Annotated in this window: 64 protein-coding genes, 1 tRNA gene and 1 other RNA gene (1 of these 66 running past the window's edge); 32 read left to right on the top strand and 34 right to left on the bottom strand. The window is 40.7% G+C overall.

Annotated elements, in window-relative coordinates:
* The 3 genes in view from CVT07_RS00330 to CVT07_RS00320 are tightly spaced (at most 52 nt apart) and all read left to right on the top strand, a layout consistent with a single transcriptional unit that may run on beyond the window.
* On the top strand, window positions 1-687 hold the 3' portion of the coding sequence (locus CVT07_RS00330; RefSeq protein WP_107936137.1) for an MATE family efflux transporter. Its footprint begins 639 nt before the window's first position; 687 of the gene's 1,326 nt are visible here — the last part of the coding sequence; the start codon falls outside the window, past its left edge; the stop codon is at window positions 685-687.
* A 52-nt stretch (window positions 688-739) separates the two neighbouring features.
* Window positions 740-979: a hypothetical protein gene (locus CVT07_RS00325; RefSeq protein ID WP_087583405.1), complete on the top strand. Its 240-nt coding sequence runs from the start codon at window positions 740-742 to the stop codon at window positions 977-979.
* Complete coding sequence (locus tag CVT07_RS00320) at window positions 976-1,287, top strand: type II toxin-antitoxin system RelE family toxin (RefSeq protein WP_107936135.1); 312 nt, start codon at window positions 976-978, stop codon at window positions 1,285-1,287. Before CVT07_RS00325 ends, CVT07_RS00320 begins: the two co-directional genes overlap by 4 nt.
* 9 nt (window positions 1,288-1,296) lie before the next feature.
* Here CVT07_RS00320 and CVT07_RS00315 read toward each other — a convergent pair whose 3' ends face one another.
* From CVT07_RS00315 to CVT07_RS00300, 4 genes are read right to left on the bottom strand one after another with little or no spacing between them, the layout of a single operon-like run.
* Window positions 1,297-2,103, bottom strand: a complete 807-nt coding sequence (locus tag CVT07_RS00315) for a metal ABC transporter permease (RefSeq protein ID WP_004317440.1) — start codon at window positions 2,101-2,103, stop codon at window positions 1,297-1,299.
* 9 nt (window positions 2,104-2,112) lie between these two features.
* Entirely contained in the window at window positions 2,113-2,895 is a 783-nt protein-coding gene (locus CVT07_RS00310; protein WP_021086647.1) for a metal ABC transporter ATP-binding protein, read from the bottom strand.
* On the bottom strand, window positions 2,892-4,385 hold the full coding sequence (locus CVT07_RS00305; RefSeq protein WP_107936133.1) for a DUF1007 family protein: 1,494 nt from the start codon (window positions 4,383-4,385) through the stop codon (window positions 2,892-2,894). The genes CVT07_RS00310 and CVT07_RS00305 overlap by 4 nt, the downstream gene beginning before the upstream one ends.
* 2 nt (window positions 4,386-4,387) lie before the next feature.
* A complete protein-coding gene (locus CVT07_RS00300) occupies window positions 4,388-5,296 on the bottom strand; it encodes a metal ABC transporter solute-binding protein, Zn/Mn family (protein WP_107936131.1) in 909 nt (302 codons plus the stop codon).
* Between the two features lie 145 nt (window positions 5,297-5,441).
* On the opposite strand from CVT07_RS00300, the gene CVT07_RS00295 reads away from it, so the two are divergent.
* Window positions 5,442-5,801 carry a Fur family transcriptional regulator gene (locus CVT07_RS00295; protein WP_103650011.1) on the top strand — a complete coding sequence of 120 codons (360 nt, stop codon included), beginning with the start codon at window positions 5,442-5,444 and terminating at the stop codon, window positions 5,799-5,801.
* Here CVT07_RS00295 and CVT07_RS00290 read toward each other — a convergent pair.
* Window positions 5,792-6,184 (bottom strand): acyl-CoA thioesterase, encoded by a 393-nt coding sequence (locus tag CVT07_RS00290; RefSeq protein WP_087583398.1) that lies wholly within the window; start codon window positions 6,182-6,184, stop codon window positions 5,792-5,794. The two genes, CVT07_RS00295 and CVT07_RS00290, sit on opposite strands and share 10 nt — an antisense overlap.
* Window positions 6,185-6,230: 46 nt before the next feature.
* Between CVT07_RS00290 and CVT07_RS00285 the strand changes: the two genes are divergently transcribed.
* Window positions 6,231-6,956 (top strand): class I SAM-dependent methyltransferase, encoded by a 726-nt coding sequence (locus tag CVT07_RS00285; protein ID WP_107936129.1) that lies wholly within the window; start codon window positions 6,231-6,233, stop codon window positions 6,954-6,956.
* Here the strand turns inward: CVT07_RS00285 and CVT07_RS00280 are convergent.
* Window positions 6,953-7,831, bottom strand: coding sequence for a DMT family transporter (locus CVT07_RS00280; RefSeq protein ID WP_107936127.1), 879 nt, complete (start codon window positions 7,829-7,831; stop codon window positions 6,953-6,955). The two genes, CVT07_RS00285 and CVT07_RS00280, sit on opposite strands and share 4 nt — an antisense overlap.
* Window positions 7,828-8,577 (bottom strand): DUF4197 domain-containing protein, encoded by a 750-nt coding sequence (locus CVT07_RS00275; protein ID WP_103609510.1) that lies wholly within the window; start codon window positions 8,575-8,577, stop codon window positions 7,828-7,830. Before CVT07_RS00275 ends, CVT07_RS00280 begins: the two co-directional genes overlap by 4 nt.
* Before the next feature lie 107 nt (window positions 8,578-8,684).
* On the opposite strand from CVT07_RS00275, the gene CVT07_RS00270 reads away from it, so the two are divergent.
* Window positions 8,685-9,242 carry a manganese efflux pump MntP gene (locus CVT07_RS00270; protein WP_107936125.1) on the top strand — a complete coding sequence of 186 codons (558 nt, stop codon included), beginning with the start codon at window positions 8,685-8,687 and terminating at the stop codon, window positions 9,240-9,242.
* On the opposite strand, the gene CVT07_RS00265 is transcribed toward CVT07_RS00270, so the two are convergent.
* Window positions 9,239-9,997 carry an exodeoxyribonuclease III gene (locus CVT07_RS00265; protein ID WP_107936124.1) on the bottom strand — a complete coding sequence of 253 codons (759 nt, stop codon included), beginning with the start codon at window positions 9,995-9,997 and terminating at the stop codon, window positions 9,239-9,241. The genes CVT07_RS00270 and CVT07_RS00265 overlap by 4 nt on opposite strands.
* Window positions 9,998-10,050: 53 nt before the next feature.
* On the opposite strand from CVT07_RS00265, the gene CVT07_RS00260 reads away from it, so the two are divergent.
* Both CVT07_RS00260 and CVT07_RS00255 read left to right on the top strand, forming a co-directional pair.
* Window positions 10,051-10,416, top strand: coding sequence for a diacylglycerol kinase (locus CVT07_RS00260; RefSeq protein WP_107936122.1), 366 nt, complete (start codon window positions 10,051-10,053; stop codon window positions 10,414-10,416).
* The gene (locus tag CVT07_RS00255; protein ID WP_107936120.1) at window positions 10,407-10,640 is read left to right on the top strand and encodes a replication/maintenance protein RepL; all 234 of its coding nucleotides are present in this window, start codon (window positions 10,407-10,409) and stop codon (window positions 10,638-10,640) included. Before CVT07_RS00260 ends, CVT07_RS00255 begins: the two co-directional genes overlap by 10 nt.
* 26 nt (window positions 10,641-10,666) lie before the next feature.
* Here the strand turns inward: CVT07_RS00255 and CVT07_RS00250 are convergent, their stop codons facing one another.
* From CVT07_RS00250 to rpsT, 4 genes are all read right to left on the bottom strand, one after another.
* Window positions 10,667-12,232, bottom strand: coding sequence for a flavocytochrome c (locus CVT07_RS00250; protein WP_107936118.1), 1,566 nt, complete (start codon window positions 12,230-12,232; stop codon window positions 10,667-10,669).
* Window positions 12,233-12,593: 361 nt separating this feature from the next.
* Window positions 12,594-13,013 (bottom strand): TOBE domain-containing protein, encoded by a 420-nt coding sequence (locus CVT07_RS00245; protein WP_009295093.1) that lies wholly within the window; start codon window positions 13,011-13,013, stop codon window positions 12,594-12,596.
* Window positions 13,014-13,324: 311 nt separating this feature from the next.
* Window positions 13,325-14,392, bottom strand: coding sequence for a peptide chain release factor 1 (prfA, locus tag CVT07_RS00240; RefSeq protein ID WP_004317452.1), 1,068 nt, complete (start codon window positions 14,390-14,392; stop codon window positions 13,325-13,327).
* A gap of 14 nt (window positions 14,393-14,406) precedes the next feature.
* Entirely contained in the window at window positions 14,407-14,676 is a 270-nt protein-coding gene (gene rpsT, locus CVT07_RS00235) for a 30S ribosomal protein S20 (protein WP_004317319.1), read from the bottom strand.
* A gap of 157 nt (window positions 14,677-14,833) precedes the next feature.
* On the opposite strand from rpsT, the gene glmM reads away from it, so the two are divergent.
* From glmM to CVT07_RS00205, 6 genes are all read left to right on the top strand, one after another.
* Window positions 14,834-16,174 (top strand): phosphoglucosamine mutase, encoded by a 1,341-nt coding sequence (glmM, locus tag CVT07_RS00230; RefSeq protein ID WP_004317384.1) that lies wholly within the window; start codon window positions 14,834-14,836, stop codon window positions 16,172-16,174.
* Window positions 16,167-16,619 (top strand): signal peptidase II, encoded by a 453-nt coding sequence (gene lspA / locus CVT07_RS00225; RefSeq protein WP_021086998.1) that lies wholly within the window; start codon window positions 16,167-16,169, stop codon window positions 16,617-16,619. Before glmM ends, lspA begins: the two co-directional genes overlap by 8 nt.
* Window positions 16,609-16,971 carry an NINE protein gene (locus CVT07_RS00220; protein WP_012000991.1) on the top strand — a complete coding sequence of 121 codons (363 nt, stop codon included), beginning with the start codon at window positions 16,609-16,611 and terminating at the stop codon, window positions 16,969-16,971. Before lspA ends, CVT07_RS00220 begins: the two co-directional genes overlap by 11 nt.
* A 9-nt stretch (window positions 16,972-16,980) precedes the next feature.
* Entirely contained in the window at window positions 16,981-17,415 is a 435-nt protein-coding gene (locus CVT07_RS00215; protein ID WP_004317437.1) for a CopD family protein, read from the top strand.
* A gap of 9 nt (window positions 17,416-17,424) precedes the next feature.
* A complete protein-coding gene (locus CVT07_RS00210; RefSeq protein WP_021092665.1) occupies window positions 17,425-17,970 on the top strand; it encodes a hypothetical protein in 546 nt (181 codons plus the stop codon).
* A gap of 116 nt (window positions 17,971-18,086) precedes the next feature.
* Window positions 18,087-19,526, top strand: a complete 1,440-nt coding sequence (locus tag CVT07_RS00205; protein WP_004317286.1) for an acetyl-CoA carboxylase subunit A — start codon at window positions 18,087-18,089, stop codon at window positions 19,524-19,526.
* A 40-nt stretch (window positions 19,527-19,566) separates the two neighbouring features.
* Here CVT07_RS00205 and CVT07_RS00200 read toward each other — a convergent pair whose 3' ends face one another.
* The gene (locus CVT07_RS00200; RefSeq protein WP_107936116.1) at window positions 19,567-20,496 is read right to left on the bottom strand and encodes a PQQ-binding-like beta-propeller repeat protein; all 930 of its coding nucleotides are present in this window, start codon (window positions 20,494-20,496) and stop codon (window positions 19,567-19,569) included.
* 99 nt (window positions 20,497-20,595) lie between these two features.
* Between CVT07_RS00200 and CVT07_RS00195 the strand changes: the two genes are divergently transcribed.
* The 3 genes from CVT07_RS00195 (at window position 20,596) to CVT07_RS00185 (ending at window position 23,269) form a co-directional block, all read left to right on the top strand.
* Window positions 20,596-21,168 carry an SMI1/KNR4 family protein gene (locus CVT07_RS00195; RefSeq protein ID WP_107936114.1) on the top strand — a complete coding sequence of 191 codons (573 nt, stop codon included), beginning with the start codon at window positions 20,596-20,598 and terminating at the stop codon, window positions 21,166-21,168.
* Between the two features lie 169 nt (window positions 21,169-21,337).
* Window positions 21,338-22,696 (top strand): NADP-specific glutamate dehydrogenase, encoded by a 1,359-nt coding sequence (gene gdhA, locus CVT07_RS00190; RefSeq protein ID WP_103597829.1) that lies wholly within the window; start codon window positions 21,338-21,340, stop codon window positions 22,694-22,696.
* A gap of 426 nt (window positions 22,697-23,122) precedes the next feature.
* Window positions 23,123-23,269 (top strand): hypothetical protein, encoded by a 147-nt coding sequence (locus CVT07_RS00185; RefSeq protein ID WP_196375736.1) that lies wholly within the window; start codon window positions 23,123-23,125, stop codon window positions 23,267-23,269.
* A gap of 1,169 nt (window positions 23,270-24,438) precedes the next feature.
* Here the strand turns inward: CVT07_RS00185 and infC are convergent.
* From infC to CVT07_RS00170, 3 genes are all read right to left on the bottom strand, one after another.
* Entirely contained in the window at window positions 24,439-24,957 is a 519-nt protein-coding gene (gene infC, locus CVT07_RS00180; protein WP_009295104.1) for a translation initiation factor IF-3, read from the bottom strand.
* Window positions 24,954-26,774 (bottom strand): threonine--tRNA ligase, encoded by a 1,821-nt coding sequence (gene thrS, locus CVT07_RS00175; protein WP_107936112.1) that lies wholly within the window; start codon window positions 26,772-26,774, stop codon window positions 24,954-24,956. The genes infC and thrS overlap by 4 nt, the downstream gene beginning before the upstream one ends.
* Before the next feature lie 344 nt (window positions 26,775-27,118).
* Complete coding sequence (locus CVT07_RS00170) at window positions 27,119-27,694, bottom strand: YbaK/EbsC family protein (RefSeq protein WP_107936110.1); 576 nt, start codon at window positions 27,692-27,694, stop codon at window positions 27,119-27,121.
* A 62-nt stretch (window positions 27,695-27,756) separates the two neighbouring features.
* Here CVT07_RS00170 and ung point away from each other — a divergent pair, with 62 nt between their 5' ends.
* Entirely contained in the window at window positions 27,757-28,449 is a 693-nt protein-coding gene (gene ung, locus CVT07_RS00165) for a uracil-DNA glycosylase (RefSeq protein WP_107936108.1), read from the top strand.
* A 1-nt stretch (window position 28,450) separates the two neighbouring features.
* On the opposite strand, the gene CVT07_RS00160 is transcribed toward ung, so the two are convergent.
* Entirely contained in the window at window positions 28,451-28,744 is a 294-nt protein-coding gene (locus tag CVT07_RS00160; RefSeq protein ID WP_107936106.1) for a hypothetical protein, read from the bottom strand.
* 78 nt (window positions 28,745-28,822) lie between these two features.
* Here CVT07_RS00160 and CVT07_RS00155 point away from each other — a divergent pair, with 78 nt between their 5' ends.
* The 4 genes from CVT07_RS00155 (at window position 28,823) to CVT07_RS00140 (ending at window position 33,260) form a co-directional block, all read left to right on the top strand.
* Entirely contained in the window at window positions 28,823-29,353 is a 531-nt protein-coding gene (locus CVT07_RS00155) for a pyridoxamine 5'-phosphate oxidase family protein (protein WP_107936104.1), read from the top strand.
* 20 nt (window positions 29,354-29,373) lie between these two features.
* Window positions 29,374-30,540 (top strand): replication-associated recombination protein A, encoded by a 1,167-nt coding sequence (locus tag CVT07_RS00150; RefSeq protein WP_230855745.1) that lies wholly within the window; start codon window positions 29,374-29,376, stop codon window positions 30,538-30,540.
* Between the two features lie 66 nt (window positions 30,541-30,606).
* On the top strand, window positions 30,607-31,257 hold the full coding sequence (locus tag CVT07_RS00145) for an ATP-dependent DNA helicase RuvA (RefSeq protein ID WP_103568687.1): 651 nt from the start codon (window positions 30,607-30,609) through the stop codon (window positions 31,255-31,257).
* Window positions 31,258-31,841: 584 nt separating this feature from the next.
* The gene (locus tag CVT07_RS00140; protein ID WP_103645896.1) at window positions 31,842-33,260 is read left to right on the top strand and encodes an alanine/glycine:cation symporter family protein; all 1,419 of its coding nucleotides are present in this window, start codon (window positions 31,842-31,844) and stop codon (window positions 33,258-33,260) included.
* A gap of 41 nt (window positions 33,261-33,301) precedes the next feature.
* On the opposite strand, the gene CVT07_RS00135 is transcribed toward CVT07_RS00140, so the two are convergent.
* Together CVT07_RS00135 and CVT07_RS00130 are read right to left on the bottom strand one after the other, a co-directional pair.
* Window positions 33,302-34,615: an Ig-like domain-containing protein gene (locus CVT07_RS00135; RefSeq protein ID WP_107936100.1), complete on the bottom strand. Its 1,314-nt coding sequence runs from the start codon at window positions 34,613-34,615 to the stop codon at window positions 33,302-33,304.
* A 244-nt stretch (window positions 34,616-34,859) separates the two neighbouring features.
* Window positions 34,860-34,935 (bottom strand) — tRNA-Val (locus CVT07_RS00130).
* 224 nt (window positions 34,936-35,159) lie between these two features.
* Between CVT07_RS00130 and CVT07_RS00125 the strand changes: the two genes are divergently transcribed.
* Together CVT07_RS00125 and CVT07_RS00120 are read left to right on the top strand one after the other, a co-directional pair.
* Window positions 35,160-35,597, top strand: coding sequence for a cytochrome c3 family protein (locus CVT07_RS00125; RefSeq protein ID WP_004317425.1), 438 nt, complete (start codon window positions 35,160-35,162; stop codon window positions 35,595-35,597).
* Complete coding sequence (locus CVT07_RS00120) at window positions 35,594-36,298, top strand: cytochrome c3 family protein (protein WP_103571521.1); 705 nt, start codon at window positions 35,594-35,596, stop codon at window positions 36,296-36,298. Before CVT07_RS00125 ends, CVT07_RS00120 begins: the two co-directional genes overlap by 4 nt.
* 61 nt (window positions 36,299-36,359) lie before the next feature.
* Here CVT07_RS00120 and CVT07_RS00115 read toward each other — a convergent pair whose 3' ends face one another.
* On the bottom strand, window positions 36,360-36,524 hold the full coding sequence (locus CVT07_RS00115; RefSeq protein ID WP_196375735.1) for a hypothetical protein: 165 nt from the start codon (window positions 36,522-36,524) through the stop codon (window positions 36,360-36,362).
* Between the two features lie 186 nt (window positions 36,525-36,710).
* Here CVT07_RS00115 and CVT07_RS00110 point away from each other — a divergent pair, with 186 nt between their 5' ends.
* Entirely contained in the window at window positions 36,711-36,893 is a 183-nt protein-coding gene (locus CVT07_RS00110; RefSeq protein WP_196375759.1) for a winged helix-turn-helix domain-containing protein, read from the top strand.
* 109 nt (window positions 36,894-37,002) lie between these two features.
* Here the strand turns inward: CVT07_RS00110 and CVT07_RS00105 are convergent, their stop codons facing one another.
* From CVT07_RS00105 to CVT07_RS00085, 5 genes are all read right to left on the bottom strand, one after another.
* Window positions 37,003-37,146, bottom strand: coding sequence for a hypothetical protein (locus tag CVT07_RS00105; RefSeq protein ID WP_159071297.1), 144 nt, complete (start codon window positions 37,144-37,146; stop codon window positions 37,003-37,005).
* 122 nt (window positions 37,147-37,268) lie between these two features.
* On the bottom strand, window positions 37,269-38,153 hold the full coding sequence (locus CVT07_RS00100; protein ID WP_107936098.1) for a methylenetetrahydrofolate reductase: 885 nt from the start codon (window positions 38,151-38,153) through the stop codon (window positions 37,269-37,271).
* A gap of 4 nt (window positions 38,154-38,157) precedes the next feature.
* Window positions 38,158-38,616 (bottom strand): hypothetical protein, encoded by a 459-nt coding sequence (locus CVT07_RS00095; protein ID WP_103598897.1) that lies wholly within the window; start codon window positions 38,614-38,616, stop codon window positions 38,158-38,160.
* Between the two features lie 25 nt (window positions 38,617-38,641).
* Window positions 38,642-40,915, bottom strand: a complete 2,274-nt coding sequence (gene metE / locus CVT07_RS00090; protein WP_107936096.1) for a 5-methyltetrahydropteroyltriglutamate--homocysteine S-methyltransferase — start codon at window positions 40,913-40,915, stop codon at window positions 38,642-38,644.
* Between the two features lie 530 nt (window positions 40,916-41,445).
* The gene (locus CVT07_RS00085) at window positions 41,446-42,942 is read right to left on the bottom strand and encodes a C69 family dipeptidase (protein WP_107936093.1); all 1,497 of its coding nucleotides are present in this window, start codon (window positions 42,940-42,942) and stop codon (window positions 41,446-41,448) included.
* Between the two features lie 201 nt (window positions 42,943-43,143).
* On the opposite strand from CVT07_RS00085, the gene rpmI reads away from it, so the two are divergent.
* Both rpmI and rplT read left to right on the top strand, forming a co-directional pair.
* Window positions 43,144-43,335, top strand: a complete 192-nt coding sequence (gene rpmI, locus CVT07_RS00080; RefSeq protein WP_004317422.1) for a 50S ribosomal protein L35 — start codon at window positions 43,144-43,146, stop codon at window positions 43,333-43,335.
* A gap of 99 nt (window positions 43,336-43,434) precedes the next feature.
* The gene (rplT, locus tag CVT07_RS00075) at window positions 43,435-43,791 is read left to right on the top strand and encodes a 50S ribosomal protein L20 (protein ID WP_004317321.1); all 357 of its coding nucleotides are present in this window, start codon (window positions 43,435-43,437) and stop codon (window positions 43,789-43,791) included.
* Window positions 43,792-43,918: 127 nt separating this feature from the next.
* Here rplT and dapF read toward each other — a convergent pair whose 3' ends face one another.
* Window positions 43,919-44,662, bottom strand: coding sequence for a diaminopimelate epimerase (gene dapF / locus CVT07_RS00070; protein ID WP_107936091.1), 744 nt, complete (start codon window positions 44,660-44,662; stop codon window positions 43,919-43,921).
* Window positions 44,663-44,737: 75 nt separating this feature from the next.
* Here dapF and CVT07_RS00065 point away from each other — a divergent pair, with 75 nt between their 5' ends.
* On the top strand, window positions 44,738-45,358 hold the full coding sequence (locus tag CVT07_RS00065) for a DNA alkylation repair protein (RefSeq protein WP_107936089.1): 621 nt from the start codon (window positions 44,738-44,740) through the stop codon (window positions 45,356-45,358).
* Here the strand turns inward: CVT07_RS00065 and coaE are convergent.
* Window positions 45,348-45,950 carry a dephospho-CoA kinase gene (gene coaE / locus CVT07_RS00060; RefSeq protein WP_107936087.1) on the bottom strand — a complete coding sequence of 201 codons (603 nt, stop codon included), beginning with the start codon at window positions 45,948-45,950 and terminating at the stop codon, window positions 45,348-45,350. The two genes, CVT07_RS00065 and coaE, sit on opposite strands and share 11 nt — an antisense overlap.
* Window positions 45,951-46,029: 79 nt before the next feature.
* Between coaE and purM the strand changes: the two genes are divergently transcribed.
* Genes purM through CVT07_RS00045 form a run of 3 tightly spaced genes read left to right on the top strand, consistent with a single transcriptional unit; the run spans window position 46,030 to window position 47,724 of the window.
* The gene (gene purM, locus CVT07_RS00055) at window positions 46,030-47,013 is read left to right on the top strand and encodes a phosphoribosylformylglycinamidine cyclo-ligase (protein ID WP_107936085.1); all 984 of its coding nucleotides are present in this window, start codon (window positions 46,030-46,032) and stop codon (window positions 47,011-47,013) included.
* A complete protein-coding gene (locus tag CVT07_RS00050; RefSeq protein WP_107936083.1) occupies window positions 47,013-47,303 on the top strand; it encodes a hypothetical protein in 291 nt (96 codons plus the stop codon). The genes purM and CVT07_RS00050 overlap by 1 nt, the downstream gene beginning before the upstream one ends.
* Window position 47,304: 1 nt before the next feature.
* The gene (locus CVT07_RS00045; protein WP_107936081.1) at window positions 47,305-47,724 is read left to right on the top strand and encodes an RDD family protein; all 420 of its coding nucleotides are present in this window, start codon (window positions 47,305-47,307) and stop codon (window positions 47,722-47,724) included.
* Window positions 47,725-47,726: 2 nt separating this feature from the next.
* On the opposite strand, the gene CVT07_RS00040 is transcribed toward CVT07_RS00045, so the two are convergent.
* Window positions 47,727-47,870, bottom strand: a complete 144-nt coding sequence (locus CVT07_RS00040) for a bifunctional hydroxymethylpyrimidine kinase/phosphomethylpyrimidine kinase (RefSeq protein WP_230855707.1) — start codon at window positions 47,868-47,870, stop codon at window positions 47,727-47,729.
* A gap of 217 nt (window positions 47,871-48,087) precedes the next feature.
* Complete coding sequence (locus CVT07_RS00035; RefSeq protein WP_107936077.1) at window positions 48,088-48,522, bottom strand: hypothetical protein; 435 nt, start codon at window positions 48,520-48,522, stop codon at window positions 48,088-48,090.
* 113 nt (window positions 48,523-48,635) lie between these two features.
* Here CVT07_RS00035 and ffs point away from each other — a divergent pair.
* Window positions 48,636-48,733, top strand: an RNA gene (gene ffs / locus CVT07_RS00030) — signal recognition particle sRNA small type.
* On the opposite strand, the gene CVT07_RS00025 is transcribed toward ffs, so the two are convergent.
* The 5 genes from CVT07_RS00025 to dnaA all read right to left on the bottom strand — a co-directional run bounded on the left by CVT07_RS00025 (window position 48,720) and on the right by dnaA (window position 55,448).
* Entirely contained in the window at window positions 48,720-49,955 is a 1,236-nt protein-coding gene (locus CVT07_RS00025; protein WP_087581271.1) for an HD domain-containing protein, read from the bottom strand. The two genes, ffs and CVT07_RS00025, sit on opposite strands and share 14 nt — an antisense overlap.
* Window positions 49,955-50,572 (bottom strand): preQ(1) synthase, encoded by a 618-nt coding sequence (queF, locus tag CVT07_RS00020; protein ID WP_009295129.1) that lies wholly within the window; start codon window positions 50,570-50,572, stop codon window positions 49,955-49,957. Before queF ends, CVT07_RS00025 begins: the two co-directional genes overlap by 1 nt.
* Before the next feature lie 17 nt (window positions 50,573-50,589).
* Window positions 50,590-52,899 (bottom strand): DNA topoisomerase (ATP-hydrolyzing) subunit B, encoded by a 2,310-nt coding sequence (gene gyrB, locus CVT07_RS00015; protein ID WP_107936075.1) that lies wholly within the window; start codon window positions 52,897-52,899, stop codon window positions 50,590-50,592.
* A gap of 17 nt (window positions 52,900-52,916) precedes the next feature.
* Entirely contained in the window at window positions 52,917-53,984 is a 1,068-nt protein-coding gene (dnaN, locus tag CVT07_RS00010) for a DNA polymerase III subunit beta (protein WP_107936073.1), read from the bottom strand.
* Between the two features lie 153 nt (window positions 53,985-54,137).
* A complete protein-coding gene (gene dnaA / locus CVT07_RS00005) occupies window positions 54,138-55,448 on the bottom strand; it encodes a chromosomal replication initiator protein DnaA (protein WP_103567040.1) in 1,311 nt (436 codons plus the stop codon).

The raw sequence follows: 55,448 nt of genomic DNA, 5'->3' as shown, positions 1-55,448 counted from the left end.
ATGATAGAGCCTAGAAATTTAGGCTATTTCGTGCCAAATTTTGCCGTCTGGGCAAAGATACTAAAGCAAGCCTTGCCAGCTTGCCTAAACTACCTCTCAATGTCGCTTGGCTCGCTCGTGCTTTTAAAATTTGTAAGCTTTTACGGCGTCAATGCAGTGGCAGGCTATGGCATAGCCTTAAGGATCGAGCAAATTTTAGTGCTTCCAACCATCGGCATGGCAGCAGGAGTGCTTAGCATCATCTCAAGAAACTACGGCGCTAAGAGCTTTCAAAGAGCGATGCAGTGCTACAAGCTATCGCTTCTTTTTTTGCTCATCTACTGCGCCTTTGCCTACATCTTTATCAGGCTTTTTGGCGAGAGCGCGATCAGGCTCTTTGATGGCACGCCAGCCGTGCTAGAAGTGGCAAAGCTCTACCTTGGCATCAATTCACTTGCCTACATGGCTTACGGCACGATAAACATCTCAGGCAGCACGCTACAAGCGATAAAACGCCCAGTGGCGATCTTTTTGCTAAATGGCTTTAGACAGCTCGTGCTTCAATGCTCGCTCTTTTACGTGGTGGTCTTTTGGCTAGGACTTGAGATCAAATTTATGTGGCTGGCGCTCTTTTTTAGCGTCTATTTTACGGCGATTTGCTTTTTGTCTTGGACGCTTTTTAGGTTAAAAAGAGCTAATAAATTTTAGCTGCAAACATCTATGATATAATCTCGCAAAATATAAATTTTAAGGAGCTAAAGTGACTAACACAGTAATGCTTCAAGGGCAAAATGGCTTTATAATCACAAGCGAAATCATCAGCGCTATGAAACAGCTTTTTGGCGAAAAGATCAAAGTAGTAGAGATAGATGATGAGTTGATCGATAATGTTTTGGATATAAAAGATGCAAAAGAGGCTGAGGAAATTTATGCTAGATTTGTAGCAAGTAACAGCAAAGGCACAACGCTTGATGAACTCAAAAAAGAAAACTGCTTATGAAAGTTATCATTACCGATGAAGCAAAGGTAAATTTTAACAAACTTGATGGCTCTGTTAAAAAGCAAATCATCAAGGCTCTCGAAAAACTAGAAACCCTAAAAGACCCGCGTGAAAGCGGAAAGGCTCTAGTAGCAAATTTAAGCGGACTTTGGCGCTATAGAGTTGGTGATTATCGCTTGATTTGCTTGCTAAAAGACGACGAACTAATAATCCTGCTTTTAAATATCGTAAAAAGAGATGAAGCTTACTTAGACAAAAACGTAAAACTACTTTTAAAGCTCAAAGAAAAAGCAGAAAAATCTTCTTAAGGGCTAAATTTAACTCCTCAAGCTTTTAAATTTAAAACTAAACGCAAAAAAACAAAGTGAGGCGACTAAGATGATGCTAGCTCCGCCTGTGAGGTTGAAATAAAAACTGATCACAAGGCCGATAAAGCAAAAGATGATAGAAAAAATGGTTGAGATTAGCATCATTAGCCCCAGCCTTTTGGCAAAAATTTGAGCAATATATGGCGGTATGGTAAGTAGCGCGATGACAAGTATTAGCCCCACGACGCGGATCGTAGCCACCACGCAAAGCGCCATCATACAAACTAGCAGATAGTGAAAAAATGTCGTATTTACCCCGCGAAGTTTTGCAAATTCCGCATCAAAGCTGATCGCCACAAACTGGCGGTAAAAAAGCGCGATGAGAGCCAAAAACAAGAGGTCTAAAACGCTCATAAAGATGATATCTGTGCCGCTAACTGCAAGTATCGAGCCAAAAAGATAGCTCATAAGATCAGCGTTATAGCCAGGCGTGAGGTCGATGAAGATAATGCCAATCGCCATGCCAATCGCCCAAATAGCGCCTATTACGGAGTCGATGTTTGTCTTGTCTTTTAGCGTGATAGTGGCGATGATGAGCGCTAAAAATAGTGAAAATATGCTCGCTCCAAAAAGTGGCTCGAGCGAGAAAAAAAATGCAAGCCCTATGCCGCCATACGCGCCGTGTGCGATGCCTCCAGCGATGAAAGTCATCTTGTTTATCACCACAAGCGAGCCTATCATGCCGCATATTATGCTTACTAAAATGCCCGCAATAAAGGCATTTTGCATAAAATTTAACTCTAAAATTTCACTCATTTTCTCTCTTTAAAATTTAAAAACATTGCTCTTTGTTTTTTCACAACCGCACTCGCCAAGTGCGATCTCGACATCACAAAAATGGCTATGCGTTCTAGCTAGATGCTCGATAAATTCCCTCTTTGCAAGGTTTTCATGCGTTTTGTGAATGTGTAAATTTTTACTCACGTAAGCGATCTTTGTAGCGTAGTTTAGCACGATATTTAGGTCGTGACTTACCAAAACCACGCCCACGCCATTTGCATTTATGCCCTTTAAAATTTCATAAATTTCAGCCTGCCCCTTTGTGTCGATGCTTGCTGTTGGCTCGTCTAGGATGAGCACTTTTGCATTTGCGCAAAGCGCTCTAGCGATATAGACGCGCTGCCTTTGACCGCCGCTTAGCTCGCCGATCCTTGCGTTTGCAAACTCCCTCATGCCGACCTTCTCAAGGGCACTTAGCGCTAGGGCTTTTTCATCTTTTGAGTAAAAACCAAAGATTTTTTTATCGATTAGCCCCATTAAAACGACTTCTAAAACCATCATCGGAAAGCTTTGATTTGAGAGGAAATTTTGCGGTACGTAGCCTATAAATTTACTAACCTCGCTTGGCTCTTTACCAAAGAGCTTGATCTCGCCACTTTGAGGCTTAAGCAGACCCAAAATGAGCTTTAAAAGCGTGCTTTTGCCCCCGCCATTTGGACCAATTATCGCTAAAAACTCATCGCTACTATAGTCTAAATTTATGTCCTCTAAAACGACTTGTTTATCGTAGCTAAAGTTTAAATTTCTAATTTTTATAATATCTTTCAAAACAGACTCTTTTGCGTAAATGTCGTGACAAAAATGAAAAGTCCAAGCCAAAGCATGATGCCAAGGGCTGCAAATTCTGCATAGATTTTAAACTTTTTTAGCTTAATGTTCGTGCTGATCTTTGAGCCAAAAACTGCCGCTACAAATATCACCACACTCATGCCAAGCGCCATAAACAGGCCACTTATCACGCCTGCAAAGTAGCTGCCTATCTCATTTGCCAGCACAAAAACTAGTATGGTGCCAGGACAGGGCACAAGAGCCGCAGCAGCCGCTACTAGCCACTCCTCTTTGCTCTTTGGCTTTTTGGTTGAGCAAATTTGACAGCCACATTCACTTTTAAATTTTGTATTTTTACTCAAATTTTGGCTTAGATTTGATCTAAAAATATAAAATTTAGTCTCACTTTTGTTTGAAAGGTAAAATTTGATCTTTTTAACAAGCATAAAAATCGCCACAAAAAAGATCACGACGCCAGAAAACGCAGTCGTTATGCTAGCGGTGTCCTTTGTAAGGTCGCTGCTTACTTCACGAAGCAGCAAAAAGCTAGCAAAGACAAAGACAAATGCGCCCACGACGTGCAAAAAGCCGATCTTTAAGGCAAATAAAAACGCCCTTTTGTAGCTGCCTCCAGTTGCGGCAAAATATGAGCTTGTTAGCACCTTGCCATGGCCTGCTCCAGCAGCGTGCAAGAAGCCATAGCCAAATGATATAAGTGCCAAAAATAGCAGGGCAAGCGGACTTTTATAATCCACGCTTCTTAAAATTTGCTTTAGCCTATCAAGCAAGCTTAGGCTAGTTTTTGAGACGATGTCAAATTTAGCCTCGTCGATCTTATCTATCTGGCTTAAATTCTCATCGCTCGCGCCTACCACTGGCTCTTTTAGTAGCTCTTTAAGCGCTGGCTTTTGGTTGTGAGCTTTGGCTGCTTCTTTGCTTGAAAATGTAAAAAATATCAAATTTGAGTTTGAATTTGGTATCGCCCAGAAGCTTTTACCCACCAAAAATGCGTTATTTTGCGTAAATTTGAAGTTAAAATAGCCCTCTTTGTCCTCCATATCAACCGACACGACAAGTCCGTCAGCGATCACTAAATTTGTCTTAAAACTCACGTCAAATTTAAGTCTGCCCTCGTCAAAATAGAGCTTGTAATTATTTAAATTTGGCTCTATTTTAGTGGCGTTTTCATCCTTGTAATAATACTCGATCTCCGTTAGATAGTGCCTTGGCACGAGGTAGTCTAGTAAATTTAAGCGGATCTTTCTAAGCTCTTTATCATCTATCTTTTCATCTTGATTGAGGTCAAAATTTTGCTTCATAAGATCTGAGAAATTTTGCGAAAAGGTCCAAGTAAAAGCGATCTGGCTAATATTATTTTCTTGTGCGACAAATTTCGCGCTAACGTGAGCTGTTGGGCTATAAAGCGAGCATAGAGCACACCCGAAGGCATTTATCGCTAGTAGGCAAATGACGATCAGGCGTGCTAACATTTTTATAGACTTTTAGCAAAAATTTCAGCCGTTTTTTTCATCTCGACTAGCCAGTTTTCAGGCAGTTGGTCTATCATGACGACCTTTGAGCCAGTCTCTTTTGCGATCAAATTTGCAGCCTTTGTTGGGAATTGTGGAGCCACGAAAATGACCTTTACGCCGTGCTCTTTAGCCTCTTCTATAAGCTCTTTTAGCTCAGCTGGCTTTGGCTCTTTGCCCTCTATCTCGATAGCTATTTGCTCTAAATCATAGCGCTTTGCAAAGTAGCCCCAAGATGGGTGATATACGATAAATTCACGAGTTTTGACATCTTTTAGCTCGTTTTTAATAAAGCCATCAAGCTCGTCAAGGCTAGCTTTAAATTTAGCCAAATTCTCCTCATAAAGCTTTGCATTTTGCGGGAATTTCTCTATTAGCGCCTTTGCGATGTTATCAGCTTGAGTTTTTACTAGGATAGGGTCAAGCCAGATGTGTGGGTCAAGGCCGTCATGGTGGTGGTGATGGTGCTCACCATCGTGGTCATGATGCTCATGCTTATGCTCACCCTCGTGCTTGTGCTCGTGGTGTTCATGATGTTCATGCTCCTCGCTCATAGCGATCTTTTCGATGCCCTCTTGCGTCTTTACGATGCGTAAATTTTTAAACGTTTTTGAGAAGCGATCAAGCCACGCGTCCTCAAACTCGATGCCGATAGCAAAGTAAAGCTCGCTCTTTTCAAGCTCCTTCATTTGCTTTGGCTTTGGCTCATAGGTGTGTGGGTCAGCGCCTTTGCCAACCATCGCATTTACATCTAGCGTATCTCCAGCGATCTGCTCGACAAAAAATTTCGTTGGCAGTATGCTAGTAGTCACAACCGGCTTTGCAAAAAGAGACAAAGCACAAACAGCTAAAAAAACGATAATTTTTCTCATTATCTCTCCTTTAAAAAATAATTGCGAAGTTTAGCAAAATGCAACTTGGTTGCAACTTAAAAAGCAAATGCCTAAATTTAGCCTTTTCTTTTAAATATAGTTTAAATCTTTTAGCGTTAATATACGAAAAATCAAAAGGGCAAAGATGAACGCGAGAAATTTCTTAGAAGAGCACAATATCAAGGCCACGACGCTTCGCATAAAGCTTGTTGAAATTTTACAAAACGCCAAAACGCCGCTAAGCTACGATGAAATTTTAGAGAGTCTTGACGCAAACAAGACGACCTTTTATAGAAGTATGGAAATTTTCGAAAAAGAAAATCTCGTGATAAAAACTGAAAACAACCACAAGAGCTACTACGAGCTAGCAAATGAGGCCAAAGCCTACTTCATCTGCGACGTCTGCCACAAGGTGACAAACATCGATATGCCCCACCTAAGCGTCGCTAAAAATATAAAAAGTGCCGTGATAAAGGGCGTTTGCGACGAATGTGATCACGAGTAAAGCGCGATGATCTCAGCCGGGATAGCTTTTGGGCGGTTTGTCTTTAGATCGATATAGACAAATTCTGTCTTGCCAGTTGCTATTAGCTCGCCATCCTTTTTAAACTCAAAATATCTGCAAGATGTCGCCTTGCCCTCAGTTTGCGTGTAGGTGTGAATTTCTATCTTGTCCATCAGCTTTGCGCTTTTTATATATTTTGCTTCATTTTTTCTGATGAGCCAAATTTCACCCCTTTTATACTGCGCCTCGACCGTGTCGCCAACAGCGGCAGAGTGGGCAAATGCGGCCTCTTGCATAAGCGTGAAATAATAGACATTATTCATGTGACCGTGCATGTCGATGGCTTGTGGTGGGATGGTGACGTGATATATAAAATCTCTCATTTTTGACCTTTTTTGCTAAAATTATAACCAAAAATAAGGAGCTAAAATGCAAAATTTATGGGATAAAAAGGCGTCAAACTACCAAAGATTTGACGGCAAGATCAGCGCTATCCAGCAGCAAATTTTTGGTAAAGCCTTGGCTTGGGGAGTTGATTTTAGCGGCAAAGATATCCTTGATATCGGCTGTGGCACGGGCGTTTGGAGCATATTTTTATCAAAAACGGCTAAACATATAACTGGCATCGATAGCTCAGAAAAGATGATAGAAATTTTAAACGAGGACGCAAAGAGATTTGGCGTGACAAATTTAACCAGCGAGGTTTGCTCGTGGAGAGAATTTAAGCCCCTTAGGCACTTTGATATCGCCATTTGCACGATGAGTCCAGCCATTGCGAGCGATGAAGACTTTTTGAAATTTCAAAACTGTGCCAAACAAAAGCTCTATCTTGGCTGGGACAAGCCTAGAAGCTCTGATCTGCTTGAGCCATTTTTTGAAAAATTTGGCCGCGTGCTCTCTCAAAAAAATGTCGTAGATAGGCTCGAAGCGTGGCTAAATGAGCAAGGCATCGCTTATAAGAGTCAAATTTTAAACGAAACTAGGATCGCTAGACGAAGCGTGCAAGAAGCAGCTGAAAATATCTGCTGGCACCTTGAGATAAACGGAGCTAAAAACTACGATGAAAAGACGGTTTTAGCGATGTTAAAAGAGAGATTTGAGGGCGAGTTTATAGATGAGAAAATAGACTCACAAATGAAGCTTTTTGTCTTTTAGAGCTTAAATTTAGAGCAAATTTGCTTGCCAAATTCGCTAAAAATGACGCCAAAGATGATGAGCATGGCTCCAAAAATTTGCCAGATGCTAAGTATCTCGCCAGCAAAAAAGTAGCCTATTAGCCCAGCAGAGACAGGCTCTAAGCAGAAAAACAAGGCCGCCTTGCTAGCGGTCGTATATCTTTGAGCGATCGTTTGCACAAAGTAGCAAAATATGGTGCCAATCACCGTCGTGATAAATATCGCTATGAAAAATTCCCTATCAAATTTTGGCACAACGCTACCTTCAAAAAACGCAAAGACAAACGAGAGCAAAGAGACGGTGAGAAAGACCACAAAGACAAGCAAATAAAGCTCGCTCTTTCTTACAAAGTGGCCATTTAGCGTAGTATAAAGTGCGTAAAATATCGCGCAAATAAGCGCTAATGCCTCGCCGCTCCCAAGTGCTAGCGTGGCGCCACTTAAGAGCCAAAGCCCAAAAATAGCGATCATAGCGCCTAAAATGGCAAAAATACTTATCTTATTTTTAAAAAAGATAGCCGCCATAAAAGGCACTATCACGCACTCAAGCCCCGTGATAAAAGCGACGCTCGAGCTAAAAGTAAGCTTTAGAGCGTAAGTTTGCATGGCAAATGACAAAAATAGCACTGCTCCAAGGATAATGCCGTGGGTGACGCTCTTTTTGTCAAATTTCTTAGTAAATTTAAGCGCGACAAAGCCTATAAAGATAGCCGAGAGAAAAAAGCGGCAAAATAGCATGACAAAGACGCCATTTGTCTTTAGCGCGTTTGCCATGGGTAAAAACGTAGCGCCCCAAACGACGGCAACTACGATAAGAGCGATATCAGCTCTGTTTTGAGCGCTTAAATTTCTCATTTAAAGATCGAGTCAAGCACCTTTTTACCGCTATCTAGGCTAAAGCCGCTTCTTAGCCCCTTTTCCTTCTCGCTCATCACGTTAAATAGCCCATCTAGCGTCTTTCTCGTGATATATGCGTTTAGATCCTCGCTCTCATCTGGCACATATTCGCTTGCGCCTAAATTTTTAGCTAGGCTTTTGACTGATTTTATCGTTTCGTTGTTTTTAGCTGAGCCGCCGATGAAAGAATTTAGCCCATTATAGGCTGTTGCAAAGCTATTATCACTCATCATTTTTTCAATTATCGGCGTAAATGCCGCCTTTAGCTTTTGGCTGGAGCTTTGCTGCAAATACTTCGTAACGCTATCGCTGCCGCCATTAAAGAGCTTTTTAACATCAGCCTCGCTCATATTTTTTATGCTCTCACTAAAAATTTCAGCAGCCTTTGGCACAGCTGTGGTCGCAGCGTTATTTATCGACTTGCTAAGGTCCTGCGCCCACTTCTCTCCGCCCACTTTTTTGGCTAAATTTGACGCCATTTCAAGGCTTTTTGGGAGTGGGATTTTAGCTGTGGCGTTGTTTATAAAGCCCTCTTTTGAAAGCTCGCTCACAGCTGCATTTAGTGCCTCGCTAACTAAGCTTTTATAGTCGCCACTTGATGCGTGAGTGGCGATTTTCACGCCTTTATTTATCATATCATCCATGCTTGCAGCTTGCAAATTTAAAGCAAGCGCGCCACAAAGAATAACAAGAGATCTTTTCATTTTCTCTCCTTTTTTAAATTTAAAGCAAAATCATACAAAAAATATCTAAACGCTTAAAATAAATTTAATCTTTTTGCACTAAAATTCACCCTTTTTGAGGGGAATTTATGCAGCTTTTACTTCTTAGCTTCGCTCTTAGCATGGATAGCGCGGCTCTAAATATGGCAAACGGCGCAAGGTATAAAAGCCTTGCTCTTGGCAAAATTTTATTTATCGCTTTTATGCTTGGCTTTTTTCAGTTTCTCATGCCGCTTCTTGGCTATTTTCTTGGCATTAGCTTTGCTAAATTTATAAGCTCCATTGATCACTTCATCGCATTTTTTATACTTTGTTTTCTTGGCTTTAAAATGCTAAAAGAGGCCTGTAGCAGCGAGGCTGGCGAGTCATTAAGTATGGATACTAAGACCATTTTTATAGGTGCATTTGCCACGAGCATCGACGCGCTTGCCGTTGGCGTCACGCTTAGCTTTGAAGCGGTTAGTATATTTAAAAGCGCGCTCATCATCGGCGTAGTCTGCTTTGTGTTAAGCCTAGCCGCCTTTTACATCGGTAAATTTATGGGTGAAATTTTAGAGAAAAAGGCGCTATTTTTAGGTGGCGCGATACTTATATTTCTAGGCTTTAAAATTTTGATCACCCACCTGCTAGAAGAGGGCGTGATCTAAATTTCTATCTCTATGCCAACTGGGCAGTGGTCGCTACCAACGATCTCTGGCAGGATAAAGGCGTCTTTTAGCCTATCTTTTAGCCCTTGTGAAATGAAGAAATAATCAATCCTCCAGCCTACGTTTTTCGCCCTTGCGTTAAAGCGGTAGCTCCACCACGAGTAAGCGTCCGCCACATCGCCATTTGCAGCTCTAAAGGTATCTATAAAGCCACTTTTTAGCACCTCATCTATCCACGCGCGCTCGATAGGCAAAAAGCCAGAAGTTTTGGCATTTGCCTTTGGATTTTTCAGGTCGATCTCGCGGTGAGCGGTATTTACATCACCGCAAAATATCACCTCTTTGCCGCTTTTTACAAGCTCTTTGCAATAAGCTAGAAATTTCTCGTAAAAGTCCATTTTGAATGCCAGCCTCTCGTCGTCCTTTTGGCCGTTTGGAAAGTAGATGTTAAAAAGCACGATATCATCAAATCTATGCTCCAAAACTCGCCCCTCCGTGTCGTCAAAAAAGGCCGCTTTTTGCGTTTGCACGTCAAATTTAGCAAGGCTCATCACGCCAGAGTAGCCAGCCCTTGCGCCTGAGTTGACACTTATATCTTTAAAACCAAGGTTGTAAATTTCTTTTGGCACGTCATCTTCTTTGACCTTGATCTCTTGAAGTCCCAAAAAATCAGGCCTAACCTCATCAAGCCAGCCAAAGCCATCTTTTGCCACGACTGCGCGCAGCCCATTTACATTCCAACTAATAAGTTTCAAATTTCATCCTTTTTTTAATTATAATTATGCCAAAAATCGCAAAAAGGAAAGTTATGAGAAACCAGCCAGAGTATAAATTTTTTAAAAATTTTGGCTACGCAAGAGAGGGTTTGGCTGAAATTTTTAAAAATGAAAAGAGCTTTCGCATAGAAATTTGCATATTTTTGATAGCTGCGATCTCGCTATTTTTTTGGAAATTTGACCTTATTTTTAATCTATTTTTGATCTTTAGCATGGCATTTGTGCTAGTTTGCGAGTGCTTAAACTCGGGCCTAGAGCGAGTGACTGATCTTGCAAGCCCAGACTATCACGCCCTAGCAAAGGCGGCAAAAGACGCTGGAAGTGCGGCTGTGATGATCGCAAATTTCTTATGTGGCGCGCTTTGGTGCGTGGCGATAGGATATAAAATTTGGGGCTAGAAAAAGAAATTTACAAAGCGCTTCTTGGCGAGAAAAAGGTAGAGATCATAAATTTACTTTGCGAGCTAAGCGATGAAAATGGCTTTGTTATGCTTAAAATTTCAGACATTTGCGAGAAGCTAAATGTGAGCAAACCAACCGTGATAAGCACGTTTAAGCTACTTGAAGAGAAGAAAATTTTTGAGCGAGTAAAAAACGGGGTTTATAGGTTTAAAAATTTATAGTGGCAAGCAAGTGCCTGCCACCTTTTTTAGCCGATAGTCTCAGCAGCGATCATGCCAAATGTCAAGCAATCAGTAATAGCCACTGATCCTAGACGGCTGGCTCCGTGAACGCCACCAGTGATCTCGCCAGCTGCATATAAATTTGGTATAGGCATAGCTGTTTGAGAGTTCATGACTTGGGCTTTTGTGTTGATATTTAGGCCGCCCATTGTGTGGTGAACTTTTGGCGTGCCACGCTCTGCGTAAAACGGCGGAACTGAGATATCAATGCCCTTTGTTGTAGTCGCAACAACTGGCTTGCCAAAGTCCTCATCAACGCCCTTTTTGACAAATTCGTTGTATCTTGCGACTGTTTTTTTGAGCTCATCAACTGGGATCTTATACTCAGCTGCCAAGGCATCAAGTGTGTCAAATTTCTTGCAAATTCCAGCTGCGATAGCCTTTTCATAGTGAGCTGGGAGCATGTGAGGAAGGGCTCTTGAGTCGCAGAAGTTGATAGGGAAGTTTTTATCGTCTTCACCTTTTTCATGGATGACTTTAAACATCGCTTCAGTTCTTGTCCTGCGGTCAGCTAGCTCATTCATGTAGCGTTTGCCAGTTCTTGGATTGACTGAAATTCCAAATGGAAAAGCTCCATTTACGTTAAACATCGATCCCACGCCAAAGCCTGTCTCATCGGCACATCCCCAAGGGCCGTATTGTATCCAGCTTGGCTGAACTGGATAAGCACCCGCTCTAAATGCCGCTAAAAGTGCGCCCGCTGTTGAGCCTGGTTGGTTTGTTGAGTCTGTCTCAGGTGTGATCCTTGGATCTTGAAGGCGTCTAAAAATTTTATCTCTACAAAAGCCACCAGCTGCTAGCACAACGCCTTTTTTGGCTTTTATATATTTTGTATCGCCGCCTTTGTTTTCGACGTCGTCACTCATCAAACTACCATCAAATTTATAGTTTTCTCTGACGATGACGCCCACAACTGCGCCCTTGTCGTCAAAGACGAAATCATCAAATTTTGTCCTTTTTTTGATCGACGCGCCTTCTAATTTTTCAAATGTCGCAGTCATAGGGAGCACGATGCCAGCGCCGCTGCCGACCTCTGTTTGAAGACTTCTTGGCACTGAGTGACCACCTGCGTGAGTGATCTGATCGATATATTTTGCACCACAATCAAGTGTGAGCTTGTAGGCATCTTGCGCTCTCTCGCCGATCTTTGCCAAAAGATCAACGTGGTTGATGCCGCGTCCTGCTTTCAAGCAGTCTTTGATAAATAGCTCTGTGCTATCTTTGATGCCAGCTTTCTTTTGCATGTCGCTATTTGGAACGGCAAAAATTCCGCCGTTGATGACAGAGTTGCCACCTGTGCGACCCATCTTTTCGATCAAGACAACTTTGTTGCCTTTTTTGGCTGATGTCACACCAGCTGCAAGAGCCGCAAAGCCTGAGCCGATGATGACTACGTCATACTCCTCGTCCCATTTGACATCTTTTTCGTTCATTGGGCTGGCCATTAAATTTGTAGCGCCCATGCCAAGTGCCGTGGCTCCGATAGCGCTAAATTTCACAAAATCTCTTCTAGATAAACCTGAATTTTTCATGCTCTCTCCTTTGAAGTAAGATATTCACTAACTAGATTATACGACTTTTTTATTAAAATAGTCTAATTAGTTTTTTAAATTAAACTTTATTAAAGCTAAGTGCGATTAGAGCGTAGTTTGGTAATATTTATTGACACTATTTTTATTCAAATTTGACTTTATATTTACGCTATATAGGCAATTAAAGTAAATTTAGTATAAAATTTGGAGATTTTATTTTTAAATTTACAAAAAATAAGTATTAATTAAATTTTGTATTTTGAAAAATTTATGAGAAATTTTAGGATTTGGTTTTGGATATTAGCTTAAGTTTAGAAATTAGTTTAAAAGGAGAGGATCGGAGCAAATTTGCCCCGAAAAATTATTTAACGCCAACTATGATTTGAGTTGCTTTAATGATAGCAGTTACTTTGTCGCCTGCTTTTAAAGCTAAGTTATGAACTGACTCTCTTGTGATGATAGCTGAAATTTTGCTGCCGTTTGCGTCGATGATAACCTCAGCATTTACAGCGCCGTCTTTTATCTCGCTAACAACGCCTTTGATTTGATTTGTTGCGCTAAGCTTGATGCTGTCGTCTTTTGAAACGATAACGCTTGAAGCTTTGAATAAGAATATAGCTTTTTTACCAACTTTAAGATCAAGAGCTTTCTCGCTATCAACTGTAATAGTTGCTTTTAGCACTTCACCACCCGCTAGTTTGCCAGCTATTAACGAATTTACCGCACCTGTTCTTACTTCTGATATCTCAACATTTAGTTGATTTCTTGCACTTAGTGACATATTTTCTCCTTATTTTGATTTAATGTTTGGGTATTATAGAGTATTATTATTAATGCGAACTTATGATCAATTAATAAAATTTTTTAATATCATAAGTAAAGATTTATAATTTACCAAAGCCCAAAATATCGTACTAAATGAACTAAAATCTAAAAATTTAATTTAAATTATTTTTGAAAAATATATAAATAAATATTATTTTTTATTATAAAACAGACAAACTAAGATCGTTTCAAGATCAGATGACTTTAGATCTTAGTTTGTAGATTTTTGATTTTTAGTGATTTAGTAAGAATTTATAAATTTTGCGCTTAAATGCCAGCTTCAAGCATAGCTTCTGCTTGATAGTGAGTGATAAGTGGCTCGATGATCTCGTCAAATAATCCTGCAGCCATGATCGCATCAAGGCGGTAAAGTGTTAAATTTATGCGGTGATCGCTTATGCGGTTTTGCGGGTAGTTGTAAGTTCTTATCCTGCCTGAGCGGTCTCCAGTGCCGACTTGACTCTTGCGCTCACTAGTCTCTTTAGCAAGTCTCTCTTGCTCTTGCATCTCGTAAAGTCTAGCCTTTAGCACCTTCATCGCAGCTTCTTTGTTTTTATGCTGACTCTTGCCATCTTGGTTTGTGACAACAAGTCCTGTTGGTATGTGCGTGATCCTAACAGCACTATCAGTTGTATTTACTGACTGACCGCCGTGGCCCGAGCTTCTCATAACATCAACTCTTATATCATTTGGATTGATCTCGATCTCGCTATCTTCGACCTCTGGCATGATAGCCACAGTCACAGCCGAAGTATGCACCCTGCCCTGACTCTCAGTCTCTGGCACGCGCTGAACCCTATGTGTGCCGCCTTCAAATTTTAGCCTAGAGTAAGCACCTTTGCCTTTTATAAGCACGATGATCTCTTTAAAACCGCCAGTGTTGCCCTCGCTTTGGCTAACGATCTCAAATTTATATCCACGAAGCTCTGCATATCTGATGTAAGCGTTAAAAAGATCCCCAACAAATAGTGCAGCCTCGTCACCGCCAGTGCCTGCGCGAATTTCTAAAAATATATTTTTATCATCGTTTGGATCTTTTGGAAGAAGTAAAATTTTGATCTCTTCTTCAAGCTTCTCTCTTGAAATTTCTAAATTTTTAAGCTCATCTTTTGCAAGTTCGCCAAGCTCAGAGTCCTCAAGTAGGGCTTTATTCTCTTCGATGTCGTTTAGAATTTGTAGATATTTTTTTGCAGCAGTTGCGACTGGTTCGATAGATGATTGCTCTTTTGAGAGCTTTGTCATCTTTTCGATATCGTTTGCTATATTTGGATCGCTCAGAAGCGTAGAAATTTCATCATAGCGATCCAAAAATGGATGAAGTTTATCAGCAAACATTAAAATTTAATAGATTAAGCAGCTTTTAGAGTATTTACTAATTGAGCAAGGCGACTAACGCGACGAGCAGCAGTTTGTTTCTTCAAAAAGCCTCTACTTACGAAGCTGTGGATGCTTTTGTTAGCAACTTTTAAAGCTTCATTTGCAGCATTTAGATCTTTAGCTTCTACAGCTACACGCACTGCTTTTGTGATGTTTTTAAGTCTAGTGCGGTAAAATCTGTTTCTTTCTGTTCTTTTTATAGTTTGTCTAGCTCTTTTTTCAGCAGATTTATGGTTTGCCATAATATACCTTTTTTGATAATTTTAGTCCGTGATTATATGAAAAATATATTTAATTGTAACTGAATTTAAGTCAGCTTTAAAACAAATAAAATTTTAGATTTTAAATTTGATAATTTCTGATAAAATAGCACCATTTTATAATAAAAAGGATAAATTGATGAAACTTTTTGGAACAGACGGAGTTCGTGGTAAGGCTGGCGAAAAGCTTTCAGCTCAAACATCTATGCGCCTTGCAATGGCTGCTGGAATTTACTTTAGAAAGACCTCAGCGACAAATGTGATTTTGGTTGGAAAAGATACTAGAAAAAGTGGCTATATGATCGAAACTGCCATCGTTGCAGGACTAACTGCGGTTGGTTACAACGTCCTTCAAATAGGCCCTATGCCAACACCTGCGATCGCATTTTTAACAGAAAATATGCGCTGTGATGCTGGCATAATGATAAGCGCCTCACACAACCCATACTACGATAACGGCATCAAATTTTTTGACAGCTTTGGCAACAAGCTTGATGAGACGATAGAGGCCGAGATAGAAAAAATCTTCTACGACGATGAGCTCATCGCAAACGCCCAAAAAACGATGACAGAGATCGGTGCAAACAAGAGGATAGATGATGTTATCGGCAGATATATCGTGCAGATCAAAAATTCATTCCCAAAAGAGCTAAATTTAAAGAATTTACGAGTAGTTTTAGACGTGGCAAACGGAGCTGCTTATAAGGTCGCACCAACTGTATTTAGCGAGCTTGGAGCTGATGTCATCGTCATAAACAATGAGCCAAATGGTAGCAATATCAACCAAAACTGCGGCGCGCTTCACCCAGAAGATCTAGCAAGCGAGGTAAAAAGGCTTCGTGCTGACATCGGCTTCGCATTTGACGGCGATGCTGATAGGCTTGTCGTTGTCGATGAAAACGGCGAAGTTGTGCATGGCGACGCGATACTTGGCTCACTAGCTGCATTTTTACACGAGCAAAAGGCGCTAAAAGGTGGAGCTATCGTGGCTACGGTGATGAGTAACGCCGCACTTGATGACTATCTAAAAGCTCACAAGATCAAGCTACTTCGCTCAAACGTAGGCGATAAATACGTGCTTGAGATGATGAAAGAAAATGGCATAAATTTTGGCGGCGAGCAAAGCGGTCACGTCATTTTTAACGACTACGCTAAGACTGGCGACGGTCTTGTTACTTCGATGCAAGTAGTTGCTATGATGCTTAAAAAAGGCAAAAAAGCTAGTGAAATTTTTGGCGAGCTAAAGCCGTATCCACAAATTTTACTAAATTTAAAGATCACAGAGAAAAAGCCGCTTGATAAGATAGAGGGGCTAAAAGAGCTTGAGGCTAGCCTCGCAAAAGAGGGCATAAGATCGCTCTTTAGATACTCTGGCACTGAAAATTTGATCAGACTTTTGCTTGAGGGTAAAAATCAAACTTTAGTTGAAAAACGCATGGATGAAGTTGAGAAATTTTTTGTAAAAGCCCTAAATGCGTAAAAGCTTAGTTAAATTTTTCATCGCGTTTTTTCTCATTTTTATCGTTGATCAAGCGATAAAGATGATATTTATAGATGGTTTTTCGTGGGAGGGCGAGTTTTTCTCGCTAGTTCTTACATATAATAAGGGTGTTGCATTTTCGATGTTTGCCTTTTTAGATGAGTGGCTTAAATTTATCCAGATAGCCCTCATTTTAGGCGTTTTTGTCTATTTGGTCGTTGAAAAAAAACTGCTTTGCTCACATGCCATTTGGCTTGGGGCTTTGCTAGGAGCTGGCAGCTCAAATATCACAGATAGATTTATTCATGGCGGCGTCGTGGATTATGTCTTTTGGCACAAGTGGTTTAACTTTGCGGTCTTTAACTTCGCTGATGTGATGATCGATCTTTGCGTCGTGATGATACTTTGGCAAAGTTTTAGAAAAAGGAGAGAGAGTGGGAAATAATATCTACGTCGCATACGCGCTTTGGCTACTTACTGGCTGGCTTGGGGCGCATAGAATTTACCTTGGTAAATTTATCACTGGCTTTTTGATGATGGGACTATTTTTCGTTGGCTACTCTACGTTTTATTTCATTATAGGCATACCATTCTTAGCTATCTGGGGCATTTGGTGGCTTATAGATGCATTTTTAGTTGGCGCTTATGTCGAGAAAAATTTACAAAAAGTCGAGCTAAAAGAGAGACTAAAACTAAAAGATAAAGAAGATGACTTAAAAAGGCTTTACGAGCTTTTTGAGAGCGGTGCGATCAGCAAGGCTGAATTTGAAGCTAGAAAAGAGATACTTTTTAGATAAGGAGACGTTATGGCAGAATATTATCTTTACTTAAAATACCTCCACTATTTGTTTTTCATCTCGTGGATGGCAGTGCTGTTTTATCAGCCAAGGCTCTATGTTTATCACGTAGAAAATATGGACAAGCCTGACTTTGTAAAAGTGGTTGAGGTGATGGAGTACAAGATGTATCACTACATCGGCTGGGTCGCACTCATCGGCTCATTTGTCACTGGTATTTTGATACTTATCGCGATGCCTGATCTTATAAAAACTGGTCACATCCATGTCAAAATTTTAGTTGTCATCTTGATGGCTATCTATCACCTAGACCTTGGACGCTACATGAAGCAGCTCAAAGAGAAACGCTGTAACAAAAGTGGCATCTTCTTTAGAGCTTACAACGAAGTGCCAACTATCGCGATGCTCATCATCATCTGGGTAATGATAGTAAATCCATTTTAAAGGAATTTGATGAAGAAATTTTTAGCATTTATCGCTTTGCCAGCGCTCTTGCTCGCAGCTACTCAGTATTTTGAGCCGATGCAGATAAAATTTGACAACAGACTCTACTCGCTAGCAGGCTCAGCCAAGCCTGTGCCAAATTTGTTCACGCAGGAGTATTTGCTACCTGGCGAAAAGCTAGATAGTTTTAGCTACATGCTCTCGCTAAATACCCTTAAATTTGACGCTACGCCAGAGCAAGCAGTCGAGCAAAAGATAAATGATCTAAAAGAACTAAAAGCAAAAGGGCTAAAAGTGGCTTATAAAAAGGGCTCGCTCGCAAATGAAATTTATCTTGATATAACGATATTTTCAAACCTAAATGGCGTGCCAACAGCCGAGCACTCGATATATCGCTACACTAAACAAGGCGGAAATTTAGTCCTTTTTACCATCCAAAGGCGTGCTTATAAAAAAGAGGGCATTCAAAGATTTGCTACAAATTTCACGATCGAGTCGCAAGACTTTAGTAAAAAAGCCCTAGCCACACCTTTCCCACAAATCATCAGCAAATAAAGAAATTTGAGTGTAAATTTAGCCTTTGCACTCAAATTTTAAAACCAGACTTAACAAATTTATCTAAAAATAAAACGAATAGTTATATGATAAGAAAAACTCAAAAAGGATAGCCTATGATACATAAAATTCTTATCGCAAATCGTGGTGAGATCGCAGTTAGGATAGTCAGAGCTTGTAGGGATTTACACATCCAAAGCGTAGGAATTTACACAGCGCCAGACAGCGAGTGCTTGCATGTAAGGATCGCTGATGAGGCCTATCAAGTGGGCGAAGATCCGATCAAAGGCTATCTTGACGCCAAAGCTATCGTAAAGCTTGCAAAAGAGTGCGGGGCTGACGCGATACACCCAGGATACGGCTTTCTAAGCGAAAACTACGAATTTGCAAAGGCGGTTGAGGACGCTGGGCTTATCTTCATAGGTCCAAAGGCTGAAGTCATCAAGAAAATGGGCGATAAAAACATCGCTAGATATCTGATGAAGAAAAACGGCATACCAATAGTGCCAGGCACTGAAAAGCTAAATGATGAGAGCATGGACGCCATAAAAGAGCACGCTAGGCGCATCGGCTATCCAGTCATCTTAAAAGCAAGCGGTGGCGGTGGTGGCCGTGGTATCAGGGAGGTCTGGCAAGAAGAAGATATGCAAGATGCCTTTGAGTCATGCACCAGAGAGGCAAAAGCATACTTTAACAACGACGAAGTTTTTATGGAGAAGCTTGTCGTCAATCCTCGCCACATCGAGTTTCAAATTTTAGGCGATAACTACGGCAACATCATCCACCTTTGCGAGCGTGACTGCTCTATCCAAAGGCGCCACCAAAAGATCATCGAGATCGCACCTTGCCCATCGATTAGCGAAAATTTAAGAAAGATCATGGGTGTGACCGCAGTGGCTGCTGCAAAGGCTGTGGGCTACTCAAACGTCGGAACGATCGAGTTTTTGCTAGATGACTACAACAACTTTTACTTCATGGAGATGAACACCCGTATCCAAGTGGAGCACGGCATCACCGAAGAGATCACAGGCCACGATCTTGTCGTTAGGCAGATAAGGATAGCAGCAGGTGAAATTTTAGAGATAGAGCAAAGCGACATCAAACCACGAGGCTACGCGATAGAAGCAAGGATCACGGCTGAGAATGTCTGGGAAAATTTCATCCCAGCACCAGGCACGATCGAGGGCTACTACCCAGCTCTTGGCCCATCTGTGCGCGTCGATAGCCACGTATATAAAGACTACACCATACCGCCATTTTACGACTCACTTATCGCAAAACTGATCGTCAAGGCGACTGATTATGATCTTGCAGTAAATAAGCTTGAAAGAGCACTTGAAGAATTTACCATCGAGGGCGTGCGAACTATCATCCCATTTTTGCTAACGATCAGCAAGAGTAAGGAATTTAGAAGGGGATTTTTCGATACTAGCTACGTTGAGAAAAACTTAAAAACCATCCTTGAAAATACCTACGATGATATGAACAAAGAGCCAAATGACGACCTAGAAGAGGTCATAGTAGAGGCGATAAAAAGATATAAAAAGAAGAGATAAATTTATCTTATTGCGGCTTTGGCGATAAATTTCGCCAAGGCTAAATTTCCGCGCAAACTGCGTAAATTTTAGCTCCGTCATTTGCCACAGCATAGAGCCTGCCACCACTTACTAGCATGATCTGATCTGCGCTAAGGCTAAATTTCTCAAACTCTATCTCTTTTAAAAGCAAGCCATCTTTAGCACTTATCAAAACTGGCTTATTTTTGCGGTTTGCAAGTAAAATTTGACCCTCGGCCCAAACAAAATGCTCCGTGCCGCTGGTTTTAAACTTAAACATCACCTCGCCACTTTTTGCATCCACGGCGTATAGATCTCCGCCCTTGCCAGCGGTGCCAAAGTAAAGCATCCCATCATTCAGGCAAACTGGCGTGTAGAGATATGCGCCAAGCTTTAGCCGCCAGATGGTTTTGCCTATCCTTGCGCCCTGCTCTTTGGGCGGCAAATTAGCGTTTAAATTTTCATCTTTTGCTTCGATTTTGAGCTCTGCGCCGCCCAAAATTTCTTTGCACTCCATCATAAATGGCGAGCTCATTCGCACGCAAAAGCCATCAAATTCATACGTTTTAGCGTCGTTATATATCTCTTTTATGGGCTCCTTAGCAACGCCGAGCTCGCTCATCTGCCCGTCATATATCTTTATGAGCTTTGCTGGGGAGTTTATGTAGCCCTTGTAGTATCTAGTATTTAGCATGAAGTAGCCATTTTCTGGGTAGCAACGCGCATTGCTAGCTATAAAAATTTCGCTTTGTTTGTAGGTTAGCACTGATCTTTTATGCTCACTAAAGTCGCGCGAAAATGTATCTAGTAGCACGTAGTTTGGCGTTAGTTTTTGAGCTGTCTCTAGCTCGCTAGGCACCCCAAAAGCAAAATGCACAAATGCAATGCGCCCATTCATCTCGTAAATGCCAGTCACGCCGTGTCCGCGAAACTCCACGCCAGGCATATCAAGAGGATATGATCTAACCACGCTATCTCCTTAAATTTATGGCGATTATAACCCAAATTTAAAAGCACACTGGGCTAAATTTGATAAAATTTGCCAAATTTAGCAAATTTAAGGAGCGATATGTTTTTAAAATTAGACGAGATCGCTAGAAAACTAGATCAAATTTTCTTGCCACTAGAGCAAGAAGGCATGACTGGCATGAGGCTTTTGCCACAAAAGGACGCTTCGGCATTTATGCAAGCACAAAAGAGCCTTGGCGTAAATTTCCCAGCCAAATTTACAAAGCTTTTAAGTAAATTTGAGCTTGGCAATTTTGAAATTTGCAATGTCAGTTTTGGCTCCAGAGGCGACTACACGAGCGAGCTAGTGCGCCTAAACAGCGTAGATGAGTTTGGAGGCAAATGGTGGCAGGGTGAAGCTCGCCCAGCAAATTTGATAGTTTTTGCCGTGGGTGATCCGTGGATATTTTTGCTTGATTGCACGAGTGGTGCGGTCTATGCGTGGCTACTTGAAGATGAGGAGCTTTGCAGCAGGCGCGTTGCGAGCGACTTTGAAAAATTTTTCATAGCGATTGCTAGCACCTATATAGCAAGGCTAAATGATGAAACTATGCCATCAGCCCAGCAAATCCTAAATTTTGTCCAAGCAGACGACACAGCACTTGATTTTTGGCAAGAGATGACGCAAATTTAGTAAATTTTATAAATTTATCCTAGCAACCAAAGCAAAAACCACTTTTTATAAATTTAGTTTCGATATGTAACACTCATTGCCTAAAATAAAAATATTAAAATATCTTTAAATAAAAATTTTTTCTAGCCGAGTTAATATTTAACTACAAAAAAAGGAAAAAGGAGCAAAAATGAGCGAGTACATCGAACAAACGATGGAGTGGATAAAGAAGACCAACCCAGGTCAAGGCGTCTTTGTCCAAGCTGCGACTGAGGTTCTAAACAGCCTAGAGCCGCTTATCAAAAGAGAGAGCAAGTACCAAAAACACGCGATCCTAGAGCGCATCGTCATCCCTGAGCGCACGGTGATCTTTCGCGTGACATACACAGGCGACGATGGCAGACCAAAGGTAAATAACGGCTACCGCGTGCAGTTTAACTCAGCTGTTGGCCCATACAAGGGCGGTCTAAGGCTCCACCCAAGCGTCGATCTTGGCGTGCTAAAATTTCTTGGATTTGAGCAAATTTTTAAAAACTCGCTCACTGGCGTAAATATCGGCGGCGCAAAAGGCGGCAGCACCTTTGATCCAAAAGGCAAGAGCGAAGGCGAGATAATGCGCTTTTGCCAAGCATTTATGAGCGAGCTATATCGCCACATCGGCAACACCGTGGATGTGCCAGCAGGCGACATCGGCGTGGGCGCTAGAGAGATCGGCTATATGTTTGGTCAGTATAAAAAGCTAACTGGCAGATTTGATGGCATCCTAACTGGCAAGGGGCTAAACTGGGGCGGCAGTCTAGCGCGCACAGAGGCCACTGGATACGGACTAGTCTATTTCACACAAAACATGCTAAAAAAAGCTGGTCTATCGCTTGAGGGCAAAAAATGCAGCGTCAGCGGTAGCGGAAACGTCGCCATATACACAGTCGAAAAGCTCTATCAAGCAGGCGCACTGCCTATCACCGTCTCTGACTCAAACGGATACGTCTATGACGCTGAGGGCATCGATCTAGCGGTGCTTAAAGAGCTAAAAGAAGTGAAGCGCGCTCGCCTTAGCGAATACACCAAATTTAGACCAAACGCAAAATATGTAAGCGTGAGCGAGTATAAAGAGGGTAGAAACGGCGTCTGGGACGTGCCATGTGACGGAGCCTTCCCATGCGCGACACAAAACGAGCTTCACCTAGCTGACATAAAAGTGCTTTACGCAAATGGCTGCCGCTTCGTGGCTGAGGGCGCGAACATGCCAAGCACGCTTGATGCGATAAATTTCATGCTTGCGCAAAAAGACTTTCACTTTGCTCCAGCAAAAGCAGCAAACGCTGGCGGCGTGGGCACGAGCGGACTTGAGATGATGCAAAATGCCGGCATGACTTCGTGGAGCTTTGAAGAGGTCGATCGCAAACTTCATGGCATCATGAACCACATCTTTGAACTAAGCTACGAAACAAGTAAAGAGTTTGGAGATGAGGGCAACTTGGTGCTTGGCTCAAATATCGCTGGCTTTAGAAAAGTGGCTGATGCGATGATAGATCAAGGATATGTGTAGGCCAATTTGGCTCTGTAAATTTACGTCCAAGCTAAATTTGGGCGTAAATCAATATAAGGCTTGCTGGATTTTTAGCTAAAAGAGAGTTTGACTTTTGCACGGCAAATTTTACTAGCAAGCTAGCAAATTTACGCTAGTTTGAAGCATTTTATGCGGTGTTCATTTTGGCAAATTTTCGCTGGCGTGGCAGATGTGAATTTGAAGCTTGGTTAAATTTCACTAGGGTAGCGAGCATACCACTTTTTTTAGAGCTTTTAGTATAAATTTTGTCAAAAGAGCCGATATGGCGGCAAATGGTGGAGTGGCGAGGTTTGAGCAGTAAAATTGAAAGCTTTTGCCGTGGAGCATCCTGTAGATATTTTGCTTGATTGCACAAAGTTATGCTGCCTATGCGTGGCTACTTGGTGATGAAGAAATTTGCAACAAATGAGTTGCGAGAGAAATTTTCATAGCGCTTGCAACTTCAAAATAGTAAGGCTAAATGACAAAATCCTACCAGAAAGCGAGCAAGACCTAAAATTTCTCAAGCAGATAACAGAGCATTTTTGGCAAGAAATGGCTTATGAAATTTAGTAAATTTAGGCTCGTCCAGCCTAAATTCTCTTTTATAAATTTAAACTACAAACAAGCGAATTTCTTACTAAATTTAGCCTAAAAACTCGCACACGCACCATAAATTTATAAACTCACAAGATGGTTATCAAATTTACTTTACTAGGCGACTTTACCCAGTCAAATTTCAACAAATCACTCGTATAAGGTTTGGCAGAAAAGAGGTGGGATAAATTTTGGTAAGCGAAAATTGAAATTTACTGCATTTAACCCACAAATAAGCAAATTCTCATCAAATTTAGTCACCACTTAAAACCATAAGTAGCCAAAACATTTTGTAAAAAGCGTCATTAAAACGATGTTCTTTTTGCCAAATTTAGCTAATTCATAGGCAAAATCTAATTTAAATAACTCGCACACGCACCATAAATTTATAAACTCACAAGAAGTTTAAATTTACTCTAATAGGCTGCGTTTGCTTGGTCAAATTTCAATAAAGCAACCCCACGCGAGCGGTCTCAAAATGATTAAATTCTGCTAAGCAAAGATTAAAATTTGCTAAATTTAAGCTACAAATAATCAAGTTTCTTACCAAATTTGCTCATCAAATAAAAACTGAAGTAGTAAAAACGTTTGCGAAAAGTATTTATCAAAGCGATATCCCCCTTGCCAAATTTAGTCTAGCTCATAGGCAAAATTTAGCTTAAAAACTCTCATGCAAGCATATAAAAAACGAAATTTAAAACTCGCAAGAAGTTTTTAGCACAGCGCTTTTGTGAGTGAAGTAAGATAATCAAATTCGAACAAGAGAATTTAAATTTTGCTAAATTTAAGCTACAAATAATCGAGTTTCTTACCAAATTTAGCCTGCGATTAGACAAAATTTGGTTTCAAACACCCACGCAAACACTTAAATTTACAAACTCACACAAAGTTTTAGCACAGCACGCATGCGAGCGATAACAAAGCGAATAAATTCCAGCAAGCAAAAATCAAAATTTACTAAATTTAAGCCGCGTCTAAATTCATCCTACAAAATTTAACCACAAGCCACATCAACCCAGCAAAACGCCCTTGCATAAATTTAGCAGATATAAAATGATAGATTTTTTGAGAAATAGTTATTTGTGAGTTTTTGTATTAAAAATTTAATGAAAAAGAGCAAGCCCTAGCCTGCTCTTTGTAGAAATTTAACCCTTTTTTGGAGTTACAAGCATATTTACATAACGACCTTCTATTATAGGCTCTTTGTCGCGGTCAGCTTCATCTTTGATCATCTCCCAGACCTTCTCAAGCATGGCTACGCCAGCCTCTGGGGTGCTCATCTCGCGACCCTTTAAAAATACACGAAATTTAACGTGTTTGCCATCTTGCAAAAACTCGCTTGCGTGTTTAACCTTGTAGTTTATATCGTTTTGGGCGATCTTGACAGAGAGTTTTATCTCTTTTATCTCGATGGTTTTTTGCTTTTTCTTGGCCTCTTTTTGCTTTTTCTCTTGCTGATAGCGGAATTTGCCGTAGTCCATTATCTTGCAAACTGGCGGCTTCGCATCTGGCGCTATAAGCACTAGATCAAGCCCAAGCTTATTTGAGATCTCTAAAGCCTCATCTCTTGAGATGACACCGTATGCTGTGCCATCATCCCCTACACATCTTACCTCTCTCGCCCTTATGTCCTCATTGAGCAATACTTCATTTTCCTTACTCAAAAATGTACCTCACTAAGTTTCTCCTTCGTTAAATTTATAAATTCCGCCAAGCTCATATCGCTCTGCGTCCTAGCCTGTCTGTCGCGCAACGCAACGCTCTTGTTCGCTACTTCGTTGTCTCCTAGCACGACTATCATAGGCACCCTTTGTTTTTCTGCCGTTCTTATTCTCTTATTTAAACTCTCATTTTTACTTGCGATCTCGCTATCGACGTTGATCTTTCTTAGCTCGCGTGAAATCTCTTTTGCATAGTCTAAATGCGCGTCGCTAATAGGCACGATGACGACTTGCGTAGGAGCTATGAAAAATGGTAGCTCGCCAGCAGTGTGCTCAAGTAAAATTCCTATAAATCTCTCAAAACTGCCAAGCAAGGCTCTGTGAAGCATTACAGGGCGCTGTCTTTCGTTATTTGCATCGATGTAGCCTAGATCAAAGCGCTCTGGCAAGTTAAAATCCACTTGTATCGTGCCACACTGCCACTTTCTCTTAAGCGCGTCAGTTATCTTAATGTCGATCTTTGGTCCATAAAATGCGCCGCCGCCCTCGTCGATGCCGTATTTAAAGCCATTTTCATCAAGAGCTTCTTTTAACGCTTTTGTAGCAGTATCCCAAATTTCATCGCCACCTATCGCTTTGGCTGGCTTGGTTGAAATCTCCATCTCATAATGAAAGCCAAAATTCTCCATTATCGTACCAGCAAATTTTAAAATTTCTAAGATATTTTCTTTGATCTGGCTTGGCATACAAAAGATATGTGAGTCATCTTGCGCAAATTCTCTAACCCTGAAAAGTCCGTGAAGCACGCCACTTTTCTCATGGCGGTGTACGACGCCGTATTCAAAAAATTTAAGCGGCAAGTCGCGGTAAGAGCGGATGTCACTTTGATAGACTTTGATGTGACCAACGCAGTTCATCGGCTTGATGCCATACTCTGTCTCATCGATCGTTGTAAAGTACATATTTTCTTTATAGTTTGCGTAGTGGCCGCTTCTTCTCCACACGTCAGCCTTTAAAAGCTCAGGACCACGTACTGGCTCGTAGCCGCGGTCGCGGTGAGCTTTGTATAAAAGTTGCTCTAGTTTTGATCTTAAGCGTCCGCCATTTGGTAGCCAGATAGGCAAACCGCCACCCACTTCTTCATCAAATGTAAATAGCTTCATCTCGACGCCAAGCTTTCTATGATCGCGCTTTTTAGCCTCTTCGATGATGCGGATGTGCTCTTTTAGGCTCTCTTTGTCTGCGTAAGCTGTGCCATAAATTCTAGTTAGCATCTCGCGAGTCTCATCACCGCCAAGATACGCACCAGCCACACGTGTAAGCTTGAAAAATTTTAAAAATTTGGTATTTGGCAGGTGTGGTCCGCGGCAAAGATCTTCAAAATCGCCTTGCTGATAGCTACTCACTTCGCCATCTGGGATTCTTTTTAAGACTTCTTGTTTAAGATCGTCGTTTTTAAATTTCTCACTCATATTAGCTTTAGTTGAGCATGTTTTAACGATGTCAAATTTCTTCTCAGCAAGCTCTTTCATCTTATCTTCGATCGCTGTTAGATCGCTCTCGCCCAGCTTCGTGCCCTCTTCATCAACTCTAAAATCATAATAAAATCCATCTTCTACGTTTGGTCCGACAAAGAATTTCGCCTTTGGATAGAGTGATTTGATAGCTTGTGCCATTAGGTGTGCACAGGAGTGTCTGATAACGTGTAGCGCCTCTTTTGAGTTGTCGAAATAGACAGGCTCAGCACTACTCTCACGCCCTGCGATACTTTGAGTATCGACTATTTCGCCATTTAGTTTGTATGCGATGATATCGCTCATTGTTTTTCCTTATATCAAATTGTCTTTTTTACGATAAAAGAACGATTAAGGATTTTATCAAAATGGGCTTTAAGCTAAACTTAATAATTGCTAAGCAAATTTTTATAAATTCTTTTTAAATTTAGTAGAAATTTGAATTAAAATTTTTAGATTTTTAAAAATATATTTTTTTATATATAAAGATAAATATCCCTAAAATATGCATATTTTATCAATATAATTTATTATACTTTAAGATTATCCCTGATAATATTTGTCATTGAAATGAATTTAGCAATTTCTCGTCTTTGCATTACTTAAATTCATTTTTCTCCCGACAAATTTAGTGCTAGGAAGTGGTTAGCCTAGCACTTTTCTTTTGCGAATTTAACAAACACTGGCTTTACTATCCTGGCATAGTCTTTTGCGTTTAAGATGAGCGATCTATCAAGAAGCCCTGCATTAAAGGCGATCTCCTCGTTTCGCTCTAACAAACTCTCATCCACGACAAGGTGCAAATTTTTATGAAAGCTAAATGGCGGAACCGAGCCAAATACGCAATCAGCAAGCGCTGTGACCTCATCTGGGCTAGCAAGGCTTACTCTTTTACCATCAAATTTTTGCGTAAGCGCGTCAAGATCAGCCTGCTCATCAGCTGGCAAGACAGCGAGCAAGTAAATTTTACCAGCCTTCATCGCGGGCTTTTCATCATCTAGCAAGTAGCTATCTAGCACATTTTCATCTTTAAAAATTTGCCTAAATTTCTCCTCACTAACGCCCTTTATAGAGCACACCAGCGCCTTTGCGCCCTGACTCATCTTCGTGCCCCTTATCTTAGCAACCTCCTCTGAAGTCCTAGCACTCTCATGCTCTATCACTCTAAATTTAGCCTCATTTTTGCTAAGAAGATCGTGGATTTTATTAAAAATTTGCTCAGACACCGCTCTTTCCTTTGGATAAATTTAGTTAAAATTATACCGCTAAAACAAAAAAGGGTAGGAAAATGCAGATAAATTTAGATGACGTAAAGATCGAGCCAAGCTGGAAAGAGGTGCTAAAAGATGAGTTTTTGAGTGAAAATTTCGCTCGCATCAAAGAGAATTTCTTAAAAGCAAGGAGTGCTGGCGTCGTCTATCCACCAAGCGGGCTTATATTTAACGCATTTAATCTAACGCCGTTTCACACCGTAAAGGTCGTCATCCTAGGCCAAGACCCATATCACGGCGCAAATCAAGCCATGGGGCTAAGCTTTTCAGTGCCAAGTGGCGTGAGAGTACCGCCAAGCCTTGTTAATATCTACAAAGAAATTTACGCCGACCTTGGCATAAAAGAGCCAAATAGCGGCGATCTTACAAAGTGGGCAAAGCAAGGCGTGCTGCTACTAAACTCGACTTTAAGCGTAAGTGCTGGAGCGGCAAATTCTCACGCTAGCTTTGGCTGGCAGGGCTTTACAGACGCCGTCATAAGAAAGATAAGTAAGAATTTACAAAACGTAGTTTTTATTCTCTGGGGCAACCCAGCCAAGGCAAAAGCGCCGCTAATAGACGCCAGCAAGCATCTCATCTTAGAAGCAGCCCACCCAAGTCCGCTAGCTCGTGGGGCGTTTTTTGGCTGCAGACACTTTTCAAAGGCAAATATCTACCTAGCAAACCACGGCAAAACGCCCATCGAGTGGGACTTAAACGCTAAAATTTGAGCTATTTTTTAAGCTCAGAAAGAAGCTTATTTACCTTTTCTAGCTCGCTTTTGCAAAATTTCTCATCGTTATTTTGCATTATCATCGCTTCTTGACCGGTTTGCCTTTGCTTAAACTCATCAAATTTAAGCTCAAAAAGCCTTAGCGCTTTCTCATCACCTGCAAGCTTCTTACTCTCTTTGGCGTAAAGCTCGTCAAGATAGAGCCTACTTTGCTTGACATACTCCTTGCAAACCTCGCTTGCACCAAATAAATTTACGCCCAGAAAAAGGGCAAAAATGACAAATTTTTTCATATTTTTCCTTTAAATTTTGCGTTATACTAGCCTTTAAGCACTTAAATTTTAAAATATTTTGCAAAAAAAGGATGAAAAATGAGGAGAAAAGATAGAGAACTAAGCCCTGACGAGGCGCTTAACATCATCGATAACTGCGAATACGGCGTGATCTCATGCGTGGATGATGAGGGAGAAATTTTTAGCGTGCCTATCTCACCGGTTAGGGTTGGTGAGAGCATTTTTGTCCACGGAGCGACCGCTGGTAGCAAGGCAAAACTGCTTCAAAATGGGCGAAAAGTGGAGTTTGTCTGCGTAAGCTTTAATAAAATCCCACACCTAAATGATAGCGAGCTAGAAATGATAAAGGACGATGGCAAGGCGCTTGGCGGCAAGGTCTTTACGACTGAATACAAAAGCGCCATCGCAAAAACAAGAGCCTACGAAGTGAAAGATGAAGCCAAAAGATATGAAATTTTAAAAATTCTCAGCCAAAAATACACCGCCTACGCGATGAGCACCTTTGACGTGGCGGCCGAGTATGGGCTAAAAAATATGAAAATTTACGAGCTAAAGATAGAGAGCCTTAGCGCAAAGGCCAAAATTTTGCCAAAAGCGGTAAAGGAGTAAATTTGAGCTCACTTGCACTGATGTTTAGACCAAAAAACTTGGATGAAATTTGCGGCCAAAAAGCAGTTAAAGCGGCCTTTTTAAAATTTATAGCCACAAGCAAGATACCGCACTCCATATTTTATGGTCCAGCAGGCTGTGGCAAGACAAGCTTTGCAAGAGCAGTGGCAAGCGGCGCAAACTACGACTTTTACGAGTTTGATGGCGGAAATTTAAAGATAGATGACTTTCGCAAAATTTTAAAAAACTACGAAAACGCCCTAAATAAGCCACTCTTTTTCATAGATGAGATCCACAGGCTTAGCAAAACCCAGCAAGAAGCACTGCTTATACCCATGGAAAACTACAAAGCCCTAGTCATCGGCGCTAGCACGGAAAATCCCTTTTTTACGCTAAGCTCAGGCATCAGAAGCCGCTCGATGCTCTTTGAGTTTAGACCGCTTAGCAGTGGCGATTTTGAGGAGCTTCTTGGCAAGATCAGAGAGCAAATTTCATTTAGCATAGATGAAGAGGCGAAGGAGTATCTTTTTAAAAGTAGCGGCGGCGACGCAAGAGCTATGCTAAATTTACTCGAATTTGCCGTCACGCTTGATGAAAATGTGAGCCTAGAAAATTTAAAAACACTTCGCCAAAACGCCCTAAAAGAGGGAGCAAAAGAGGACGACACACACTACGAGCTAGCAAGCGCTTTTATAAAAAGTCTGCGTGGAAGCGACGAAAACGCCGTCATATACTACCTTGCAAGGCTCATAGACTCTGGCGAGAGTGCTGACTTTATCGCTAGAAGGATGGCGATATTTGCCAGCGAAGACATCGGCAATGCAAACCCAAATGCGCTAAATTTAGCCGCAAGCACGCTTAGCATCGTAAAAGATATAGGCTTTCCAGAGGCTAGGATCATACTGGCTCAGTGCGCCATCTATCTAGCCAGCTCGCCAAAGTCAAACTCCAGCTACAACGCGATAAATGCCGCTCTAAGATACGTGCAAAGCGAAGAAATTTTAAAAATTCCACCATATCTAAAAAATCACACAAAAGAGAGCAAAGACTACCTTTATCCGCATGATTTTGGCGGCTGGGTTGAACAAAAATATCTAGAAAAACCGCTCGTTTTTTATAAAAGCAAGGGCATAGGCTTTGAAAAAACGCTAAATGAATGGCTAGATAAAATAAAATCTAAGGACTAATTTTTGGGCTTTACTCTGTCAGATTTATTTATGGCAAGCATAAGAGTAAATTTTAAAGGTATGTAGATGAATGGGCAAAATTTAGCATACATCACAAATTTAAAGATAGAAGACGTGCCTTGGAGTAGATTAACGACGACTTATGGCAGAGCAAGCAGATTTCCAGAAATTTTTAAACAGCTTTCGGCAGCGATCGGCAAGAAAGATTTGACGCAAAGTTTGACTACCAGCAAGTCAAATAGCGGACAAAATACGGCAAATCCAGCAAATAACAATGAAGCAAAATTTAACGCCAAAGCTGCTTGTGACGTGCTTGATAAAATTTTTAAAGAAATAGAGCATCAAAGTACTTTTTGGCACGCTACGCCTTTTGCACTTGTATTTTTGGCGAGAATTTTTATGCGGGCGAAGTTGGTCGCTGATAACGGCGATAAAGACGAGGTGGCAGAGCTTATCGTGTCCCGTCTGGGTGAATTTTTCGCGTTTATGCTTATGGTTTGTAGCGATGCCGATAAAATTAATCATACTACACCACTGGGTAGCTTTGCTGATATGCTAGCCGAAAAATACCTGTGGCCGCAAAGCGATGAAAACGACGAGGAGCTTTGGGAAGAGCACTTTTACGATGATGATTTGTTTTATAGTTTTTACTTTTATTCGCGTGCGGTTCTTGACGCGACCGGTGTGGATTTTACGCAGTTTAAGCCTATAGAATAGCGTTAAAATTACGCGGTAAGGCTGAAAATTTTACCATTAAACTTAAACCAGAAAGAAAACTTACTGGTAGTCTGCAAGGTATTTTGCTAGTTTGCCTAATTTTATAAAAAATCGGCGCAAAGCGGTAAATTTAACCCAGTTAAGAAAAGGCAGGCAAATTCTGACAAAGGTGGCTAAGCATTTTAGCGTCAAAGCCTTTTAAACGCCTTTGATAAAATTTTCAACAAAATCAATAGCCAAATACGTTTTGCCAAGCTATGCCCACGCAGGAAAAACAGCGAATTGTTTGTAAAAGCCTTCTAAAAAACGTAAAAATCTAATTTTAAAATCCAAAAATCAAGAAATAATTTTAGTCCTCATAAGCCGTCTTTGCGGAATAAATTTAGAAATTATTAATCAAAAAACGCCTTAGAGCGTAAAAATATTGGTCGTAAAATCTTGCTAGTAAAAGCAAGTTCTCCGCGAGTAAGCCGAAAACTAGCACGAAATTTTAAGCCAAGCTAAAAAATTTTTCTTATTTATTCTAATTTTATATTTTTTTAAATATACTCGCTCTCTAAACTACACCAATGAAAGTCAAGAAAATGCCTACAAATTTTGCTGAAATTTTAAATAACTGCGTTGAAAGTATAAATTCATTTCTTTGGGGTCCATACTTCCTTATCGCCCTACTTTGCGGCACTGGACTATTTTTTACCATTAGACTTGGCTTTGTTCAAATTTTTAAATTTAAAATGGGTTTAGGCAAGCTTTTTGGAAATTTCTCACTTCACGGCGAGGCTGCTGGCAAGGCTGGCATGAGCTCGTTTCAAGCAGTAGCAACCGCTATCGCGGCGCAAGTTGGCACTGGAAACCTCGTGGGTGCGACCACAGCGCTTATAATGGGCGGTCCAGGAGCCATTTTTTGGATGTGGTGCGCAGCCTTTTTAGGCATGGCTACAAATTTTGCTGAAATTTGCCTCGCTCAAATTTACCGCACAAAAGATGATAGCGGCCACACGATAGGCGGTCCAGCCTTTTACATAAGCCGCGGATTAAAGGGCAAATGGGCGAAATTTCTAGCTGGATTTTTCGCTATCGCTATCATCATCGCACTTGGCTTTATCGGCAACATGGTTCAAGCAAACTCCATATCAGACGGCTTTAGCGGCGCTTTTGGCATACCGCAGTGGCTAACAGGGGCGTTTTTGGCTCTCATTTGCGCGCTAATTTTCATAGGCGGCGTAAAGGCGATCGCAAGGGTCGCTGAAAAGATCGTGCCGCTAATGGCGCTACTTTACATCGTTGTTGGCGTGGTTATCATCGCTTTAAATTTTCACCAAATCCCAGAGGCGATCTCACTAATATTTAAAGCTGCGTTTGATCCTTCGGCTGCTTGGGGTGGCGCAACTGGAGCTAGCATCGCAGCTGCTATGAGATACGGCATCGCAAGGGGACTTTTTAGCAACGAAGCTGGCATGGGCTCAACTCCACACGCACACGCTGCTGCAAATGTCAAACACCCAGTCGATCAAGCCGTCCTTGGCATAATGAGCGTCTTTATAGACACCTTTGTCATACTAAATATAACCGTTTTTGTGGTGCTAACCGCAAACGTCATCAGCTTTGAAAACGGCAAGGCGGTCTTTACTGGCATCACCTTGGTGCAAGAGGCGTTCTCGTCGCATATCTTTGGCAAAACTGGCGGTTATAGCTTCGTAGCGATCTGCCTATTTTTCTTCGCATTTACGACGATCATTGGCTGGTACTACTTCGCCGAGATCAACGTGCGCTACCTTTTTGGCGCAAAGGCGGTTAAAATTTTTAAAATTTTAGTTGTTGTTTTTGTCTTTTTAGGTAGCTTGCAAAAGGTCGATTTTGTCTGGAGTTTAGCCGATATGTTTAACGGCCTTATGGTTGTGCCAAATTTAATCGCCATTATCCTTCTAAGCCCAGTCGTGGCTAAACTTTTAAAAGATCACGACGCTGGCAAAGAGTACGACGTAAAAGAGTATTTGAAGTAAATTTAAGAGTATGTGGAGAGAGGCTCTCCACATTAAATTTATTATAGGTGATCTGTCGGAGCAACAGTTATAGGCTCAAGTGGCATATAAAATGTCGTTGCTTGAGGCTCAGCGTATTTATTGCCAGCCTCATCGACTGATGACGCTTGGACTGTGTATTCAAAATCTCTATTGTTTAAAACGCTACTTTCGACTTTCCAGTTGCCATCAGCATCAGCCTTAGCGCTTAGCTCTTCGACCACATGAGCTTCGTTGCCTTTCTCTACCCAAGAGTTACCTAAGCCATCATTGTAAACAACTTCAGCTTTTGTGATGACTAAATTTATATCAGCAAATGGCTCAGCTTTACCCTCTATGGTCGGTGAAAAGTCGTATTGTTTATTGCTATCATACATTGTGTTATAGTGTGACAAGTCAGAAAAGTCATCAGTAGATATTTTTGTGATAGACAAGGTGCTATTGTCTGTATCAACAGTTATCTCTTGCGTGCTTGTAGCTTTTTGCTCTTCGCCGTTTGCAGCTACTTTGCTAGCTTCGATAGTAAATTTATGATCTCCATCAGCTAAAGGCGAAGTTGGAGTATATGACCAGTTGCCATCATTATCAGTAGTTGTTGTGCCAAGTAGTGGTGCATTTTCACCTTCACCATCAAATATACTTATAGTAGCGTTTGAAGTGGCCTTGCCTACCAAAGTTGGAGTGTTATCATTTGTGATATGCAGACCAGTTCTTTGTGAATTTTCATGCTCTAAGATATTGCCCTCGATGTCAAGGTTGCTGCTTACTACCTGATCTGCATTTCCAGTCACTACGTTATCTTCCACTGCCGTAACAGTTACTTCTAGTGGCTGCGGCAATATATTGTTATATGCATTATCTATCGCAGCTGCAAGTGTATCAAGACTAAAGCCCTCCCCGCTTGCGCCACCACTTACATTTGTAAAAGCCTCTGCACTAGCGTTTGCTTGTGAGCTTAGATTGCCAAAATTTGCATTGATGTTTGACTCATGACCGCCATTTGCAAAGCCAGCAGCGCCAAGGCTCACGCCATTCGAACTTACTCCACCTGCTGATTGAGTACCGCCAGCTGCAGTCTCTTCAAGATCAGAGATATTTTTACCATTTAATAATTGCTCTTGTAGCGATGCTATCTCTTTGCCAGTCTCATCACTAGCATTTTCATTTTGAGTTTGCACAGCTTGCACCTCGACCTTTACGCCGTCTTGCTCTTTTATGACCTCGTTGTCATAGATCACGTCGCCTGCTTTTAGAGTTCTTTGATTTCCATTAGCACCAACTGCGACGATGGCATCCGTGCCGATTATTGATTTTATTAGTCCTTTAACTTTACTCATAATTTTTCCCCTTTGCGTATTTTATGTTGTCAATTATAAGTAAAAAATTTATTTTATAGCTATTGTACTTTGGTACAGTTGTGACATTTTAGAAATATGAAGTTATAAATTTTTGAGTTAAATTTAGTAAAAATTTGCCGTATTTTAGGGATTTAACTTAAAATTTAAAAACAGCAGAGTTACAAAAAATATTTTAAATTTTATTTTTTTTGATTTTTGTGTTTTGGAGAATTTGATATAAAAATGGTGGCCCCGAATGGACTCGAACCATCGACCACTACCATGTCAAGGTAGTGCTCTACCAACTGAGCTACGGGACCAAAGATTTGGGATTATATTTCATTTTCCTTTTTATTTAGCTTAATTATCCTTTTCTTTAAAATTCAACTTCATAAAACTGGTCTATATTTTGGCGCACTAATTTATTATTAATGTAAATTTAACCAAGCGAAGACTATAATTTCATAAAAATAAGTTTAAGTAAAAATATTAGTTTTCAATTGAAATTTGATGTTTATAAAATCTTAATAGAAAGGAAAAGGGTATGAATAAGCTTAAATTCATCGCTATTTTTGCCTGTTTATTTTCGCTTCATCTCTTTGGCGCCGATATGCCAAAGGGCGATCTAAACGTCACAAAAGTAGTAGTCTCTGATGAGCTAAGAGCCAAATATAAGATCAAACCTCATCACGAACATCTAAGCTTTGACTGCGTTGATTGTCACCAAAACCAGGGCGATGATCCTAGCAAATTTAAAGCGATCGGCGACGCTGGCTGCCTATCCTGTCACAAGAGTAAAAAGCTCTTAGCCCAGAGGCTAAAATTTATGGATACTCTAAAGGCAAATCCTCACAACTCTGTTCACGATGGTCCGACTTTGTACTGCGACGAATGCCACAACGAACACAAACCATCTACAAACATGTGCTCTGAGTGCCATGAACACGAGGTGCCACAATGGATGAACGGAGTAACACCATGAAAATTTCAAAAAAATTACTAGCGCTTATAATCTTCATAAGCGGAATTGTTGGATTTTTAGTCGTTCTGCCAGTTCATTATGCGCTTGATGAGACTAGTGGGGATAAATTCTGCATCGTTTGCCACGAGATGGATCCTATGGTGATCGCCTACAACGACGACATCCACAGCGGAAACGGCAAAACTGGCATAAAAGCAAGATGTGTGGATTGTCACATACCGCATGACAACATCGCAAAATACGCCCTAACAAAGGCGAAAAACGGCATTTTAGAGGGCTGGGTGCATTTCTTTGGCGATCCTAGTGCGATTGACTGGCACAAAAACCTCAAAAACCGCGAGCATTTTGTCTTTGACAATGGTTGCACAAGCTGCCACACAAACGTGATAGATAGCAACAACACTTCAGCACAAGCTCAAAAGATGCACGCGCACTACAAAAAGCTTCTTGACACCCCTAAAGAGCTAAAATGTGTAAGCTGCCACTATGACGCAGGTCACGGCGCTGGTTTTAGAAACTACCTTGAGTACTGGAAGCCATCGTATAAAATTTACGATAAAAAGATGATCGAAAAGAGGATCGAAACTAAGCAAAAATTCTTCAAAGATGAGTACAAACCTACAAAAGACGAAGAGGAATTTTTAAAACAAAAGGCTGAAAAAGACGCCAAAAAACCAGTCGGCGGTGGCATGGCTGGCTGATGAAGAAGATCTTGCTGCTCTCAAGTGGCTTTTAGCAAAATATCATCCTAAATGCATCGCTTTACCGCTTTGGGTTTAGGATGATCCAGCTAAAAAGCGCATGCTCAGTCATCAAGGACTTTGAGCGCGGCAATGGATAAAGAAATTTAAACCTTGATCTGGCTAAATTTATAAGAGATAGCCAAAACATCACTCCCATTATGCTTTTGCGGGGCGTTAGCATCACTAGCGTTTTTAAGAGGATTTACTACGCTAGGGTTAATGATTTTATCATTAAGCCATTTTGTCCTGAAGAGTTTTTATTTCATGCCTTTAGCTTTGCAAGGTGCTTTTAGGCTCTAAATTTGAGCTAAATTTTTGACAAAAACTCCCAGTGTATAAGAAAATCTGCTTTGACAAAAAAGAGAGCTAGCTGCTTGAAATTTTATGCAAAAACTCGCCCCACGTCGTCACTTATGACGAGATAGATCACCACCTATATAAAAACGAAACCTTGTCACAAGAGCGCATAAGATCACTCGTGCGAGAGATAAGAGCTAAGATACCAACTATCTGCTTAAAAACCGTGCGAGGCACTGGATATAAGGTGGAGTGAGGGGATTTAGTCAAATTTAGATCTTGTTTGAAGCTAAATTTCTATACTTTTGGATCAAATTTGTCTAAATTTGTAAAAACTCTTGCCTTGTTTGGCTATTTTACTGCAACTATTTTTCGGGTAGCTTTGATAAATTTGCCTTGCCAAAGCACCGCCTTTTTTCTCTTAGCAGTTTGCCGTATTCGTATATCTCGTCAAATTTCTTACATAAAGCCATATCGTTTTTATTATAGCAGTTTTTAAAATTTGACAAGCAGTGGCAACCGACCTTAAAACAGCTTGTGATCGCTAATCATAACGGCTTTTTTGTGTGGATTTGTGGCGCCATTGCACCATCAAGAAAGAACTTGTAGAAATTTGTTACAAGAGCTGGCTTTACACCAACTCTCTTATGTTTTTTGTTAGCTCCAGGCTCGCTTCGATCTCGGTGCGCTTTGCCATGACACTTTCTATGTTTATGCTTAAATTTAGCCCATTTTCATCACCAAATTTCTTTAGCTCGCACCAAATTTCTTTGATGATCTCGCAGCTACTAGCTAGGTAGTCAGAGCTGGAATTTAGCCTCTCTTCAACCAAGCTTGGCACGCTCACTCCGAGCCATTTGATAAATTCAAGCGTTTTTGCATTGCCCGCTGTGCTAAATGTAAGAAATATCGGCTCGCTTATCTTTGCAGCCGCGCAATCCTCTAAAAATTTACGCGCTAGCTGTACGTCAAAGATCGCTTGCGATATGAAAAATTTAGCCCCAGCTGCGATCTTTTCACGCATCCTTTGTGGCTCATCGCCCTTTTTACCGTGGCGCTCTGCGATACAGACACCACCCACTGTCAACTCTTTAAATTCGCTAGCGATCTCGTAGGCGCGAGCTAAATTTAGCCTCACCTTTTGAGTGCTTGAAGTTGCCCCCACTAGTACGTTTAAATTTGAGCTTTGAGCCTTAAGTGCTGTGCGAAATTCATCCTCGCCGTATCCGCTAGCCACACGGTAAAATATACTAGGTGTTGCGACGTTTAGATACTTTTTATAGTAAATTTCTGGGCTTAGCGTCCCACTAAACTCAAATGTCCTCTCGCTATCATTTCGCTCGCTCTCGTCTTGCACCTCGTAAAGCACGAGTCCATCGGCCTTGATATCATTTATCCGCCCGCTCCAGCGCTCTGAGATCTCACGCAGCTTTGCCTCGTCAAATTCAGCCTTTGGCGGCGTGAGGCCATATAGCACGAGCCCCTTTTCTTTATTTAAAATTTTTTCTTTTAGCATTTTCTCACTTTTGAACTAGATCAGCCCTCATCACCACACCAACAGAATTTCTTGACGACATGCAGACAAACTCGTCTTTTAGATATTTCGCGTCGGCTCGCCAAAAGCTCACGATATTTGCCACGTCGGCATTTTGCTTTTTAGCAGCTATCATATATCTTTTTATGACGGCGACAAAAGCCTCTTGGCAATAACCCTTTATTTCTCCGCTATCAGTGATAAATCTTTGAACCTTTACATTTGCCTTTATTACGCTTTTATTTTGGTCATTTGAACCAAATTCAAGCCTCACATTTTCAAAGCCTGCTAGCTCTTTTTTGGCAGCTTCTAAATTTAAAGCCTCGCTGATACTATAGATATTTGTTTGCTTATACGCACCTTTGTTGAGTGGTATAGAGTGGCGTCCAGAACTACATCCGGACGCAAATATAACTAATATTACAAATAGAAAAATCCTTTTCATTTTTCAAATCCTTTTTAATTAAATTTTATAGACCTCTTACGATCTTGACAGCTTCTACCATGTTTTTAAGGCTTGGCTCGACCTCTTCCCATTTTCTAGTTTTTAGGCCGCAGTCAGGGTTGATCCAGAGTTGCTCTTTTGGCAAGACTTCAAGCAGAGCTTTGATCTGAGCGACGATCTCCTCGACACTTGGCACGCGTGGGCTGTGGATGTCGTAAACGCCAGGTCCGACCTCTTGTTTGTAGCCAACGGCTTTGAAAATTTTAAGTAGCTCGTTACCACTTCTTGCAGTCTCGATACTGATAACATCAGCATCCATAGCCTCAATGGTCTTAATAATATCGTTAAATTCAGAGTAGCACATATGCGTATGGATCTGAGTTTTTGCCTCAGCCGAGCTTACTGAAAGCTTGAAGCAATCAACCGCAAATTTCTCATAAGCTGGGATATTTTCAGCTCTTAGCGGATAGCCCTCTTTAAACGCTGCCTCATCGACTTGGATCACTCTGATGCCTGCATCTTGAAGGTCTGCGATCTCGTCATAGATACAAAGTGCAAGCTGTTTTGCTACCTCGCTTCTTGGAAGATCGTCACGCACAAAGCTCCAGTTTAGCATAGTTACAGGACCTGTTAGCATGCCCTTCATTACGTGTTTTGTGATACTTTGAGCGTATTTCATCCACTTAACAGTCATCGGCTCTGGGCGGCTTACGTCACCAAAGAGAAGTGGTGGCTTGACGCAGCGGCTGCCGTAGCTTTGTACCCAGCCATTTTGGCTAAATGCATATCCGCTGATCTGCTCGCCAAAGTACTCAACCATGTCGTTTCTCTCTGGCTCGCCATGTACTAGCACATCTAGGCCGATATCTTCTTGAAATTTCACGCAGTGATCGATATATTTTTTGATGCCTGCTTCATAGGCAGCCGCGTCGATCTCGCCTTTTTTGAAATTTTGGCGAAGTACGCGAAGATCAACCGTTTGAGGGAAGCTACCTATCGTTGTTGTTGGTAATATGCCGTATTTTAGTGTTTCGCGTTGAATTTTGATGCGATCTTCAAATTTCTCATCACGCTCAAATTTGCTTAAATTTTTGATGCGTTTTTGAACGCTTTCAGAGTGGATGAGCTTTGAAGTGGCGCGAGTTTTAACGGCATTTTTGTTCTCTTCGTAAATTTTAGCCTCAGCCTCATTTAGCTTCTCGCCGTTTGCTAGTTTTGTGATGATCTTGATCTCATCAAGCTTCTCAACCGCAAAGCTTAACCAGCTTTTGATCTCAGGGTTTAAATTTTCTTCATATTTTAGAGTGTATGGCACGTGAAGAAGTGAGCATGAAGTGCCGATATAAAAGTCTTTGCCGCCTATTTTTTCTGAAATTTCACGAACAAGTTTTACCTTATCATCGATGTTGCTTTTCCAGATATTTCTGCCGTCGATCACACCTGCAAATAGCGTCAAATGGCTGTTTTTGATAGTCTCAAGTGCCTCGAAATTTCTCTTGCCGTGGATGAAGTCAAGCGCGATGCCGTAAATTTTAGTTTTAGCCACTTCGCTAACTGCCTTGATCGCATGCTCAAAATATGTCGCAAATACGATCTTAACGTTACTTGCAACGCCTGTTAGCTCGTTATAAACCTTTGTGATAAGTGGCAAAAGGTCGCTTTCGTTTTTGTCTGTTACAAAGATCGGCTCGTCAAACTGCACTAAAATTTCATCATCAAGCTTAGAAATTTGCTCAAGTAGCTTTTTATACTCGCCTACAAGCGCGTCAAGATGCTTAAATGGGCAGCTGCCGTCAGTCGTCTTTGAAAGAGCCAAAAATGTGATAGGGCCGATCAAATTTACCTTGCCTTTTACGCCGTTAGCCTTCGCCTCTTTGTACTCATTTAAAATTTTGTCCGCTTTTAGGCTAAATTTACTCTCGCTGCTAAGCTCTGGCACGATGTAGTGGTAGTTTGTGTTAAACCACTTTGTCATCTCCATCGCAACGCCATTTTTATTGCCTCTTGAGCAAGCAAAATATTGCTCCAAGCCGCTTAAATTTGCAAATCTTGGAGGCGTAGCGCCAAAAGCGATGATGTTATCGAGCATTAGGTCGTAAAATGAAAAATCATTAACGCTAATGGCTGAAATGCCAGCGTCTTGTTGATATTTCCAGTGTCTTTGGCGAAGCGTCTTTGCAGTCTCTTGCAAATTTTCTTCACTAAAGCCCTCTTTGCCAGCCCAAAAGCCCTCTAATGCGCGCTTTAACTCTCTTTTCTCTCCGATTCTTGGAAAACCTAAAACATAACTTTTTATCATTTTTATCCTTTTTAAATTTAAATTTGCAGACTAAAATTCGCTCTGCGGACTACTATAAAACTGTGCCATGCACAGCAACCTTGAATATTTTTATGTAGGTATATCCCTGCAACCCAAACCCCCAGCACGTTCAATGTTGTTGCGCTGCGCACAAGTCTGGATCACACCGCACGCGGTGGATGACACCCGCTTCTTCTTAAACTAAAGTAAAATTTATAAAAAACCCTGCTAAAAAGGTCTTTGCCAAATTTCAAACACTGCTTAGTTTTATTTTTAAAAATGCAGTTACAATGCAGCGGACCTGCTAGCAAAAATGGATTTATATCAATGTGAAAAAATGTAAAATTGTTTAAAAATTTGCGTGTTTTTTGAAAATCGCTGATATGTTTTTTGCCGAGATTAACGAGCTTTATGCATGGGACAAGGCATCAGCGTTTTTCCTTTGTAGTGAATTTTTGTCGCATTATAAACGCTCTTTGCCAAATTTTTGTTTAAAGTTTGGGCGCTACTAAATTTCACGCCCAGAGTTTTTAGTCTTTTTTACCTTTATTTAGGGATTTTAGCTTAGCGTCCATATCAGCTGTAAGCATAGTAAAGACCTTGTTTGTAAGCTCCTGTGTTAGGTCTTTAGCCTCTTGCATAGTCTTTTGGCTAAATTCATTTAAGAGTTTGTCAGCTTTTTTCTTATCTTTTTTATAAAGTTTGACGTACTCATCTTCAAATTTAGCCTGTTTTACTGCCAACTCTTTTTCAAATTTAGCGTAGGCCTCTTTTACCACTGGCGAATACTTCTCATAATCAGTCATAACAAGGGTTTGAAGCTTTCTATAAACCCAGTATATCGAAGTATCATCAGCATCGTATGAGCCATCAGAGTAGCCTTTTATAAAGCCATCAAGCCCCTCGTAATACGGCAAATAAACGCTAAGATCGGCCATACCAAGAGCGACGTAGGTCACACGGCCGATCTCTTTTGGTAGCCATGGGCGCACCTGCATGACGTGAGACTCGTATGTTCTAAAGACGCTTATAGCGCGGTAGATGTTTTTCTTATCTTCATCTTTGCTAGCGTAGTTATCAAACGCAGTGCCGTCGTAGTGGGCTCTCATCGCAGCTTTTAGGTCTTCAACACTTAGTTTTTTCTCTGGTTTTAAAAATACTGGAAATTTTTGACCGTCAGCGAAGTCTTGTTTTAAGCTTGGGTTAAACATGCTTTGAACCCAGCAAACACGTGGGTAGTTGTAAGTCACATCTCTCTCATCATCCCTTGTATAGGCCTTTGTAAAGTTAAATTCGCCGTCTTTTGCAGGGTCATAAGTCTTATTATCGATCGCAAATTTGATGACATCTTTTGCACCCATGAAATTTGGATCATTCTCTTTATAAGCGTGAAGTCTGCCTTGGTTTGCAGTGACAAAATACTCATCTTGTGGGATCTTTGAAGCGATCCATTTATGGCCTGTGCCAGTTTCAAAGTACCAAAGCTCGTTTGCATCGATAAATACCACGCCAAAGCCCTCGCCAGCGCCTTTTGTCTCCACTATCTCGCCAAGAAGCTTAACGCCCTCTTTTGCACTTTTGATGCGCGGCAAAAGCACGTCTGGGATGTCATCTTCTGTGATGCCGGTTTCTTCGTTGTATGGATCAACTTTTAAAAGCTCATCTTTTGCATAGATAGTCTCAGTGCCGCTTAGTCCAACGCCAGCCTCGTTGTAGCCGACTGCTCCGTGAAGTTTTGTGTGTGAATTTGCGATAGTTGTGTATCTCATACCATCTTTTGGAAGCGGATATGTAAAGTCATTTGCGCCGTCATGGGCCTTTGAGCTGTGTATGCCAGTTTGGTTTTTCTTTGCTGGATGTATCAAAAAGACTTGAGCCTTTATAGCCTTGCTATCAGCGCTTCTAGCAACTAGCATAGAGCCATCGTTTGAAGCTTTATCTCCTACTAAAATGGTAGTGCATGCCAAGCTACTTGTGCCTAAAATCGCACTCATAGCGACGATTGATGCGAGAATTTTCCCTTTCATTTTTACTCCTTTAGTAAAATAAATTTCTTATATGTGATTATATTTCAAATTTAATAATTTAATTCTAAATTTTAAAACTTTTTTAAGTTAAATGTAAATTTATTGCAAATTTTGTCTAAGTGAAATTTAAATTTTCTAAAGGATTTTTCGCTATAATCCAAATCTTACGCACTTGCGTATAAAATTTCAAAAAGGATTAGCATGCCAAAGATGAAAACCGTTCGCGGTGCTGCTAAGCGCTTTAAAGTAGGTAAAAATAAGATAAAAAGAGGCTCTGCTTTTAGAAGCCACATCTTAACAAAAAAACCTACTAAGCGTATGAGAGATTTGCGTGGCCCAAAATACGTGGACAGCACAAATGTCCCAGCCGTTCGCAAAATGCTCGGCGTATAAGCAGCTGTAGATTTAAGTTTTTGACAAAAAGTCATTCAAACTCCCCCAAATTTAGGGGCAAGACTCACCTTGTGAGCGCCAATTTGTAAAAGGATAAATATGGCAAGAGTAAAAACAGGCGTAGTTAGAAGAAGACGCCATAAGAAAGTTTTAAAGCTAGCACGTGGCTTTTTCAGTGCTAGACATAAACACTTTAGAAAAGCTAAAGAGCAACTAGAGAGAAGTTTAGTTTATGCATATCGCGACAGACGCCAGAAAAAACGTGATTTCAGACGTTTATGGATCGTTCGTATCAACGCAGCTTGCAGACTAAACGACATTAGCTATTCAAGATTTATCAACGGCTTAAATAAAGCTAAGATCGAACTTGATAGAAAAATTTTAGCTGATCTAGCTATGAATGACGCGAAGGCATTTGCGGCACTTGCAAAACAAGCAAAAGATGCTTTGAAATAACACCTTTTCTCCGCTTCGGCGGAGATCTTTTTTTATACACTTTAAATTTTAATAACAAAAACTCTATAAAACTCTTTGTTTTAATTTACTACCCGTGACTTTTACAAACTACTAGCAGCCAAAATAGCTAAATTTCGATACTCGTATCAAAGCAGTGTTTCACCGCTCCACTAAATAAAATTTTACTTTTTTCTAGCCTAAGACCAAGCTCCTCGCCGCTTTTTGGATAGACTTTTAGACATTGCGCTGCGTTTAAATTTAAAGTAGCGCCATAAAAACAAGCCGCCATACCAGTGCCACAAGCTAGCGTCTCGTTCTCCACGCCCCTTTCGTAGGTTCTTACATTTAAAACGCCGCCATCAAATTTGGCTAAATTTACATTTGCATTGTATTTTTGACGAAGCGTCCTGCACTCTTTGACGTCAAATTCATCTAAATTTCGCGTGAAATTTACAAGATGAGGCACACCAGTATCGTAAAAGTACCAAGTTTTGCCACCTTCATTTAGTGGCTCGCTTAAGATTTTTGGACTTGTTAGCACGACCTCGACGCACTCATCTTTCACGCTTGCCATCACCTCGCCGCTACCAGTTAGCAAGGCAAATTCGCTTGAACTAACAAGGCCGTTTAGATAGGCATATCTAGCAGCCGCGCGAGAGCCGTTGCCACACATCGCGGCGTAGCTTCCGTCGCTGTTGTAAAACTCCCATTTCACGCCCTTTTCGTAAGGCAAAAGCACGATGAGCCCGTCAGCTCCCACGCCGTTTGTTCGGCTGCAAATCTGCCTTGCAAGCTCGCTTCTATCTTTGCTCAAAAATGTATGAAATATGACAAAATCATTGCCGCTAGCGTTATACTTTGAGACTTGCATGAACTATCCTTTTATTTTTTGCTTGATTTTACTAAAATTTAGATAAGAGTTGTTAGTGATTTTAAAGGAGCCGTTTTGAAGAGCTACATCTTAAATTTAGAAAAAGAGTTTTCTTTAATAGAAAATGGCTTTAAAGAGCAAGAAAGAAGGGCCTTAGCTGACTATAAAGCAAAGGGAGCTGAGCAGTGCAAAGAGCTGGCACGTCTAGCATACAGCTCGGAGGTCTATCAAGTGCGGATGTATGCGGTTTTTCTCTTTGGACACCTATCAGATCGTGAAGAAATTTTGGCGTTTATGAGAGATGAAGTCTCAAAAGATAAAAACTGGAGGGTTCAAGAGGTGCTAGCAAAGGCGTTTGACGAGTTTTGTAAAAAAGTTGGCTACGAGCAAGCACTTTTAACGATCGATGAGTGGCTAAAAAACGGCAACACAAATGCAAAAAGAGCCGTAACAGAGGGCCTTAGGATATGGACAAATAGGCCCTATTTTAAAGATAACCCAGATGAGGCCATTAGGCGCCTAGCCAGCTTAAAAGAAGACGAGAGCGAGTATCTTAGAAAGTCGGTTGGCAATGCAATAAAAGATATAAGCAAGAAATTTCCAAATTTAGTAAAAACCGAGCTTGATAGCTGGGATTTGGGTAGTAAAGAGAGCTTGCAAACATATAAATTTGCTAGTAAATTTATCAAGAAATAGCGCAAATTTGCTTTAGAAATTTCTCTAGCTCTGGCTTTAAGTTCTCCATGTCGCTGCTATTATCTATAACAAATTGTGCCATTTTTCGCTTTTGCTCTATGTCCATCTGAAGCTCTACTCTAGCTTTTGCCTCATTTAAGCTTAGCCCATTTCGGCTCATTAGTCGGCTTAGCAAGAGCTCTTTTGGCGCGTAGATCACGGCTATATTTTTAAATTCGCTGTAGCGCTCCTTTTTTTCAAAAAACAAAGGGATATCGACAAAATAAACTTGCCCCAATCGCTCAAGCTGCGAGGCTTTGAAAAAAATTTCAGCTTTTATCTTTGGATGTAAAATCTGCTCTAAATTTTTAAGCTTTTTTGGCTCGTTAAAGACGATGGTACCCAGTTTTTTGCGATCTATCTTACCAGTCTCATCTAAAATTTGCTCGTCAAAAGCTTCTACTATCTCGCATTTGCAAATTTCAAGCTGTTCGTGCGCGATGAGGTCCGCATCTATCACGCTAAAACCTCGCTCTTTTAGTAAATTTACAACCGTACTTTTGCCACTAGCGATCGAGCCTGTGATGACGTAGGCGTTTGGAAATTTCTGCAAACTCGCTCCATTTTTGAAAATTGATAACAATTTTAGCAACTTTTGGCTAAAGTTTTAAAAAATAATCAAAAGGGTGAAAATGATAAGTTATAAAGATGCCGGAGTTGATATAGATGCTGGAAACAGCTTTGTTGAGGCGATCAAGCCTTTTGTAAAATCTACGCAAACACCAAACGTCATAGGCGGCATCGGATCATTTTCAGGTGCGGTCAGACTGCCAAGCGGATATAAAAATCCAGCCATTTTAGGCGCGACCGACGGCGTTGGCACGAAGCTTCGCCTAGCTATCGACGCTAAGAAATTTGAGGGCGTTGGCGAGGATCTAGTCGCTATGTGCGTAAATGACCTCATCTGCAACTTCGCCACACCACTCTTTTTCCTCGATTACTACGCGACTGCAAAGCTTGAGATAGAAAGCGCCAAAGAGGTGGTAAAAAGTATCGCAAACGGCTGCAAAAAGGCGCAATGCGCGCTGATCGGCGGTGAGACAGCCGAGATGCCATCGATGTATGAAAAAGGCGACTTTGACCTTGCTGGATTTGCCGTGGGTATCGCTGAGGCTGACGAGATCGATAGGAGCAAATTTGTAAAATCTGGTGACGTTTTAGTCACACTTCCAAGTAGCGGCCTGCACTCAAATGGCTTTTCGCTTGCAAGAAAGGTTGTAAGCGAGCTTGGGCTAAAATTTGATGAAAAAGTGAGTGAGCGCAAGCTCATCGACGTGCTTCTTGAGCCAACTAGAATTTACGTGAGCGACTTTTTAAACTTAAAAGATAAGATCACAGCGATGGCGCATATAACGGGTGGTGGCATAGTTGAAAACTTGCCTCGCGTCTTCCCTGCTGGACTTGGCGCGAAGGTGCAAAAAAGCGCTATAAAAACGCCTGAAATTTTTAAAATCCTCGCGCAAAAAGTAGAAGACAGCGAGATGATGAGGACATTTAACATGGGCGTTGGTATGATCCTTGTCGTGCCTAAAGAAAACGTAGATGCTGTGCTAGCAAATAGCGATGGCTACGTGATCGGCGAAGTGGTAAGCGGCAAAGGCGTTGAGCTAGTTTGATGCACACAAATAGCGTAAAACGCCTGCTAAAAACCAAAAATAAGAGCTTTTTTGACCTTAGTGTCTATCAGTTTTTAGGCATGTTTGGCGTGCTAGAGAACGATATCAAAAAACTTGATTTTTATGAGTATTGGTGTGAAGCCTCGCGAGGATCAACCGTGCTGCCTATCATGCATGATAGCGGCGAGGACGGCGATCTTTACGATGAGAGCTGCGAAGTGATCGACTGCCTTATCTACCTATATGATTGGGAGAAATTTAGCCGTATCTACATAAACACAGGAAAGTAATTTGGCAAAGCAAAAGGCAAAAATCGCACCGATCTGGGCTAGAGTAAAGGCCTTTATCATCGATCTTTTTATCATCGGCATGCCAGTATTTTACATCAGCACATATCTCGTTCTTGGCGGTAAAGAGGAATTTTTAAACAACCAGCTTGCCATCTTTGTGGTAAATAGCATCATCTCATTTATAATGTGCCTCTTTTTTAGCATAAAGGCGCAAACTCCGGGCTACAAAGCGCAAGAAATTTATCTCATAAATTTACAAACTGGCAAAAAACTAAGCTTTTTTCACGCGATCTTGCGCCAAATTTGCTTTGCATTTGCCGGCTTTAGCATCATCGGACTTTGCCTTTGTTTCTTTAGAAAAGACAAGCTAAATTTGCACGACATCATAACTCACTCAGCCGCCGTGCAAAAAGCAGCTTAAATTTACTTCGCTCCGTGCCAAAGTAAGCGGTTTTTGCCTAGCTTTGTGTCGATGCTCTCTTTTATAACCTGACAAATATACTCTTTTGAAAGTCCTACGCCCTCCTCCAAGCTCTTGCCCTTTGCAAGGTAGCAAGCAAGCGCCACTAAGAAGTTACAAAACGGGCTAATCTATACTCTTAATTTTTTATCTTAGCAACAGCTTTATCACAAAATAATGCACATTTATCAATGTAAATTTAGCTGATGAATTGTTGTTTCAAATTTTTGGTCACAAATTGCCTAAACTAGCTAAATAAATAGAGAAAATTAAGAAATTTAGCTATAAACCACGAAAAATTTTTGATTAAATTTAGGATGAAATTTAAGCGCTTTGCGAGTAGAGTTTGACCTCGTTTATCAAAAACTCATAGACCCTTTGCTGGACTAAAATTTCCTCCTCGCAGCCACTCATCAAGCGACGAAGGTGCGAAAAGTCTATCTTTTTAGCATATCTTTTGTGATCTTTCATATCTTTATCTATGCTTAAAAGAAGTGTGTCAAGCGTGATCCTATCGCTTCTTTTGACCCTTGCCACGTACTCTCTAACGGTTTGGATTAAGAAGTCTTTTCTGGTCTGATCGTTTTCATAAATTTCACTTACGATGTCGTTTAAAACGTCAAAATCATCCTCATCTGGGTCAAATTTAGCCGAGATAATCGCAGCAAAAATTTTGGCACGAAACTCCAGGGACTTGTGGTGATAGATGAAAAAATCCCTAAAAGCCGATAAAAAACGAAGCTTGATCTTTCCTGGCATTGCCCTACTTTTGGTGAAATTTATGTGAGATTATATACTTTTAAAGCTAAATTTTTAAAAATGTAACTATAAAACTAAATTTAAGTATAGTTTTTGTATGATTGCGAAGCTCCTTCTTAGACCTGTGCAATGCTTTTTATGAGCACCGCTTCAGGGTGGGAACACAGCAGAGCACTTGTATTAAGTGTGTGCCGCAGTCATCTGAGAGGGGGTCTTTCTAAACCAAAATGCTCATTAAAATCATCGCAAATTTCTAAAAAATCCACTCCGTCGATCTTAGGTTTTTCGCTAAAAAATTTATACATATTATTAAAGCCGTCAGTTAGCTCTTTTGACTTGACGCCGTAGCTTATGGAAATTCCAGCTTCGATGTAGGCTGAGAGCTTGTCGCAGTATTTTAGCGCTTTGCCGTCTATTGGGTTAAATTTATCCTCATTTACGTTCTCCATAGTCCCTTCGTGGCAGATGATCTTGCGCTCGAATGTTCTATTTTCAAACTCATCTTTTATAAATTTCTCGCCATCTTTTCTGATACCAAGGATGTAGCTAAACTCATCTTTGATCTTTTCTGGCACAAATGGCAAAATCCTCTCATCAATAAGCCTCATCTCATACTCACTGATGATCTCATTTAGCCCCTTTACGCCGTATTTTACAGGGCTTATAATATCCCTTGTGAGGCTCTCTGGCAAGTCGTGAAATAGTGCGCAAAAGAAGTTATTTTCTAGCCGTTTTTTGCAAGCTTTTGCTTTTAGCGAGTAAAAGTAGCTAAGTATCGCAACAACTAACATGTGTCCTAAGACCGCAGTTTCAGGGATGCGAGGCGTTTGTGCCCAGCGCTTTTGAAACCTTAGCCTGCCACTTAGATCTACAAGGCGGGCTAATTTTTGATTCATAGCGATCTTTCTAACGCCAATTAACTCGTAATAATCCTCCATCTCCTCCTCAACCTTCGCCTTAAGCTCGTCGATGTCACTTAAAAACTGGCTCGTTTGATAGACGATAGAAAATTCCCACCTCGTGGCAAGATAGCTGGCTGCTTTTAGTATAAGGCGCTCTTTTTCGTGAGTTTTGTCGTTTTTATAGTGGTTTTTAAACCTCTCCAAAAACTCGCCACCCTCGATATCTGAGATGAGCGTTTCAAGGTTGCTTAAAACCCAGCTATTTATCTGCTCTTTTTTTGTCTTTTGGATGTGGTGAAAGACGTCAGGGCGTATGTCCGTGACTACGACCCTGCTTAAAAACTCAAAAATCCCAGCCTCAATGATGTAGTTCATGTCGGCATTTTGCTCTTGTTTTGCTATGAAATAAGCGATGATAAATTTATGAGCCTGTTTGTCAAGCTCGACTAAATTTGTCATCTTTGGATAGTCGTTCCAACGTGATATAGATGCTGCTTTAAAGATATGTTCTATAAGCTTAGCACTTATCATTATTTATCCTTTTTGACTACTTTTGGCTTCTTATCATCAGCGTAGCTTATCTTTCTAAAGCCCTCTTTGTTTGAGCTTCTTCTTGGCTTGTCATCTTTTTTAAATTTATCATCTCTGCTGCCTCTGCTGCTAGCACGATCGCTTGTGCTACGTCTCTCACGTGGCTTGTCGCTAAAGCTTCTCTCCCTACTTCTTGGAGCGTATTCTTTCTCTTCAGCTGGCTTTTTTACCACTAGATCAGAGCTGATCTCGATAACCGTATGGACATTTCCACGTGGGTTAAAGTCGCCAACTATCTTCATAAATTTAGGCTCAAGCTTTTTCTCTAAAACAGAGTAAATTTCATTTATACTATCTTCGTGGCTGATGTTGCGGTTCATAAAGCTATTTATATAAAGCTTTATCGCTTTTAGCTCGACAACTAGCTTATTTGGGATGTACTCAAGGTATATGGTCGCAAAGTCAGGATAACCAGAGCGAGGGCAAAGGCAGCAAAACTCAGGCAGAGTGATCTTTATGACGTAGTCCCTTGTTTGCTTATTTTCCCAGACCTCAAGGTCACTCTCTACGTCAAATTCTTTTAAAATTTTCTCGCCATACTTCATCTCTTCGCTCATTTTTTATCCTTTTTCTTTTAAATATCCAAGTGTTTAACATCTTTTGCGTGGTCTTGGATGTAGTTTCTTCTTGGCTCGACCTCATCGCCCATGAAGAGATTAAACGTATCAGAAGCGCTTATAGCGTCATTTATATTGATCTTTAAAAGTCTTCTGTTCTCAGGGTTCATCGTAGTCTCCCAAAGCTGCTCAGGGTTCATCTCACCAAGACCTTTGTAGCGCTGGATATATGCACCTTTTTTCGCATTTTTCTCTACTTCATCAAGCACGTCTATAACGTCACTATGCAAGTCTAGGCCGCGCTCTTTTATCTTTTGGCTGATGTAAAGCGCCTCTTCATAGAGTGGATTTGTAAATAAATTTTCATTTACCACAAGCTCTTCTAGGCCACTTTCAGTTTGGACATAAATTCTAACCTCATCTTCGCTAACGTAGTGGTTTAGGATGTTGTGACCCTCAGCTTTTAAGAAGTCTCTTAAAATTTCAAAAATTTCATTGTAACTTTTTGAGACGATGTCTGGATTTTCTATCATATAGCGGATCGCTGAAAGGACGTTAAAGCGTTTTTCAAGCTCTTTTAAGACGCTTCTATAAGCTGCAACGATCTTTAAAAAGTCAATCAAATCCGCACTACCAATACCCTCTATATCAACGCCCTCGATGCCAGTTTCGATAAGAAATTCATTTAGTGCTTTTTCATCTTTTAGATAAATTTCTTTCTTACCTTTTTTATAGCGGTAAAGTGGCGGCTGAGCTAGATAGATGTGGCCGTTTTCTACAACTTTATTTAAAAATCTAAAAAAGAAAGTTAAAAGAAGTGTTTGGATGTGGCTACCATCGACATCGGCGTCGGTCATGATGATGATCTTATGATATCTAAGCTTTTCAGCGTCAAATTCATCTCCGATGCCGCAGCCTAGCGCTGTTATCATATTTTTTATCTCATCAGACTTTAAAATTTTATCTAGTCTTGCCTTTTCAACGTTTAGAATTTTACCCTTAAGCGGCAATATCGCTTGAAAAACTCTATCACGTCCTTGCTTTGCAGAACCGCCCGCAGAGTCGCCCTCCACTAGGTATAGCTCGCTAATTACTGGATCTTTACTCTGACAATCAGCTAGTTTGCCAGGGAGTGTGCCTACACTCATGCTCTCTTTTTTACGAGTTAGATCTCTAGCTTTTTTAGCGGCTTCTCTACCACGAGCTGCCATTAGAGCTTTATCCATTATCGCTCTTGCTTCGATAGGATTTTCTTCAAAATACTTTGTAAGCACGTCAAAAACCATCTTTTGAACGATAGGTTTTACGTAGCTTGAGCCTAGTTTGCCCTTTGTTTGTCCCTCAAACTGCGGCTCTGGTACTTTTACGCTTACAACTGCGATAAGTCCCTCGCGGATATCTTCGCCAGTTATCTTTGTATCTTTTTCACGTGCAGCAGCGTTTGCTTGAACGTAGTTTGTGATAACTCTTGTAAGACCCGCTCTAAAGCCAGCCTCGTGCGTACCACCATCTGGAGTTTTGATGTTATTTACAAAGCTTAGTAAATTTTCACTATAAGTGTCATTATAAAGCAGCGCAAAATCAACCATAACATCATCTTCGCCGCCACTAAACGAGACTGCTTTGCTGACAGCATTTGCCTTGTTCATGTCAGTTACAAAGCTCTCAAGTCCGCCCTCAAAATGAAAGCTCTCACTTCTGCCATTTCTTTGATCTTTAAAATTTATAGTTATCTTTGGGTTTAAATAGGCTAGCTCGCGAAATCTCTTTACTAAAATTTCATCATCAAATTCAGTCACTTCAAATATGCTATCATCTGGCCAAAACTCGACTTGCGTGCCTGTGCGGTTTGTAGTTTTTATAACTTCAAGATCGCTTTGAGGGATACCTTTTGCAAATTCTTGTCTGTGAAGCTTGCCATCGCGTTTGATATTTACGATTAGCTTTTTAGAAAGGGCATTTACGACAGATACACCAACGCCGTGAAGACCGCCTGAGACCTTATAAGTGTCCTTGTCAAATTTACCACCGGCGTGAAGCACAGTTAGAACAACAGTCGCAGCTGAAATTTTCTCAGTTGGGTGCATATCTACTGGGATACCACGGCCATTATCGCTAATGATCGCTGAGCCCTCACGTGTAAGCTCAACATCTATCGTATCGCAGTATCCTGCCATCGCTTCGTCGATAGAGTTATCAACGACTTCGTAGATCATGTGGTGAAGACCGCTTATGTTAGTATCACCTATATACATGCCTGGGCGCTTCCTAACCGCCTCAAGACCTTTTAGTACTTTAATATTTTCTGCGCCGTAATTATTTTCCATCATAAACCTTTTTTAACTTATATATTTAATGGACTTATAACCGTTAAAAGCTCTTTTGAGCTAACAACGAAAGGTAAATTTTTATCTTTAAATCCAAACTCAAATTTCTCATCTTCTATGCTTTGTAAGAAGTCTATTAAATTTCTATTTTTTACATTTATGCTGATATCTTCTTCAAGTCCTGTTTGAAACTCTATCATCGTTTTGGCTTCAGAGTTGTCCTCTATTATGCTCTCAAATGTGATGCTCTCTTTTGAAAAAGTTATCTTCATCTGATCGCTTAGCATCGAGATAGTTTTGATGCCTTCAACCATCTTATCTCTGCTTAGCTCAAATCTAATAGCGATATCTTTTGGTATAACACGCTCATAGTCAGGGAATTTACCATTTATCAGCTTTGTGAAAAACTCAAAATTTTGGCTTTGAGCGATGAGAACGTTTTCATCATAGTAAATTTCTATCTTGTCGAAAAATAGCTTTTGAATTTCGTTTATCGCCTTTTTAGGGATTATGAGTGAAAACTCATTGCTCGCTTCATTTGCAAATTTAAATACAGCTAACCTTTTTGTATCGGTGCCTACTATATTTATATAGTTTTGTTTTATGTCAAGCAAAGCGCCATTTAGCTCAAATTTAGGGTTGTTGCTATCAATGCATGGCAAAATTTTCTTTAAGCTTCTGCCTAGCATTATGGCGTCTATGTTAAATTTAGCCTTGCCTTCTATCGTTGGAAACTCTGGGAAATCTTCAAATTTATACATTGGAAGTTTATATTTTGAGTTTTTTTGCTTGATGTAAAGATAGTTATTAACAGTTTCAAGCGTTACCTCTTCATCTTTTAGGCTTTTGATGATGTCAAGTAGCTTTTTGCCATTTGCTGTTGCATAGCCCTCATCAACGATCTTTACGTTGCTTAGTTTATATGCTAGTCCTATCTCGTGATCAGTTGCTTTTATGTTTAAAACTCCATCTTTTGCAGAGATATAGATGTGAGATGTTATAGCACTAAGATCTCTTTTTTCGAGATATGGATTAGTGTTTGTTACTATGCTCTCAAGCATGTTTTTGTTTATTAAAACCTTCATTAAATACTCCCTCTTATTTTTAATTTTCTTTTTGTTGTATTAGTTGGTAGCGTGAAAGTGTGAAAACCATCTTTTCTCACGCCAGCATCGTTATTTAAAATGTGAAAAGAATTTTTCATTTCTTCACATTTATTCACGAATTTCATTCTGTTTTTATCCTTTTGTTAAAATTTTATTCTTTATCTCAGTCACTCTGAGGTTGAAAATTTCGTTGCTCTCCATGAGCTCGTTTATCTTTTTTATGTTGTGACTAACGGCGCTATGGTCTTTCATGCCAAAATAGTTTGCGATCTGCGGCATCGAATTTGTAGTGAGCATCTTCGCAAGGTAGATGATGATGCGTCTGGCTTCTACGATATTTTGCACTCTTGACTTGCTTTTTATGTCGCTTGGCTTGATGTTTAGCTCTTTGCTCACGATCTCTATAATGGTTTCAAGATTTATATTTTCATGCTTCTCTTTGATGAGATCTTTTAGTGTATTTTTAGCAAATTCAAGCGTTATCTCGACTCTCATCAAGCTTGCGTAGGCGTTTAAATTTATGATAGCGCCCTCGATCTCACGGATATTATCGCCCATGTTTGTAGCGATGTAGTCGATGACCTCTTTGTTTAGGTAAATTTTGTCAAATTCGCATTTTTTGATGATGATAGCTATCTTTGTATCAAGTTCAGGCGGCGTGATATCAGCCATTATACTCTGCTCAAACCTAGACTTTAGCCTCTCATCAAAGCCTTTTAGTATCTTTGCTGGGCGGTCTGAGGTCATGACGATCTGACCTTTTTTAGCAATGAGCTCGTTAAAGGTGTTGAAAAACTCCTCTTGAATTTTATCTGTTTTGCCAAGAAACTGCACGTCGTCTATTAGTAAAACGTCGCAGTTTCTATACTTTTCACGAAATTTAGTCATCGAGTGGCTATTTAGATGCGTGGTAAAATCAATCATAAACTGATCGCTCGTCACGCAGATGACTACTTTGCCTTGATCTAGGCAGTAGTTGCCAACTGACTGAAGCAAGTGCGTCTTGCCAAGACCAGTTGTACCGTATATAAAAAGTGGGTTGTAAAGCACGCCAGGTTTGTCTGCGACTGCTTTTGCGTTTAAAAATGCAAACTGATTTGAGTCGCCACAGACAAAATTTTCAAATGTATATCCAGGGTTTAAGATGCTGCTTTGCGCCTTGATCTGCTTTACATTTACTTGGCTTTGTTTTATGTTTTTTAGCTTGGTTTGGCTTGTTATCTCGACCTCTGGCTTTTTGCCGGTTTTTACTTCGTAAAGGTAGGCGATCTTTTCGGCGTATCTAGTTTTTATAAATTTAGCCATCAATTCACTCGTGGCGTTAAAAACTATAAAATCTTCGTTTGAAGCCTTTTCATTAAATTTTAATTGTTTGATGTAGCAGTCAAATTCATTAGCGGATATTTTTGTCTGTAAAAGCTCTAAAATCTCGTCTGCTAGCAA

It is taken from the genome of Campylobacter concisus (assembly GCF_003048875.2).
Lineage (GTDB): Bacteria > Campylobacterota > Campylobacteria > Campylobacterales > Campylobacteraceae > Campylobacter_A > Campylobacter_A concisus_AU.
This window is presented reverse-complemented; position numbering and strand designations above follow the sequence as displayed.

Coding starts and splice junctions, on each gene's coding strand:
- CVT07_RS00155 (WP_107936104.1), top strand. CDS start 28,823: ATGAGGAGAAAAGATAGAGAACTAAGCCCTGACGAGGCGCTTAACATC.
- CVT07_RS00125 (WP_004317425.1), top strand. CDS start 35,160: ATGAATAAGCTTAAATTCATCGCTATTTTTGCCTGTTTATTTTCGCTT.
- CVT07_RS00210 (WP_021092665.1), top strand. CDS start 17,425: ATGAAGAAATTTTTAGCATTTATCGCTTTGCCAGCGCTCTTGCTCGCA.
- CVT07_RS00185 (WP_196375736.1), top strand. CDS start 23,123: ATGAGTTGCGAGAGAAATTTTCATAGCGCTTGCAACTTCAAAATAGTA.
- CVT07_RS00285 (WP_107936129.1), top strand. CDS start 6,231: ATGCAAAATTTATGGGATAAAAAGGCGTCAAACTACCAAAGATTTGAC.
- ung (WP_107936108.1), top strand. CDS start 27,757: ATGCAGATAAATTTAGATGACGTAAAGATCGAGCCAAGCTGGAAAGAG.
- metE (WP_107936096.1), bottom strand. CDS start 40,915: ATGATAAAAAGTTATGTTTTAGGTTTTCCAAGAATCGGAGAGAAAAGA.
- glmM (WP_004317384.1), top strand. CDS start 14,834: ATGAAACTTTTTGGAACAGACGGAGTTCGTGGTAAGGCTGGCGAAAAG.
- lspA (WP_021086998.1), top strand. CDS start 16,167: ATGCGTAAAAGCTTAGTTAAATTTTTCATCGCGTTTTTTCTCATTTTT.
- CVT07_RS00250 (WP_107936118.1), bottom strand. CDS start 12,232: ATGAAAAATTCAGGTTTATCTAGAAGAGATTTTGTGAAATTTAGCGCT.
- CVT07_RS00025 (WP_087581271.1), bottom strand. CDS start 49,955: ATGATAAGTGCTAAGCTTATAGAACATATCTTTAAAGCAGCATCTATA.
- CVT07_RS00275 (WP_103609510.1), bottom strand. CDS start 8,577: ATGAAAAGATCTCTTGTTATTCTTTGTGGCGCGCTTGCTTTAAATTTG.
- dnaN (WP_107936073.1), bottom strand. CDS start 53,984: ATGAAGGTTTTAATAAACAAAAACATGCTTGAGAGCATAGTAACAAAC.
- CVT07_RS00280 (WP_107936127.1), bottom strand. CDS start 7,831: ATGAGAAATTTAAGCGCTCAAAACAGAGCTGATATCGCTCTTATCGTA.
- CVT07_RS00320 (WP_107936135.1), top strand. CDS start 976: ATGAAAGTTATCATTACCGATGAAGCAAAGGTAAATTTTAACAAACTT.
- rplT (WP_004317321.1), top strand. CDS start 43,435: ATGGCAAGAGTAAAAACAGGCGTAGTTAGAAGAAGACGCCATAAGAAA.
- CVT07_RS00160 (WP_107936106.1), bottom strand. CDS start 28,744: ATGAAAAAATTTGTCATTTTTGCCCTTTTTCTGGGCGTAAATTTATTT.
- CVT07_RS00095 (WP_103598897.1), bottom strand. CDS start 38,616: ATGAAAAGGATTTTTCTATTTGTAATATTAGTTATATTTGCGTCCGGA.
- thrS (WP_107936112.1), bottom strand. CDS start 26,774: ATGAGCGATATCATCGCATACAAACTAAATGGCGAAATAGTCGATACT.
- gyrB (WP_107936075.1), bottom strand. CDS start 52,899: ATGGAAAATAATTACGGCGCAGAAAATATTAAAGTACTAAAAGGTCTT.
- CVT07_RS00215 (WP_004317437.1), top strand. CDS start 16,981: ATGGCAGAATATTATCTTTACTTAAAATACCTCCACTATTTGTTTTTC.
- rpsT (WP_004317319.1), bottom strand. CDS start 14,676: ATGGCAAACCATAAATCTGCTGAAAAAAGAGCTAGACAAACTATAAAA.
- CVT07_RS00100 (WP_107936098.1), bottom strand. CDS start 38,153: ATGCTAAAAGAAAAAATTTTAAATAAAGAAAAGGGGCTCGTGCTATAT.
- CVT07_RS00290 (WP_087583398.1), bottom strand. CDS start 6,184: ATGAGAGATTTTATATATCACGTCACCATCCCACCACAAGCCATCGAC.
- prfA (WP_004317452.1), bottom strand. CDS start 14,392: ATGTTTGCTGATAAACTTCATCCATTTTTGGATCGCTATGATGAAATT.
- CVT07_RS00270 (WP_107936125.1), top strand. CDS start 8,685: ATGCAGCTTTTACTTCTTAGCTTCGCTCTTAGCATGGATAGCGCGGCT.
- CVT07_RS00300 (WP_107936131.1), bottom strand. CDS start 5,296: ATGAGAAAAATTATCGTTTTTTTAGCTGTTTGTGCTTTGTCTCTTTTT.
- rpmI (WP_004317422.1), top strand. CDS start 43,144: ATGCCAAAGATGAAAACCGTTCGCGGTGCTGCTAAGCGCTTTAAAGTA.
- CVT07_RS00205 (WP_004317286.1), top strand. CDS start 18,087: ATGATACATAAAATTCTTATCGCAAATCGTGGTGAGATCGCAGTTAGG.
- CVT07_RS00150 (WP_230855745.1), top strand. CDS start 29,374: ATGTTTAGACCAAAAAACTTGGATGAAATTTGCGGCCAAAAAGCAGTT.
- CVT07_RS00195 (WP_107936114.1), top strand. CDS start 20,596: ATGTTTTTAAAATTAGACGAGATCGCTAGAAAACTAGATCAAATTTTC.
- CVT07_RS00085 (WP_107936093.1), bottom strand. CDS start 42,942: ATGAAAGGGAAAATTCTCGCATCAATCGTCGCTATGAGTGCGATTTTA.
- CVT07_RS00140 (WP_103645896.1), top strand. CDS start 31,842: ATGCCTACAAATTTTGCTGAAATTTTAAATAACTGCGTTGAAAGTATA.
- CVT07_RS00245 (WP_009295093.1), bottom strand. CDS start 13,013: ATGTCACTAAGTGCAAGAAATCAACTAAATGTTGAGATATCAGAAGTA.
- CVT07_RS00260 (WP_107936122.1), top strand. CDS start 10,051: ATGAGAAACCAGCCAGAGTATAAATTTTTTAAAAATTTTGGCTACGCA.
- CVT07_RS00315 (WP_004317440.1), bottom strand. CDS start 2,103: ATGAGTGAAATTTTAGAGTTAAATTTTATGCAAAATGCCTTTATTGCG.
- CVT07_RS00050 (WP_107936083.1), top strand. CDS start 47,013: ATGCACACAAATAGCGTAAAACGCCTGCTAAAAACCAAAAATAAGAGC.
- CVT07_RS00135 (WP_107936100.1), bottom strand. CDS start 34,615: ATGAGTAAAGTTAAAGGACTAATAAAATCAATAATCGGCACGGATGCC.
- CVT07_RS00035 (WP_107936077.1), bottom strand. CDS start 48,522: ATGCCAGGAAAGATCAAGCTTCGTTTTTTATCGGCTTTTAGGGATTTT.
- queF (WP_009295129.1), bottom strand. CDS start 50,572: ATGAGCGAAGAGATGAAGTATGGCGAGAAAATTTTAAAAGAATTTGAC.
- CVT07_RS00145 (WP_103568687.1), top strand. CDS start 30,607: ATGAATGGGCAAAATTTAGCATACATCACAAATTTAAAGATAGAAGAC.
- dapF (WP_107936091.1), bottom strand. CDS start 44,662: ATGCAAGTCTCAAAGTATAACGCTAGCGGCAATGATTTTGTCATATTT.
- purM (WP_107936085.1), top strand. CDS start 46,030: ATGATAAGTTATAAAGATGCCGGAGTTGATATAGATGCTGGAAACAGC.
- gdhA (WP_103597829.1), top strand. CDS start 21,338: ATGAGCGAGTACATCGAACAAACGATGGAGTGGATAAAGAAGACCAAC.
- CVT07_RS00295 (WP_103650011.1), top strand. CDS start 5,442: ATGAACGCGAGAAATTTCTTAGAAGAGCACAATATCAAGGCCACGACG.
- CVT07_RS00120 (WP_103571521.1), top strand. CDS start 35,594: ATGAAAATTTCAAAAAAATTACTAGCGCTTATAATCTTCATAAGCGGA.
- CVT07_RS00305 (WP_107936133.1), bottom strand. CDS start 4,385: ATGTTAGCACGCCTGATCGTCATTTGCCTACTAGCGATAAATGCCTTC.